58 protein-coding genes, 1 tRNA gene and 4 pseudogenes (2 of these 63 only partly in view) are annotated in these 57,059 nt (G+C 50.7%); 27 read left to right on the top strand and 36 right to left on the bottom strand.

Annotated features, from left to right (window positions below; genetic code table 11):
- Nucleotides 1-1,452, bottom strand: partial view of a multicopper oxidase CueO gene (gene cueO, locus ACX9GT_RS04860; RefSeq protein WP_473190074.1) — the 5' portion only. 186 nt of this gene lie to the left of the window's left edge; only the first 1,452 of its 1,638 coding nucleotides appear in the window; the start codon lies at nt 1,450-1,452; its stop codon lies beyond the left edge, outside the window.
- Between the two features lie 207 nt (nt 1,453-1,659).
- Between cueO and ACX9GT_RS04855 the strand changes: the two genes are divergently transcribed.
- The 5 genes from ACX9GT_RS04855 to ACX9GT_RS04835 all read left to right on the top strand — a co-directional run bounded on the left by ACX9GT_RS04855 (nt 1,660) and on the right by ACX9GT_RS04835 (nt 5,360).
- Complete coding sequence (locus tag ACX9GT_RS04855; RefSeq protein ID WP_473191508.1) at nt 1,660-2,007, top strand: YacC family pilotin-like protein; 348 nt, start codon at nt 1,660-1,662, stop codon at nt 2,005-2,007.
- A gap of 111 nt (nt 2,008-2,118) precedes the next feature.
- Nucleotides 2,119-2,982 carry a polyamine aminopropyltransferase gene (speE, locus tag ACX9GT_RS04850; protein ID WP_473190073.1) on the top strand — a complete coding sequence of 288 codons (864 nt, stop codon included), beginning with the start codon at nt 2,119-2,121 and terminating at the stop codon, nt 2,980-2,982.
- A gap of 27 nt (nt 2,983-3,009) precedes the next feature.
- Nucleotides 3,010-3,804: an adenosylmethionine decarboxylase gene (gene speD / locus ACX9GT_RS04845; RefSeq protein ID WP_473190072.1), complete on the top strand. Its 795-nt coding sequence runs from the start codon at nt 3,010-3,012 to the stop codon at nt 3,802-3,804.
- 399 nt (nt 3,805-4,203) lie between these two features.
- The gene (locus tag ACX9GT_RS04840) at nt 4,204-4,476 is read left to right on the top strand and encodes a CD3324 family protein (protein WP_473190071.1); all 273 of its coding nucleotides are present in this window, start codon (nt 4,204-4,206) and stop codon (nt 4,474-4,476) included.
- Between the two features lie 137 nt (nt 4,477-4,613).
- The gene (locus ACX9GT_RS04835; protein WP_473190070.1) at nt 4,614-5,360 is read left to right on the top strand and encodes an SAM-dependent methyltransferase; all 747 of its coding nucleotides are present in this window, start codon (nt 4,614-4,616) and stop codon (nt 5,358-5,360) included.
- Between the two features lie 28 nt (nt 5,361-5,388).
- On the opposite strand, the gene ACX9GT_RS04830 is transcribed toward ACX9GT_RS04835, so the two are convergent.
- The 6 genes from ACX9GT_RS04830 to acnB all read right to left on the bottom strand — a co-directional run bounded on the left by ACX9GT_RS04830 (nt 5,389) and on the right by acnB (nt 12,701).
- Nucleotides 5,389-6,147, bottom strand: a complete 759-nt coding sequence (locus ACX9GT_RS04830) for a DeoR/GlpR family DNA-binding transcription regulator (protein ID WP_473190069.1) — start codon at nt 6,145-6,147, stop codon at nt 5,389-5,391.
- A 13-nt stretch (nt 6,148-6,160) separates the two neighbouring features.
- Nucleotides 6,161-7,174 (bottom strand): D-threonate 4-phosphate dehydrogenase, encoded by a 1,014-nt coding sequence (locus ACX9GT_RS04825; RefSeq protein WP_473191507.1) that lies wholly within the window; start codon nt 7,172-7,174, stop codon nt 6,161-6,163.
- Nucleotides 7,134-8,405 carry a D-threonate kinase gene (gene dtnK / locus ACX9GT_RS04820; RefSeq protein ID WP_473190068.1) on the bottom strand — a complete coding sequence of 424 codons (1,272 nt, stop codon included), beginning with the start codon at nt 8,403-8,405 and terminating at the stop codon, nt 7,134-7,136. The genes ACX9GT_RS04825 and dtnK overlap by 41 nt, the downstream gene beginning before the upstream one ends.
- Entirely contained in the window at nt 8,402-9,358 is a 957-nt protein-coding gene (locus ACX9GT_RS04815; protein WP_473190067.1) for a 2-keto-3-deoxygluconate permease 1, read from the bottom strand. Before ACX9GT_RS04815 ends, dtnK begins: the two co-directional genes overlap by 4 nt.
- Nucleotides 9,359-9,535: 177 nt before the next feature.
- On the bottom strand, nt 9,536-9,898 hold the full coding sequence (yacL, locus tag ACX9GT_RS04810; RefSeq protein WP_473190066.1) for a protein YacL: 363 nt from the start codon (nt 9,896-9,898) through the stop codon (nt 9,536-9,538).
- Nucleotides 9,899-10,103: 205 nt separating this feature from the next.
- The gene (gene acnB, locus ACX9GT_RS04805; RefSeq protein WP_473190065.1) at nt 10,104-12,701 is read right to left on the bottom strand and encodes a bifunctional aconitate hydratase 2/2-methylisocitrate dehydratase; all 2,598 of its coding nucleotides are present in this window, start codon (nt 12,699-12,701) and stop codon (nt 10,104-10,106) included.
- 696 nt (nt 12,702-13,397) lie between these two features.
- Between acnB and ACX9GT_RS04800 the strand changes: the two genes are divergently transcribed.
- Nucleotides 13,398-13,520, top strand: coding sequence for a hypothetical protein (locus ACX9GT_RS04800; protein ID WP_459399892.1), 123 nt, complete (start codon nt 13,398-13,400; stop codon nt 13,518-13,520).
- 93 nt (nt 13,521-13,613) lie between these two features.
- On the opposite strand, the gene lpdA is transcribed toward ACX9GT_RS04800, so the two are convergent.
- The 4 genes from lpdA to pdhR all read right to left on the bottom strand — a co-directional run bounded on the left by lpdA (nt 13,614) and on the right by pdhR (nt 20,743).
- On the bottom strand, nt 13,614-15,038 hold the full coding sequence (lpdA, locus tag ACX9GT_RS04795; protein ID WP_473190064.1) for a dihydrolipoyl dehydrogenase: 1,425 nt from the start codon (nt 15,036-15,038) through the stop codon (nt 13,614-13,616).
- 233 nt (nt 15,039-15,271) lie between these two features.
- The gene (aceF, locus tag ACX9GT_RS04790; protein ID WP_473190063.1) at nt 15,272-17,137 is read right to left on the bottom strand and encodes a pyruvate dehydrogenase complex dihydrolipoyllysine-residue acetyltransferase; all 1,866 of its coding nucleotides are present in this window, start codon (nt 17,135-17,137) and stop codon (nt 15,272-15,274) included.
- A 12-nt stretch (nt 17,138-17,149) separates the two neighbouring features.
- Complete coding sequence (gene aceE, locus ACX9GT_RS04785) at nt 17,150-19,813, bottom strand: pyruvate dehydrogenase (acetyl-transferring), homodimeric type (RefSeq protein WP_473190062.1); 2,664 nt, start codon at nt 19,811-19,813, stop codon at nt 17,150-17,152.
- Between the two features lie 165 nt (nt 19,814-19,978).
- Nucleotides 19,979-20,743, bottom strand: a complete 765-nt coding sequence (gene pdhR, locus ACX9GT_RS04780; RefSeq protein ID WP_459399895.1) for a pyruvate dehydrogenase complex transcriptional repressor PdhR — start codon at nt 20,741-20,743, stop codon at nt 19,979-19,981.
- Nucleotides 20,744-21,361: 618 nt separating this feature from the next.
- On the opposite strand from pdhR, the gene ACX9GT_RS04775 reads away from it, so the two are divergent.
- Nucleotides 21,362-22,714: an amino acid permease gene (locus ACX9GT_RS04775; RefSeq protein ID WP_473190061.1), complete on the top strand. Its 1,353-nt coding sequence runs from the start codon at nt 21,362-21,364 to the stop codon at nt 22,712-22,714.
- 72 nt (nt 22,715-22,786) lie between these two features.
- Here the strand turns inward: ACX9GT_RS04775 and fumA are convergent, their stop codons facing one another.
- Complete coding sequence (fumA, locus tag ACX9GT_RS04770; protein WP_473190060.1) at nt 22,787-24,433, bottom strand: class I fumarate hydratase FumA; 1,647 nt, start codon at nt 24,431-24,433, stop codon at nt 22,787-22,789.
- 356 nt (nt 24,434-24,789) lie between these two features.
- Here fumA and ACX9GT_RS04765 point away from each other — a divergent pair, with 356 nt between their 5' ends.
- The 6 genes from ACX9GT_RS04765 to ruvX all read left to right on the top strand — a co-directional run bounded on the left by ACX9GT_RS04765 (nt 24,790) and on the right by ruvX (nt 29,024).
- Nucleotides 24,790-25,302 carry a SprT family zinc-dependent metalloprotease gene (locus tag ACX9GT_RS04765; RefSeq protein WP_473190059.1) on the top strand — a complete coding sequence of 171 codons (513 nt, stop codon included), beginning with the start codon at nt 24,790-24,792 and terminating at the stop codon, nt 25,300-25,302.
- Nucleotides 25,303-25,406: 104 nt separating this feature from the next.
- On the top strand, nt 25,407-26,102 hold the full coding sequence (gene endA / locus ACX9GT_RS04760; protein WP_473190058.1) for a deoxyribonuclease I: 696 nt from the start codon (nt 25,407-25,409) through the stop codon (nt 26,100-26,102).
- Nucleotides 26,103-26,170: 68 nt separating this feature from the next.
- Nucleotides 26,171-26,902 carry a 16S rRNA (uracil(1498)-N(3))-methyltransferase gene (gene rsmE / locus ACX9GT_RS04755; protein WP_473190057.1) on the top strand — a complete coding sequence of 244 codons (732 nt, stop codon included), beginning with the start codon at nt 26,171-26,173 and terminating at the stop codon, nt 26,900-26,902.
- A 33-nt stretch (nt 26,903-26,935) separates the two neighbouring features.
- Complete coding sequence (gene gshB, locus ACX9GT_RS04750) at nt 26,936-27,886, top strand: glutathione synthase (protein ID WP_473190056.1); 951 nt, start codon at nt 26,936-26,938, stop codon at nt 27,884-27,886.
- Nucleotides 27,887-28,038: 152 nt separating this feature from the next.
- Nucleotides 28,039-28,602: a YqgE/AlgH family protein gene (locus ACX9GT_RS04745; protein WP_473190055.1), complete on the top strand. Its 564-nt coding sequence runs from the start codon at nt 28,039-28,041 to the stop codon at nt 28,600-28,602.
- The gene (ruvX, locus tag ACX9GT_RS04740) at nt 28,602-29,024 is read left to right on the top strand and encodes a Holliday junction resolvase RuvX (protein WP_473190054.1); all 423 of its coding nucleotides are present in this window, start codon (nt 28,602-28,604) and stop codon (nt 29,022-29,024) included. Before ACX9GT_RS04745 ends, ruvX begins: the two co-directional genes overlap by 1 nt.
- Before the next feature lie 9 nt (nt 29,025-29,033).
- On the opposite strand, the gene ACX9GT_RS04735 is transcribed toward ruvX, so the two are convergent.
- Entirely contained in the window at nt 29,034-30,038 is a 1,005-nt protein-coding gene (locus tag ACX9GT_RS04735) for a type IV pilus twitching motility protein PilT (RefSeq protein WP_473190053.1), read from the bottom strand.
- A 20-nt stretch (nt 30,039-30,058) separates the two neighbouring features.
- Here ACX9GT_RS04735 and ACX9GT_RS04730 point away from each other — a divergent pair, with 20 nt between their 5' ends.
- The 6 genes from ACX9GT_RS04730 to hemW all read left to right on the top strand — a co-directional run bounded on the left by ACX9GT_RS04730 (nt 30,059) and on the right by hemW (nt 34,291).
- Complete coding sequence (locus ACX9GT_RS04730; RefSeq protein ID WP_473190052.1) at nt 30,059-30,766, top strand: YggS family pyridoxal phosphate-dependent enzyme; 708 nt, start codon at nt 30,059-30,061, stop codon at nt 30,764-30,766.
- A 27-nt stretch (nt 30,767-30,793) separates the two neighbouring features.
- Nucleotides 30,794-31,615: a pyrroline-5-carboxylate reductase gene (gene proC, locus ACX9GT_RS04725; protein WP_473190051.1), complete on the top strand. Its 822-nt coding sequence runs from the start codon at nt 30,794-30,796 to the stop codon at nt 31,613-31,615.
- A gap of 79 nt (nt 31,616-31,694) precedes the next feature.
- Nucleotides 31,695-32,249, top strand: a complete 555-nt coding sequence (locus ACX9GT_RS04720; protein ID WP_473190050.1) for a YggT family protein — start codon at nt 31,695-31,697, stop codon at nt 32,247-32,249.
- Nucleotides 32,246-32,536 carry a DUF167 family protein YggU gene (gene yggU, locus ACX9GT_RS04715; protein WP_459399913.1) on the top strand — a complete coding sequence of 97 codons (291 nt, stop codon included), beginning with the start codon at nt 32,246-32,248 and terminating at the stop codon, nt 32,534-32,536. The genes ACX9GT_RS04720 and yggU overlap by 4 nt, the downstream gene beginning before the upstream one ends.
- A gap of 17 nt (nt 32,537-32,553) precedes the next feature.
- A complete protein-coding gene (locus tag ACX9GT_RS04710; protein ID WP_473190049.1) occupies nt 32,554-33,150 on the top strand; it encodes an XTP/dITP diphosphatase in 597 nt (198 codons plus the stop codon).
- The gene (gene hemW / locus ACX9GT_RS04705) at nt 33,140-34,291 is read left to right on the top strand and encodes a radical SAM family heme chaperone HemW (protein WP_473190048.1); all 1,152 of its coding nucleotides are present in this window, start codon (nt 33,140-33,142) and stop codon (nt 34,289-34,291) included. The genes ACX9GT_RS04710 and hemW overlap by 11 nt, the downstream gene beginning before the upstream one ends.
- A gap of 44 nt (nt 34,292-34,335) precedes the next feature.
- Here the strand turns inward: hemW and ACX9GT_RS04700 are convergent, their stop codons facing one another.
- The 6 genes from ACX9GT_RS04700 to trmB all read right to left on the bottom strand — a co-directional run bounded on the left by ACX9GT_RS04700 (nt 34,336) and on the right by trmB (nt 37,697).
- Nucleotides 34,336-34,584, bottom strand: coding sequence for a DUF2442 domain-containing protein (locus tag ACX9GT_RS04700; RefSeq protein ID WP_473190047.1), 249 nt, complete (start codon nt 34,582-34,584; stop codon nt 34,336-34,338).
- Complete coding sequence (locus ACX9GT_RS04695) at nt 34,568-34,810, bottom strand: DUF4160 domain-containing protein (protein WP_473190046.1); 243 nt, start codon at nt 34,808-34,810, stop codon at nt 34,568-34,570. Before ACX9GT_RS04695 ends, ACX9GT_RS04700 begins: the two co-directional genes overlap by 17 nt.
- Nucleotides 34,811-34,901: 91 nt before the next feature.
- On the bottom strand, nt 34,902-35,618 hold the full coding sequence (locus tag ACX9GT_RS04690; RefSeq protein WP_473191506.1) for a YggN family protein: 717 nt from the start codon (nt 35,616-35,618) through the stop codon (nt 34,902-34,904).
- A 40-nt stretch (nt 35,619-35,658) separates the two neighbouring features.
- Nucleotides 35,659-36,582 (bottom strand): glutaminase B, encoded by a 924-nt coding sequence (gene glsB, locus ACX9GT_RS04685; RefSeq protein ID WP_473190045.1) that lies wholly within the window; start codon nt 36,580-36,582, stop codon nt 35,659-35,661.
- 69 nt (nt 36,583-36,651) lie between these two features.
- On the bottom strand, nt 36,652-36,978 hold the full coding sequence (locus tag ACX9GT_RS04680) for a YggL family protein (RefSeq protein WP_473190044.1): 327 nt from the start codon (nt 36,976-36,978) through the stop codon (nt 36,652-36,654).
- Nucleotides 36,978-37,697 carry a tRNA (guanosine(46)-N7)-methyltransferase TrmB gene (gene trmB / locus ACX9GT_RS04675; RefSeq protein WP_473190043.1) on the bottom strand — a complete coding sequence of 240 codons (720 nt, stop codon included), beginning with the start codon at nt 37,695-37,697 and terminating at the stop codon, nt 36,978-36,980. Before trmB ends, ACX9GT_RS04680 begins: the two co-directional genes overlap by 1 nt.
- Before the next feature lie 168 nt (nt 37,698-37,865).
- On the opposite strand from trmB, the gene mutY reads away from it, so the two are divergent.
- Genes mutY through mltC form a run of 3 tightly spaced genes read left to right on the top strand, consistent with a single transcriptional unit; the run spans nt 37,866 to nt 40,362 of the window.
- Nucleotides 37,866-38,966, top strand: coding sequence for an A/G-specific adenine glycosylase (mutY, locus tag ACX9GT_RS04670; RefSeq protein WP_473190042.1), 1,101 nt, complete (start codon nt 37,866-37,868; stop codon nt 38,964-38,966).
- Complete coding sequence (locus ACX9GT_RS04665) at nt 38,963-39,235, top strand: oxidative damage protection protein (protein WP_473190041.1); 273 nt, start codon at nt 38,963-38,965, stop codon at nt 39,233-39,235. Before mutY ends, ACX9GT_RS04665 begins: the two co-directional genes overlap by 4 nt.
- A 50-nt stretch (nt 39,236-39,285) precedes the next feature.
- A complete protein-coding gene (mltC, locus tag ACX9GT_RS04660; protein ID WP_473190040.1) occupies nt 39,286-40,362 on the top strand; it encodes a membrane-bound lytic murein transglycosylase MltC in 1,077 nt (358 codons plus the stop codon).
- Nucleotides 40,363-40,415: 53 nt separating this feature from the next.
- Here mltC and speF read toward each other — a convergent pair whose 3' ends face one another.
- A complete protein-coding gene (gene speF / locus ACX9GT_RS04655) occupies nt 40,416-42,578 on the bottom strand; it encodes an ornithine decarboxylase SpeF (protein WP_473190039.1) in 2,163 nt (720 codons plus the stop codon).
- 683 nt (nt 42,579-43,261) lie between these two features.
- Here speF and ACX9GT_RS04650 point away from each other — a divergent pair.
- The 4 genes and pseudogenes from ACX9GT_RS04650 to ACX9GT_RS04635 all read left to right on the top strand — a co-directional run.
- Nucleotides 43,262-43,337, top strand: a tRNA-Phe gene (locus ACX9GT_RS04650).
- A 176-nt stretch (nt 43,338-43,513) separates the two neighbouring features.
- Nucleotides 43,514-43,768: pseudogene (locus ACX9GT_RS04645) on the top strand (Arm DNA-binding domain-containing protein); the annotation flags it as partial.
- Between the two features lie 70 nt (nt 43,769-43,838).
- A protein-coding gene (locus tag ACX9GT_RS04640) for an IS3 family transposase (RefSeq protein WP_473189156.1) occupies nt 43,839-44,926 on the top strand; the annotation gives its coding sequence in 2 pieces (ribosomal slippage) (nt 43,839-44,091 and nt 44,091-44,926; 1,089 coding nt in all).
- Nucleotides 44,927-44,965: 39 nt separating this feature from the next.
- Nucleotides 44,966-45,664 (top strand): annotated as a pseudogene (locus ACX9GT_RS04635) (tyrosine-type recombinase/integrase); the annotation flags it as partial.
- A gap of 264 nt (nt 45,665-45,928) precedes the next feature.
- Here the strand turns inward: ACX9GT_RS04635 and ACX9GT_RS04630 are convergent.
- Nucleotides 45,929-46,084: a hypothetical protein gene (locus tag ACX9GT_RS04630; RefSeq protein ID WP_473190038.1), complete on the bottom strand. Its 156-nt coding sequence runs from the start codon at nt 46,082-46,084 to the stop codon at nt 45,929-45,931.
- Between the two features lie 278 nt (nt 46,085-46,362).
- Here ACX9GT_RS04630 and ACX9GT_RS04625 point away from each other — a divergent pair, with 278 nt between their 5' ends.
- Nucleotides 46,363-48,489: a S8 family peptidase gene (locus tag ACX9GT_RS04625; protein WP_473190037.1), complete on the top strand. Its 2,127-nt coding sequence runs from the start codon at nt 46,363-46,365 to the stop codon at nt 48,487-48,489.
- A 160-nt stretch (nt 48,490-48,649) separates the two neighbouring features.
- On the opposite strand, the gene ACX9GT_RS04620 is transcribed toward ACX9GT_RS04625, so the two are convergent.
- The 15 genes and pseudogenes from ACX9GT_RS04620 to ACX9GT_RS04550 form a co-directional block, all read right to left on the bottom strand.
- Nucleotides 48,650-49,318 carry an SANT/Myb-like DNA-binding domain-containing protein gene (locus ACX9GT_RS04620; protein ID WP_473190036.1) on the bottom strand — a complete coding sequence of 223 codons (669 nt, stop codon included), beginning with the start codon at nt 49,316-49,318 and terminating at the stop codon, nt 48,650-48,652.
- A gap of 203 nt (nt 49,319-49,521) precedes the next feature.
- Nucleotides 49,522-49,782 (bottom strand): hypothetical protein, encoded by a 261-nt coding sequence (locus ACX9GT_RS04615; RefSeq protein WP_473190035.1) that lies wholly within the window; start codon nt 49,780-49,782, stop codon nt 49,522-49,524.
- Nucleotides 49,782-50,435: a hypothetical protein gene (locus tag ACX9GT_RS04610; protein ID WP_473190034.1), complete on the bottom strand. Its 654-nt coding sequence runs from the start codon at nt 50,433-50,435 to the stop codon at nt 49,782-49,784. Before ACX9GT_RS04610 ends, ACX9GT_RS04615 begins: the two co-directional genes overlap by 1 nt.
- Complete coding sequence (locus ACX9GT_RS04605) at nt 50,435-50,914, bottom strand: Hcp family type VI secretion system effector (protein WP_473190033.1); 480 nt, start codon at nt 50,912-50,914, stop codon at nt 50,435-50,437. Before ACX9GT_RS04605 ends, ACX9GT_RS04610 begins: the two co-directional genes overlap by 1 nt.
- Nucleotides 50,915-51,286: 372 nt before the next feature.
- The gene (locus ACX9GT_RS04600; RefSeq protein ID WP_473190032.1) at nt 51,287-51,763 is read right to left on the bottom strand and encodes a hypothetical protein; all 477 of its coding nucleotides are present in this window, start codon (nt 51,761-51,763) and stop codon (nt 51,287-51,289) included.
- 392 nt (nt 51,764-52,155) lie between these two features.
- A pseudogene (locus ACX9GT_RS04595) lies at nt 52,156-52,374 on the bottom strand (RHS repeat-associated core domain-containing protein); the annotation flags it as partial.
- Nucleotides 52,375-52,432: 58 nt separating this feature from the next.
- Nucleotides 52,433-53,071 (bottom strand): Imm43 family immunity protein, encoded by a 639-nt coding sequence (locus tag ACX9GT_RS04590; protein WP_473190031.1) that lies wholly within the window; start codon nt 53,069-53,071, stop codon nt 52,433-52,435.
- Between the two features lie 28 nt (nt 53,072-53,099).
- Entirely contained in the window at nt 53,100-53,537 is a 438-nt protein-coding gene (locus ACX9GT_RS04585) for a hypothetical protein (RefSeq protein ID WP_473190030.1), read from the bottom strand.
- Nucleotide 53,538: 1 nt separating this feature from the next.
- Nucleotides 53,539-53,799 carry an HNH/ENDO VII family nuclease gene (locus ACX9GT_RS04580; protein WP_473190029.1) on the bottom strand — a complete coding sequence of 87 codons (261 nt, stop codon included), beginning with the start codon at nt 53,797-53,799 and terminating at the stop codon, nt 53,539-53,541.
- A gap of 267 nt (nt 53,800-54,066) precedes the next feature.
- Nucleotides 54,067-54,495, bottom strand: coding sequence for an SMI1/KNR4 family protein (locus tag ACX9GT_RS04575; RefSeq protein ID WP_473190028.1), 429 nt, complete (start codon nt 54,493-54,495; stop codon nt 54,067-54,069).
- 4 nt (nt 54,496-54,499) lie between these two features.
- Nucleotides 54,500-54,979 (bottom strand): annotated as a pseudogene (locus tag ACX9GT_RS04570) (HNH endonuclease); the annotation flags it as partial.
- A 364-nt stretch (nt 54,980-55,343) separates the two neighbouring features.
- Nucleotides 55,344-55,640 (bottom strand): hypothetical protein, encoded by a 297-nt coding sequence (locus tag ACX9GT_RS04565; RefSeq protein ID WP_473190027.1) that lies wholly within the window; start codon nt 55,638-55,640, stop codon nt 55,344-55,346.
- A 14-nt stretch (nt 55,641-55,654) separates the two neighbouring features.
- Entirely contained in the window at nt 55,655-56,140 is a 486-nt protein-coding gene (locus ACX9GT_RS04560; protein WP_473190026.1) for a DUF4329 domain-containing protein, read from the bottom strand.
- Nucleotides 56,141-56,398: 258 nt separating this feature from the next.
- Nucleotides 56,399-56,779: a hypothetical protein gene (locus ACX9GT_RS04555; RefSeq protein ID WP_473190025.1), complete on the bottom strand. Its 381-nt coding sequence runs from the start codon at nt 56,777-56,779 to the stop codon at nt 56,399-56,401.
- A gap of 16 nt (nt 56,780-56,795) precedes the next feature.
- On the bottom strand, nt 56,796-57,059 hold the 3' portion of the coding sequence (locus ACX9GT_RS04550) for an RHS repeat-associated core domain-containing protein (RefSeq protein ID WP_473190024.1). It continues 4,257 nt past the right edge of the window; 264 of the gene's 4,521 nt are visible here — the last part of the coding sequence; its start codon lies beyond the right edge, outside the window; it ends in the stop codon at nt 56,796-56,798.

Raw genomic sequence — 57,059 nt, 5'->3', positions numbered from 1 at the left:
TTCCGACAGAATGCGGAACTGGGTGCCATGAATATGGAACGGATGCAGCATCATGTCGCCCTCACCAGAAATGGTCCACTTCTCATACTGACCACGCTTGGTGGTAAACATCGGCTTGGTCATGTCAAAGGCTTTACCGTTGATCATATTGCCATTGCTGAAATCAAAGGGTTTCTCACCGTGGTTCTTCCCGGCCATGTTACCGTGATCCATTCCCGGCATGCTGCTGTGATCCATGCCTTTCATATCGCCATGATCCATCCCGGCCATACTGTCACTGCTCGCCTTACTGGCGTTGCCATGATCCATACTCATGCCCGCCATCGCCTGGTGACCATAGCGATCCATCAGAGCCTGCATTCCCAGGGTATCGAGTTTGGGATCCATCGACAGTTGCAGCAAACGATCCTGCAAGCCCGCTAACGGCGGCAGTGCGGGCAATTTTACCAGGCTATCCGGCATGGTTTTCACGCCCTGCGCCAACGAAGGCTGAATGCGCAGCACCGGCAACAGCTGATCGAACGGCGCTAGCGTCATCCCCATCTGCACCACCGGCAGGGTCACGATATCAAACGGCTTGCCATCAGAGGCATCCACCAGCACTTCAAAACGCTCGCCCATCAGGATTGGCAATTCGGTCAGTTTTACCGGCTCAGCGAGGAAACCGCCATCGCTGGCAATCACATATAAAGGCCGGTTATCGCTGGTAACCAGATTGAGTGAGCGCGCGTTACAGCCGTTGAGAAAGCGCAAACGCAGCCAGCCACGCGGGGCAGCGTGCTGCGGATAGGCCGCGCCGTTGGTAAACATGCGATCGCCAAACCAACCGATGGCCGCACTCATCACGTCCAACTGATATTCGAGCTGGCCATCTTTACCCAGGCGCTTGTCCTGCAAGATCACCGGAATATCGTCTTTACCCCAGGTTTTCGGCAGCGGCAATTGGCTGCTTTCATCATCTTCCAGCAGCACCAATCCGCCCAGCCCCATCATCACCTGCTGGCCGGTTTTGCCGTGGGTATGCGGGTGGAACCAACAGGTGGCGGCAGGTTGATCGACCGTAAAACTCACCGTGCGCGTGCTCCCTGGATGGATCAATGCATGCGGGCCACCGTCGACATCACCGGGGATCTCCAGCCCATGCCAGTGCACGGTGCTAGCTTCTGGCAATTTATTATTGATATCGACTGTAACCGGTTTACCACGCTGCAAACGCACCGCCGGGCCCAGCAACGCGCCGTTGATCCCCCAGGTGCGAGTTGCGGCGGCTGGCAGCCAGTTCATTTCACCGGTTTGCAACGTCAGTGCAATCTTGCCCTGCGCATCGGGCAGCAATAACGGTGGGATCGGCAAAGCGGGTTGTTCGGCTGCCCTGGCAGCACGGCTCCACAGAGGTAAGGCACTGGCTGCGCCCAACGCAGCGGTCAATTTAATAAAATCACGGCGTAACATCGCTGACTCCCTTTTTCAGTGATTGATAGCTCAACGCCAGTAGCCTAAACCCTCCCCTTGCTGGAAGGTCAAGCAATAGATTTAAAGATGTTGTCAATGCGACTACGGGACCAAGCACTTTGGTTATACTCTGAATAAGTAATAAATTTGCTGCCTTTGCAGGCAAGTGTGGTAACGTCAGTGAATAATGAACAGGTCTATTTTATGATGAAAAAAACAACGTTATTGATGCTCTTGCTGACCACGCTGGGCTTTTCCAATACCAGCCTGGCGCTGAATGAATCTGAGGCAGAAGATCTGGCCGATCTGACGGCAGTTTTTGTCTATCTTAAAAATGAGTGCGGATACAATGAATTGCCTAATGCGCAAATCAAACGCGCCATTGTCTATTTCGCTCAGCAGAACCGCTGGGATTTGAGCAATTACAATAGTTTCAATATGAAGATGCTGGGCGAAGAGAGTTATCGCGATCTCAGCGGGATTGCTATCCCAACCGCTAACAAATGCAAGTCTCTGGCCCGCGACTCACTAAGCCTGTTGGCTTACGCGAATTAAACATCCCCCTGTTTTCAACGCCCTCGATTCTGAATTCTGCCGTGCATCCTCCGGCAGAGTTAGCTATCATATTTCGCCCATTTTCATGGCTGTTTACGGAGTTTCCCGCACATGACCCAGAAAGATATTTGGTATGAAACATTACATGCCAACTTCGGCCAGTACTTCTCGGTTGAGAAAGTGTTGTTCCGTGAAAAAACCGGGCATCAGGACCTGGTGATCTTCGAAAACCCGGTGCTGGGCCGCGTGATGGCGCTCGACGGTGTGGTGCAAACCACCGAACGCGACGAGTTTATTTATCACGAAATGATGACCCACGTGCCGTTGCTGGCGCATGGCCAGGCGAAGAAAGTGCTGATCATCGGCGGTGGCGATGGCGGCATGCTGCGCGAAGTCAGCCGCCATGCCGGTGTTGAACAGATCACCATGGTCGAGATCGACGCTGGTGTCGTTGAGTTCTGCCGCCAGTACTTGCCTAATCACCATGCCGGTGCCTATGACGATCCGCGTTTCAAGCTGGTGATCGATGATGGCGTCAACTTTGTGACTCAAACCGCTGAAAAATTCGATGTGATTATCTCTGATTGCACCGATCCGATCGGCCCCGGTGAGAGCCTGTTTACCTCTGCGTTTTATGAAGGCTGCGCACGCTGCCTGAATGAAGAGGGTGTTTTTGTAGCCCAAAACGGCGTCTGCTTCTTACAGCAAGACGAAGCGGTCAACAGCCATACCAGACTGAGCCAATACTTCAACGATGTCAGCTTCTATCAGGCGGCGATCCCGACCTATTACGGCGGTATCATGACCTTTGCCTGGGCGAGCCAGAACCCAGCACTGCGCCAGCTTGATGCGGCCACGCTGCAACAGCGCGTGACTCAGAATGATTTACACTGCCGCTACTACAACCCGGCAATTCATGTGGGTAGTTTTGCTCTGCCACAGTATTTGCTCAACGCACTGAACGTGACACGTTAAGCGAGAAGATAAGGAAGGTGAACCCAATTGCATAAGCTAAAACTGCACGGCTTTAACAACCTGACCAAGAGCCTGAGTTTTTGTATTTACGATATTTGTTACGCCAAAACTGCGGACGACCGCGATGGCTATATCGCCTACATTGACGAGCAATACAACGCCAACCGCCTGACCGAGATCCTCAGCGAAACCTGCTCGATCATTGGCGCCAATATTCTGAATATCGCGCGTCAGGATTATGAACCGCAGGGCGCCAGCGTGACGATTCTGGTGAGCGAGGAACCGGTCGATCCTAAAGATGTCGATACCTCGGAGCACCCTGGCCCGCTGCCGAAAACGGTGGTCGCGCATCTGGATAAAAGCCATATCTGCGTTCATACCTACCCGGAAAGCCATCCCGAAGGCGGCCTGTGCACCTTCCGCGCCGATATTGAAGTCTCTACCTGTGGGGTAATTTCACCGCTCAAGGCGCTGAACTACCTGATCCACCAGTTGGAATCCGACATCGTCACCATGGATTACCGCGTACGCGGCTTTACCCGCGACGTGAACGGCATAAAACATTACATCGATCATGAGATCAATTCGATCCAGAACTTTATGTCGGAAGATATGAAGTCGCTGTACCACATGATGGATGTAAACGTGTATCAGGAAAACATTTTCCATACCAAGATGCTGCTGAAGGATTTCGATCTGAAGCACTACCTGTTCAACGCCAAGCCGGAAGAGCTAAGCACCACCGAACGTAACAGGATTACCGATCTGCTGTGGAAAGAGATGCAGGAAATTTACTACGGGCGGAATATTCCGCATCTGTAATTCGAGGGAACAGGGCAACGGGCGTTGCCCTGTACGAGTTGTTGTTATTTCTTAACAAACTAAAATTAATAGATAAGAAATGTTTTTACAAATATTTTACTCGCTATTAGACCAACAAAATCTGTGAATACTGATGGATATTAAACGGACGGTAAAAAATTTTGGGGGCCGGTAATAAAACTCTGCATGCCGTATATTGACCAGATCACTTGGCTGGCATATATTTACCAATAAGGCACAAGCCTTATTGGTAATAAAAAAGTATATTAAATTAAAGGTGACTGAATGTTTAATCAATTGGATTGGGTTCGTTATGCATAGCAAGAGCTATTGCATAGCAACATAACCTTTCAAGCAATAGCTCTTGCTCCATCCTGACACAACATTAGGAGAGGCATAATGAGCTATAAAAAAGCAAACAATATATTACCGTATAATTTATTACATGCGATTCAGCAGTATATAGACGGCGAATATATTTATATTCCACGTAAAGCAGACAACAAACTGCCGTGGGGTACAAATACCGAGACGAGGGAAAGTCTCCAGGCAAGGAACAAGGAAATTCTAGCCAGACGTCTGGCTGGTTGTTCTGTTAGTGACTTGGCGGAACAATATTTCTTGTCAGAAAAAACCATATACAAAATCATTAATGCCAGTAAAAACGGCTAAAAATAAAAGCGCCCTAACTTGGTTTAAGGCGCTTTTTCCTTTCTGAAACGATGAATAGGGTGCATTCCCCCTCCATACTTCATACGCTACTGGTATATCACCAGTATCAACCAATTGAGAAAAAAGGGGTTTTTACCTTGGATATCCCACGTATTTTTACTATTACCGAAAGCGCTCACCGCATCCATAACCCGTTCACGCAGGAAAAGTACGCCACGCTCGGAGCTGCCTTGCGCTTGAAGCCGGAGACTCGAGTACTTGACCTTGGCAGCGGCTCGGGCGAGATGCTATGCACCTGGGCGCGTGACCATAAAATCACCGGCCTCGGCGTCGATATGAGCCAACTGTTCTCCACTCAAGCGGAACGCCGAGCTGAAGAACTTGGCGTCGCCGACAGGGTCCAGTTCGTCCACGCAGATGCTGCCGGTTATGTTACCGACGAAAAAGTCGGAGTAGCTGCCTGTGTTGGTGCCACATGGATTGGTGGTGGCGTTGCCGGAACCATCGAACTTTTGGCAAAAAGCCTCTGTCCCGAAGGCATCATTCTCATCGGTGAACCTTATTGGCTGAAATTACCGCCAACGGAAGACATAGCCAAGGGATGCGGAGCCAATGCCATTTCCGACTTCCTCATGCTCCCAGAGCTTATTGGATCATTCGAAACCCTCGGTTATGACTTAGTAGAAATGGTTCTGGCTGATCAGGAAGGCTGGGATAGATACTCGGCAGCCATGTGGCTCACCATGCGTAAATGGCTCAAAGCTAACCCTGACGACGGTTTTGCGAAAGAGATTCGAGCGCATTTGACCTTAGAACCCAAACGCTATGTTACGTATACGCGTGAATATCTTGGATGGGGTGTGTTCGCTTTGATGGCGCGATAATGTGGGACAACCAAACCGGCCCTGTCTTTCACACCAGATGCAAGCCACAGGGTAAATCAGCCAGTTGTTGCTGCGCTGCTACGGGCAAAGATTTATCGGTCACAATATCCGTCAGGTTGCTGAGCGGTGCCACGCAGAATAACGAGTAGGCATCGTATTTGCTGCTGTCTGCCAGCAATACGCGCTGCCGCGCATTGGCCATCAGATCCTGCTTCAGGCCCGCCTTCTCTTCGGTGGGGGTGGTAATACCTTTCTCAATGCTCCACGAGTTGCAACTGACAAAAGCCATATCCGGGTAAATCCCCCGCAATAATCTGCGCCCATGATCGCCGATACAGGACTGGCTGCTATCGTCAATTCTGCCACCGATAATCGTCACTTCTATCTGCTTGAACCCTGAAAGAAACAGGGCGATATGCAGATCGGCAGTGATCACCCGCAACGGCAGATGGGTTAAATGCCGAGCCAGTTCCAACATGGTGGTTCCGGCATCCAGCACCAGCGAGTCGCCAGCCTTAACCATCGTCACGGCATGGCGGGCGATCGCGCGTTTTTCCTGCGGATAACGCAGTTGCTTCTCGTTGGTAGTCGGTTGTGCAGGGATAAACCGGTTGAGCGCCACACCGCCGTGGCTGCGGTTGATAATCCCTTGCTCATCCAGCTTGATCAAATCGCGCCGGATGGTGGCAGGAGAAGCATCAATAGCGCTGACCAATTGCTCAACGGTGACCAGATTATGGGCTTTCAGGAACTCCAGAATCTGGTTCTGACGACTTTGTGGCTTCATAACATCCGTCTGATCATGCCAACTGCGTGGCCAGTTTAATCGAGATCGCCATGCTCTCAGACTTGGCTTTACCTGTCCAGGCAATATCAAACGCAGTACCGTGATCAGCGGAAGTACGAATAAACGGCAAACCGGCGGTAATATTCACCCCATCATAAAACCCGAGCAGCTTAAGCGGGATATGGCCCTGATCGTGGTACATCGCTACCACCATGTCATATTGCCCCTCATACGCCTGCAAAAACACGGTATCCGGCGGGCATGGGCCATAAACATCGATCCCACGCTGTTTTACCGCCGCGATAGCCGGGCCGACAATCGTGATCTCTTCATCACCAAACAGGCCGTTCTCACCCGCATGGGGATTGACCCCGGCAACGGCAATGCGTGGCTGTTGATAACCAACACGCTTGAGGAAAGTGCTCGCCATCGCCACCACCGTCTCAATGCGTTCTGCATTCAAGGTATCCAAGAATTTACGCAGGGCAATGTGCGTGGAAACATGAATGACTTTCAGTTTGTCGGTATACAGCACCATGGCGTAATCCCGGCTATTGGTCAGGTGCGCCAACAGTTCGGTATGACCAGGATACAGATGCCCAGCCAGATGCAATGCTTCTTTGTTCAATGGCGCAGTGGCTATCGCCTTGACCTCGCCAGCCATCGCCAGCTCGGTGGCACGCTTTACACAGCGATAGGCCAGATCGCCCGCCTGCGATTGCACTTTCCCTGGTATCAGCGCAGCGGGATCCTCCAGCGGTTCATCAATAATGTTGAGCACTCCGGGTGCAAAGCGTGCCTCCGAAACGCGTTGGATCGGCTTTAATTCCACTGCTGGCACGATCCGCAAAGCCTGAATACGTTGCAACGTTTGCAGACAACCCACTACGACCACAGGCGCTCCCGCCAACTCTCCTTCAGACAGTGCCTTGATGATAATTTCTGGCCCAATGCCTGCCGGATCCCCCATAGTGACTGCAATCGTGTTATTTCCCACTGTACATCTCCTCAATAAAATAAAGAGCATCACGCAGCGTTGACGCGCCGCCAAACCCGCCAGCTTTAGTGATCACCGGCAAATCGTCTATTTCGCTATTAACGAAAGTACCGCACGGGACGCAAGGGGCCACCTCATGGGTGATGCGGTATCCTTCTGCACCTAGCGCTCTGGCAACCGCAATCGCGATATCTCCACCGGTAAGGAATAACCCACCAATTTGTGACTGATTGATAATCGCCAGCGTGATCGCACCCAATGCCTCGCTGATCCGGTCGCCTAACTGTTGGCGCGTAAGGTGGTGCCGTTCACACAGCAGTTCGATCATCTGGCGGGCATTGGCATCCCGACAGGTACGCAACACACAGTGTTGCCGGTCTCTTAGCACCGCTGCTGCCTGACGGGTGATCGCTGCAAGCGCATTCTGGTGGTCTGGTTGCAATAACGCTTCAACATCTACATCCACTACGCCCAGCAATTTTTCTTCTGCTGCAAAAACAATCTGTTGCTGGGTAGCCTCACTCATCGAACCGGCGACCACCAGCACCGGCAACTGCTGACGAGCGGCAAGATAGCAACTTGCAGGTAGCGCATTGGCTAACCCGGCAGCCCCTACCAGTAAATAGCGCGCGCTAAGTTGCAAGGTTGCCTGTGCCAACAGCGCCAGATCGCCATCAGTTTCCGCATCAACCACCACCATCGCTGGGCCTATCTGGCCGATCTTTTGTAATTCAGCACCTAACTTGCCAGCGCGTACCGTCAGCAGATCCAACTCATAAACAGGATAATCGCTCTGCAACGCAATCAAGGCCTTAATGTGTGAAGACACAATCGGCGTTTTCGGATCGCTGGCAAACTCGGTTTCAGCCAGCGGCACCCCATTAACCCAGCATTGGCCATTGCGGGTCACCCTACCAGCAGCAGGAATCGCGGCGGCAACGATCGCCAGTTGCGCACCGCTGGCAACCATGGCGGCTTCTACTTCGGCCCCCACGTTACCGCGAAAGGTAGAGTCGATCTTTTTATACACCAATGGCGGAACAGCGCTTTGGCCGTAGGGCCGCAAGGCTTCGGCAACCTTGGTTTTAGCCATTGAGGCTGTTAATGCCCGGCTTTCCGTGTTGATCACCAGCACATCCGTACGCTGTGTGGAACGAAGTAACCCATTGAGAACCACGTCGGTACGCGCGCCCTTTTTCGCCAATTGCACCCCGGTGTCATTGGCACCGGTAAAATCATCAGCGATCACAATCATCTTCATACCGTTTTCTCCACCGCAGTGCCCTTCGCAGCATTACGCTTCGCCACCCAGGAGGTGAGTATCGGGGTCAGTATGGCGGTGGTGATCACCGAAGCAGCGATCAGCGGTGCAGCAGCAGCGGCCACGCTGGCCAATGAAGGATCCGCCTGGGCAATTGCCAACGGCGTGGCCACCGCATTACCTGCGGTACTTGATGCCGCCGCACCGGCGATCCCCGAACCGCCCACCAGCCGATCTGCCTTGATGTTAAAGAAACCGCCGACAAACGTGGTCAATACGCCGAGCAGCACCCCGGCAACGCCGCCTTGCAACAACATTTCCAGATTGATCCCCGCACCCAGAGCAAATGCAAAGAAAGGGATCAGGATCGGGCCGCCTTTGGTCAGGAAATCGCGCATCTGATGATCCAGATTCCCCAGCAGCATGCCCACCAACAGCGGGACCAGTACCGCTACCAGTGCCATCATCGGGATGTTCGCCATGCCTGCGGCACCGAGAGCGATCATGGTGAAAAATGGCCCATCATTCAGCGAAAGAATCGAAATCGCCCCCACATCCCGTTCATTACCGAATTCCCCCACCAGTGCCGCATATAAGCCACCGTTGGAGTTACTCATAGCAGCAATGATCGCCAGGCCAGTAAGACCAAAAATCCCTTCTGTACCAAACAGATGTTCAACGCCTAATCCCAATGCCATGGCAACCAACAATTTGGTCAGCGTGATCGTACCGCCTTGCAGTAGCGCCTGTGGAGCCGCCTTGAAGCTGATACCTGCCCCCATGCACAGCAAGAAAGCACCAATCAACGGAGCTGCGCCGTTCTTGAACAGCGCCGTGGTAAAACCGCCGATTTGCAGCGCCTGCGGAGCAAAGGTGTTGATCATTGCGCCAAGCACCAGTGGGACAACCATCATCCCTCCAGGGATTCTCTCTATTGCCGCCTTAATTTTCATCCTTCCCTCTCATTTTTGATTACTTTCAATCAAATTGATTATATTGAATCAAAAAAGACAAAACGAGCGCTGAGTCTCAGATTGAAAAATCAGAATTATGATTTTTTGATTTAATTTAATCAGCATGAAGTGAAAGAGGCACTCTCCGGCAGGAGGCACCTCTTTAAATAGGGGGAATCAGTAATTCAACATAAAGGAACGATAAGCCTTCAGCACCGCCAATAAATCTTCTATACCGCAGAAAGAGAGGCTTTCTTCGTCATAGTAATTCATTCCCTCTTCCATTTCGTCGCCTTCGAACTCCAGTTGATTGGCACGAATCATCACTTCTTCACCATCCATCAGCAGGGTGTATTCATGGCCTTCCAACTGCCATTGACGCTCGCTGCCTTTGACTTCTGCCGCACCGGCTTCGATACGATCCAGCAGATTGAAATCGCCTTTAACCTCTTCGTTGATCCAGTGCCCGATGGCCTCATGCCCCATCGAAAATCTGACTATCACCTGACCGGTAACGTCACGCAGAAATTCGTAATCCATAGCATGCCCTCCTGAGCCGTTTTTATTAGTTTAAACGTTAATTCGCGACTGTCTCAGTGAAAGCTCGCAAAGTGAGTAACTGGGTGAAATAAAACAGCCGCGCAATATAGCGGTTTCATCGGGGCTTTAAAAGGAACCCTCTTCCCGAGCGGCAAAAAAAACGGGAACCAAAAGGCTCCCGCTAATATTGGAACAACTTACCGAATTACACTGCGGTCTGGAAAATCACACCATCAGCTTTTTCAGTGTACTGGCTCAACTGGTCGAAGTTCAGGTAGCGATAGGTATCCGCTGCCGTTTTGTCGACCTGCGCCATGTAAGTTTGGTACTCATCTGGCGTTGGCAAACGGCCCAGCAGCGATGCCACTGCCGCCAGCTCTGCGGATGCCAGATAAACGTTAGCACCATTCCCCAAACGGTTCGGGAAGTTACGTGTCGAAGTGGAAACCACGGTCGCACCATCGGCCACACGTGCCTGGTTACCCATACACAGTGAACAGCCTGGGATCTCGATCCGCGCCCCGCTCTTGCCAAAGACGCTGTAATAGCCCTCTTCGGTCAGTTGAGCCGCATCCATCTTGGTAGGTGGCGCAACCCACAGGCGGGTTGGCAGTTGGCCTTTGTGCTGATCCAACAGTTTACCCGCCGCGCGGAAGTGGCCGATGTTGGTCATGCAGGAACCGATAAACACTTCATCGATCTTGCTGTTGGCTACATCGGACAACAGGCGTGCGTCGTCTGGATCGTTAGGCGCACAGAGGATCGGTTGCTTGATATCGGCCAGATCGATTTCGATCACTGCCGCGTATTCTGCATCCGCGTCGCCTTGCAGCAGTTGCGGATCCGCCAGCCATTTTTCCATGCCCTGAATACGGCGCTCCAGAGTACGACGATCGCCATAGCCTTCGGCAATCATCCACTTCAGCATCACGACGTTGGAGCTCAGATACTCCTTGATCGGCGCTTTATCCAGTTTAATGGTACAACCGGCAGCAGAGCGCTCAGCAGAAGCATCCGCCAGTTCGAATGCCTGCTCGACTTTCAGCTCCGGCAGGCCTTCGATCTCCAGAATGCGGCCAGAGAAGATGTTTTTCTTACCTTTCTTCTCAACGGTCAGCAGGCCCTGTTGGATCGCATAGTAAGGGATGGCATGCACCAGATCGCGCAGGGTGATACCCGGCTGCATTTTACCCTTAAAGCGCACCAGCACCGATTCAGGCATATCCAGCGGCATCACGCCGGTCGCGGCAGCAAACGCCACCAGGCCGGAGCCCGCCGGGAAGGAAATCCCGATTGGGAAACGGGTATGAGAGTCACCACCGGTACCGACGGTATCCGGTAGCAACATGCGGTTCAGCCAGGAGTGGATAATACCGTCGCCAGGGCGCAGCGAAACACCGCCGCGGTTCATAATAAAGTCTGGCAGAGTGTGATGGGTAGTCACGTCAACCGGCTTAGGATAAGCAGCGGTATGGCAGAATGACTGCATCACCAGATCGGCAGAGAAGCCCAGGCAAGCCAGGTCTTTCAGCTCATCACGGGTCATCGGGCCAGTAGTATCCTGTGAACCTACGGAAGTCATCTTTGGTTCACAGTATTCGCCAGGGCGAACGCCCGCTACGCCACAGGCGCGGCCCACCATTTTCTGCGCCAGCGAGAAACCTTTGCTGCTGGCCGCAATCGGCTTGGCAATACGGAATACGTCACTGTGCGGCAGGCCCAGCGCTTCACGCGCTTTGGTGGTCAGGCCACGGCCGATAATCAGCGGAATACGGCCACCGGCGCGCACTTCATCCAGCAGCACGTCGGTTTTCAGCTCGAAGCTGGCCAGCAGTTTGCCGGTTTGGTGGTCACGCACTTCGCCTTTATACGGGAAGATGTCAATCACATCGCCCATATTCAGTTCAGATACATCCACCTCGATCGGCAATGCACCAGCATCTTCCATGGTGTTGAAGAAGATTGGCGCAATTTTGCCGCCCAGCACCACACCACCAGCGCGCTTGTTCGGCACGTGAGGAATATCGTCACCCATAAACCACAACACCGAGTTGGTAGCGGATTTACGGGAAGAGCCGGTACCCACTACGTCACCGACGTAAGCCAGCGGGAAACCTTTTTTGTTCAGTTGTTCGATCTGCTTGATCGGGCCAACGTTACCCGGCTGATCGGGGGTAATGCCGTCACGTTCGTTTTTCAGCATCGCCAGAGCGTGCAGCGGGATATCCGGGCGTGACCAAGCATCCTGCGCCGGAGACAGATCATCGGTGTTGGTTTCACCGGTAACTTTAAACACGGTAACGGTGATCTTTTCTGCCAGCGGTGAACGTGACAGATACCATTCGGCATCGGCCCAGGACTGCATGATCTGCTTGGCGTGCGGGTTGCCTGCTTTGGCTTTCTCTTCTACGTCGTAGAAGTTATCGAACATCAACAGCGTGTGGGATAACGCTTTGGCCGCAATCGGTGCCAGTTTGGCATTATCCAGCGCGTCGATCAGTGGATGAATGTTGTAGCCACCCTGCATGGTGCCTAACAGTTCAACGGCTTTTTCGGGGGTAACCAGGGGAGAAGTGGCTTCGCCTTTGGCGATAGCGGCCAGAAAACCTGCTTTGACATAGGCGGCTTCGTCGACGCCCGGTGGTACACGGTTAATCAGCAGGTCTAACAGAAATTCTTCTTCGCCTTTTGGCGGATTTTTTAATGATTCAACCAGCGCCGCCATTTGTGTCGCATCTAATGGCTTAGGGACGATGCCCTCTGCAGCACGCTCGGCCACGTGCTTACGGTATTCTTCTAGCACGACTTTCTCCTCGCTCTCATTGTCATTTATGGTGCCTGGCGTTTTATACCCTTCATCGTTCGAGTTGCGCTGTTTTGGCTGCAAATATGAAAGGCATAATCCTGACGGGGCACTGCTGTCGATATCCTGGCCTGTAAGGTACAGTGCCCGGTTCCGCTCGGCCAGCATATCAGGATCTGAAACGCTTGTTAATTCGTTCACATAAAAGCAACATTAAATCTTTGCTGAATCGTTGAGTGCAGCGTAATCGGCTGCAACGCAGGCGTGACGTTAGTTACGGTCCAAACGCTCAGCCAGATGAGAACAACACAACATCCATATTTTTACAATGGTTATTGATTGTGTCGAGGGGAGATTTGCAAGCAGCAGATACAAAAAAACCGCCAATTACGACGGTTCTTTTGTATCCATACGGTGTTAGCAGGCACCGAACGGATTTTTTACATCGTTAAAACGATACAAGCACTACCAAGCAGCAACATTGTGCGTAAAATTGGTTAAAAAATCAACCAACCGGATGTAAAGAATCTGTTTTTTATGTACCCTGATTTCGGGTCTGTTCTGTCGGTTTAGCAGCCGATCATCGGGCTTGAGAACAGTGCTGCAACTACTGCGATACTAGCACTACCAAGTGCTTGTTCCACCGGGGCTTTCCCGGTGAAGTCGCGGTGGTCGTGGTTCCACAAGGAACGCGCAATGAAAAGGAGTTCTTTCTTTATCCTGCTCATTGTACTGGGTTCGGCGTTTGGGGTCAGTAATGGCGGCTGGTCAGTTTCCGGCAACCATCTCAACTTCAACGTCATAATCCAGAACAAGTAAGCTACTGGCCGCTTTTCAAAGCGGCCTTTTACTGAGCCCAATAAAAACGGCCCCTTTTCAGGAGCCGCTTATCAACCCTTCAAGCCGGAAGAATTACTTCTTCTTGGCTTTCGGGTTTGGCAGATCGGTGATGCTGCCTTCGTAGATCTCGGCGGCTAAGCCGACGGATTCGTGCAGGGTTGGGTGAGCGTGGATAGTCAGAGCGATATCCTCTGCGTCACAACCCATCTCGATTGCCAAGCCGATCTCACCCAGCAGTTCGCCGCCGTTGGTGCCAACAATCGCACCACCGATGATACGGTGAGTTTCTTTGTCGAAGATCAGTTTGGTCATGCCGTCTGCACAATCAGAAGCGATAGCACGGCCGGAAGCTGCCCACGGGAAGGTGGAGGTTTCGTAGCTGATGCCTTTTTCTTTCGCTTCTTTCTCGGTCAGGCCAACCCATGCCACTTCTGGCTCAGTATAAGCAATGGATGGGATGACTTTTGGATCGAAGTAGTGCTTCATGCCAGCGATAACTTCAGCCGCAACGTGGCCTTCATGCACGCCTTTATGCGCCAACATTGGCTGACCGACGATGTCGCCGATAGCAAAGATGTGCGACATGTTGGTGCGCAGCTGCTTGTCGACATGGATAAAGCCACGCTCGTCAACTTCCACACCGGCTTTGCCAGCATCCAGCAGTTTACCGTTTGGCACACGGCCAATCGCCACCAGCACGGCGTCGTAACGCTGTGGCTCTGCCGGAGCTTTTTTGCCTTCCATCGTGACGTAGATGCCGTCTGCTTTGGCCTCTACCGCCGTCACTTTGGTTTCCAGCATCAGGTTGAACTGCTTGCTGATGCGCTTGGTGAAGACTTTCACCACGTCTTTATCAGCGGCTGGAATCACCTGATCGGCCATTTCAACCACGTCGATCTTGGAACCCAGCGCGTGGTATACGGTGCCCATTTCCAGGCCGATGATACCGCCGCCCATCACCAGCAAACGTTCTGGAACGGTTTTCAGCGCCAGTGCATCGGTGGAATCCCACACGCGCGGATCTTCATGAGGAATAAATGGCAGTTGGATCGGGCGAGAGCCCGCAGCAATGATGGCATTGTCGAAGTTGATGGTGGTCGCACCATTTTCACCTTCAACAACCAGGGTGTTAGCGCCGGTGAATTTACCTTGGCCGTTAACCACTTTCACTTTACGGCCTTTAGCCATCCCAGCCAGACCACCGGTCAGCTGATTGATGACTTTTTCTTTCCAGATACGCACTTTGTCGATGTCGGTTTTCGGCTCGCCGAAAACGATGCCGTGCTCAGCCAGCGCTTTGGCTTCTTCGATCACTTTAGCAACGTGCAGCAGTGCTTTGGAAGGGATACAACCCACGTTCAGGCAAACCCCCCCCAAAGTGGAATAACGCTCTACCAGAACGGTTTCAAGACCTAAGTCAGCGCAACGAAAGGCAGCAGAGTAACCTGCCGGGCCCGCCCCAAGTACCACGACCTGAGTTTTAATTTCAGTACTCATCATGACCTCTTAATTGTTTGTCCGGCGGGTCAGACGTCATTTTTATTACTAATCGATCTCATAACGCCCTTCATCCACCGGGACGCTTACACCGCGAGCAGTTTACAGAATTGTTAATAGTCTGCAAAGCGTGTTCGGGTGACCCGTGTCTCAACAATTCTGTCGAGTCATGCAATAACCCGACAAAACCGGTAGTAGGATTGACAGGGGCGCTACCAGAGCGCCCCTTACAGTTACATCACCAGACGGCGAATATCAGCCAGCATATTGTTGATAATGGTGATAAAGCGCGCACCATCGGCACCGTCAATCACACGGTGGTCGAAGGAGAGCGACATCGGCATCATCAGGCGCGGCGTGAACTCTTTACCGTTCCAGACCGGCTCGATAGCAGACTTGGAGACACCCAAGATAGCCACTTCCGGTGCGTTAACGATCGGTGCAAAATGGGTTGTCCCGATCCCACCCAGGCTGGAGATGGTGAAACAACCGCCCTGCATTTCGCCTGCGGTCAGCTTGCCATCACGCGCTTTTTTGGAGATCGTCATCAGTTCGCGGGACAGCTCTGTGATGCTCTTCTTGTTCACATCTTTGAACACCGGAACCACCAGGCCATTTGGCGTATCAACCGCCACACCGATGTTGATGTATTTTTTCAGCGTCAGCTTCTGGCCATCTTCGGACAGCGAGCTGTTGAAGCGCGGCAGTTGCTCCAAAGCAGCAGCAACGGCTTTCATGATGAACACCACCGGGGTGAACTTCACGTCCAGCTTACGCTTGGCGGCTTCTTCGTTCTGCTGCTTGCGGAATGCTTCCAGATCGGTGATATCCGTTTTGTCGAAGTGAGTCACGTGCGGGATCATCACCCAGTTACGGCTCAGGTTGGCACCAGAGATTTTCTGGATGCGGCCCAGTTCAACTTCTTCGATCTCACCAAACTTGCTGAAGTCCACCTTCGGCCATGGCAGCATGCCTGGCAGGCCACCACCGGTTGCCGCTGGAGCTGCTTCAGCGCGTTTCACCGCGTCTTTCACGTAAGCCTGAACGTCTTCGCGCAGGATGCGGCCTTTACGACCGGTGCCTTTCACTTTCGCCAGGTTTACGCCGAACTCACGCGCCAAACGGCGGATGACCGGTGTGGCGTGAACGTAAGCATCGTTCTCAGCGAATTCGCCCTTGCCTGCGGCGGCAGTCGGAGCGGCAGCTTGCGCTTCCTGCCTGGCCGGAGCCGGTGCAGCTTCTGCTTTTTGAGCTGGAGCAGCGGCAGGTGCAGCCCCTTCCACTTCGAACACCATAATCAGCGAGCCGGTTTTCACTTTAGCGCCGGTGCTGATTTTGATCTCTTTCACGGTGCCAGCGAACGGAGCTGGGACTTCCATCGAAGCCTTGTCGCCTTCAACGGTGATCAGTGACTGCTCAGCGGCAACTTTATCGCCCACTTTCACCATCACTTCGGTCACTTCGACTTCGTCACCACCGATATCGGGCACTTCAACGTTTTTCGCTGCGCTGGTGGCCGGAGCGGCAACAGGCGCTGCTGGTGCTGCCGCAGCCGCCGGGGCTGAGCCAGCCACTTCGAACACCATGATCAGCGAGCCGGTTTTCACCTTAGCGCCAGTGTTGATTTTGATCTCTTTCACAGTGCCTGCGAACGGAGCTGGCACTTCCATGGAAGCTTTATCGCCTTCCACGGTGATCAGCGACTGCTCAGCAGCAACGGTATCGCCTACTTTTACCAGGATTTCGGTAACTTCAACTTCGTCAGCGCCGATATCCGGTACTTCAACATTTTTAGCTGCGCTGGCGGCAGCGGCTACCGGAGCCGCCGCAGGTTTTTCTTCCGCCTTGGCCGCAGGTGCTGCTGCACCTTCTGCTTCAAAAATCATCAGCAGCTTGCCGGTTTCGGTTTTGTCACCCACGGCAACTTTGATCTCTTTCACCACGCCCGCCTGCGGGGATGGCACTTCCATGGAGGCTTTGTCGCCCTCCACGGTGATCAGCGATTGCTCAACGGCCACTTTATCGCCGACCTTCACCAGGATCTCGGTGATTTCAACTTCGTCTGCACCGATGTCCGGCACTTTGATTTCGATAGACATTCTATTTACCTCTTATGCCAGACGTGGGTTGACTTTTTCTACATCGATATTGAATTTGACGATCGCATCAGCGACCACTTTCTTATCGATTTCGCCACGTTTGGCCAGTTCACCCAGTGCAGCAACCACCACGTAAGAAGCATCAACTTCAAAGTGGTGACGCAGGTTTTCACGGCTGTCAGAACGACCAAAACCGTCGGTACCCAGTACGCGATAGTCGCTGGCAGGAACGTAAGTACGAACCTGTTCTGCGAACAGCTTCATGTAGTCGGTAGACGCCACCGCTGGCGCATCGTTCATCACCTGAGCGATATAAGGTACGCGTGGGGTTTCGGTTGGGTGCAGCATGTTCCAACGCTCACAGTCCTGGCCATCACGCGCCAGTTCGGTGAAGGAGGTTACGCTGTAGGTGTCAGAACCCACGCCGTAATCGTTCGCCAGGATCTGTGCCGCTTCACGCACATGACGCAGGATCGCACCGGAACCCAGCAACTGTACTTTGCCTTTCTTGCCTTCCAGGGTTTCCAGTTTGTAGATACCTTTACGGATACCTTCTTCTGCGCCCTGTGGCATGGCTGGCATGTGGTAGTTTTCGTTCAGCGTGGTCAGGTAGTAGTAGACGTTTTCCTGCGCGTCGCCGTACATACGTACCAGGCCGTCATGCATAATCACCGCCACTTCATACGCGTAAGCCGGATCGTAGGAGATACAGTTAGGGATAGTCAGCGACTGAATGTGGCTGTGGCCATCTTCGTGCTGCAAGCCTTCGCCGTTCAGGGTAGTACGGCCTGAAGTTCCGCCGATCAGGAAGCCACGCGCCTGTTGGTCACCGGCCAACCAGCACAGGTCACCGATACGCTGGAAACCGAACATCGAGTAGTAGATGTAGAACGGGATCATTGGCAGATCGTTGGTGCTGTAGGACGTTGCTGCCGCCAGCCATGAAGAGGCCGCGCCCAGCTCGTTGATCCCTTCCTGCAAGATCTGGCCTTTTTCGTCTTCTTTGTAGTACGCCACCTGCTCACGGTCCTGCGGGGTGTACTGCTGGCCGTTCGGGCTGTAGATACCGATCTGGCGGAACAGGCCTTCCATACCAAAGGTACGCGCTTCATCGGCGATGATTGGCACCAGGCGATCTTTGATCGACGGGTTCTTCAGCATCACGTTGAGGGCACGCACAAAGGCGATGGTGGTAGAAATTTCTTTATTCTGCTCTTCCAACAGGGAGTTGAAATCTGCCAGCGCGGGCATTTCCAGCTTCTGAGTGAACGCAGGCAAGCGGGTTGGCACGTAACCTTCCAGCGCCTGACGACGTTCGTGCAGATATTTGGACTCTTCAGAATCTTTATCGAAGGTAATGAACGGCAGTTTTTCGATATCAGCATCGGCAACCGGCACGTTGAAACGATCGCGGAAGTGGTGAACCCCTTCCATGTTCATTTTCTTCACCTGGTGAGCGATGTTTTTACCTTCCGCCGTTTCACCCATGCCGTAACCTTTGATGGTATGGGCCAGGATCACGGTCGCTTTACCTTTGGTTTCCTGTGCTTTTTTCAGTGCGGCATAGACTTTCTTCGGATCGTGACCACCACGGTTCAGTGCCCAGATCTCGTCGTCGGTCATGTCTTTCACCAACGCGGCGGTTTCTGGGTAACGGCCGAAGAAGTGCTCACGCACGTAAGCACCGTCTTTGGATTTGAAGGTCTGATAGTCGCCGTCCAGCGTTTCGCCCATCAACTGCATCAGCTTACCGCTGGTGTCTTTACGCAGCAGTTCATCCCAACGCCCGCCCCAGATCACTTTCAGCACTTGCCAGCCAGCACCGGCAAAGATGCCTTCCAGCTCGTTGATGATCTTGCCGTTACCGGTAACCGGGCCATCCAGGCGTTGCAGGTTACAGTTGATGACGAACACCAGGTTGTCCAGCTTCTCGCGGGTAGCGATGGTAATCGCCCCTTTGGATTCCGGTTCGTCCATCTCGCCGTCGCCCAGGAAGGCATAAACGGTCTGGCCAGAGGTGTCTTTCAGGCCGCGATGCTCCAGATATTTCAGGAACTTGGCCTGATAAATGGCGGTAATTGGGCCCAGGCCCATGGAAACGGTCGGGAACTGCCAGAATTCCGGCATCAGTTTTGGATGCGGGTAAGAAGACAGGCCTTTGCCGTGAACTTCCTGGCGGAAGTTGTTCATTTGGTCTTCGGTCAGGCGGCCTTCAAGGAAGGCACGTGCATAAACGCCCGGAGAGATGTGGCCCTGGAAATACACCAGATCGCCACCATCTTTCTCGTTGCGCGCACGGAAGAAATGGTTAAAGCAGACTTCATAGAAGGTCGCGGAAGACTGGAAGGAAGCCATGTGGCCACCCAGATCCAGATCTTTTTTGGACGCACGCAGCACGGTCATCACGGCGTTCCAGCGGATCGCTGAACGGATGCGGCGTTCCAGATCCAGATTACCTGGGTATTCAGGTTCGTCTTCTACCGCGATGGTGTTGACGTAGTTATTGGCTGCCGAGCCTGCCGCAACCTTAACACCGCCTTTGCGAGCTTCTCCCAGAACCTGATCAATCAGAAACTGAGCCCGCTCAACACCCTCTTCACGGATGACCGATTCGATCGCCTGCAGCCAGTCGCGGGTTTCGATCGGATCCACGTCATTGTTTAAACGTTCTGACATGGTGGTATTCCTTATCTGTCTAATGGTTTGTTTGGAGCCTGTCTTCCTGCGTTCTGAAGCAAAACACACGAAGACAGGCTCATCAGTTTAGTTGCCGCTTAAGTACTTAACTAAGCACTCCGAGCTTCATCTCACCAAGCTGGTGTGCCTTGAGGAGAACCACTCTTAATCCTTGCGTTGCTGGAGACGCCGAAGCGATCTGTCGCGCCGGGTATGTTCTCTGCTGAGGTCCAGCAAAATTTCCTCGATAAACGCCAAATGGCGATGCGAGGCTTCACGAGCCTTTTCCGGCTCGCGTGCCACAATCGCCTCAAAAATCCCGGCGCGATGGCTGCTCACCTTTGCCAACATCTCACGGCGCGAGTAGAGCAATTCAAAGTTCTGACGCACGTTCTGTTCCAGCATCGGCCCCATGCAGCGCAGCAGGTGCAGTAACACAACGTTATGGGCAGCTTCGGTGACGGCGATTTGATACTGCATGACCGCATCGGCTTCGGCGTCGAGATCGCCGCTGTCCTGAGCCTGCTGAATCACATGGTGGCAATCGCGGATGCGCGCCAGATCTTCGTCGGTGCCGCGCAGCGCTGCGTAATAGGCTGCGATACCTTCGAGGGCATGACGGGTTTCGAGCAGATCGAATTGTGATTCGGGATGGTTAGCCAACAGTTCAGCCAGCGGATCGCTGAAGCTCTGCCACAGATTAGTTTGTACAAAGGTGCCACCGCCCTGACGGCGCAGGAGCAGTCCTTTGGCTTCAAGGCGCTGGATTGCCTCTCTCAGAGAAGGGCGGGAAACATCAAATTGTTTCGCCAATTCGCGCTCTGGAGGCAATTTTTCGCCTGGGCGTAGCGTGCCCTCGAGGATCAGATATTCAAGCTGCTGCTCGATGACGTCTGACAACTTGGGTTGGCGGATTTTGCTGTAGGCCATGAGTGATTTCTTCTCTGCGAATGGCGCGTAGTCAATTGGTAATACCAATTTCAAAAACGTGACGGTAAAGTAACAAAGTATTCACCTGCTGTCCATATAGGCCTTGATTGAAATCATGGTTTCCCGCACATTTTAACAACTCAGCCTCTAGGCTGCTGCATGCTGATAACGCAATCTTGGTAATACCATTTACGAGGTAGATGGCGAATTTAACGTTTGCGAAACCTCTGGTTAGGTATATTTCGGACCATCATCGAGCTTTATTAGGTGATGATTAAATTGTGGGGCATGGCTGATTTCAGCTACAACAGAAGCAGTTGAGCGTCCATTATTTAGGCAAGCAAAATGATTATTTTTGCGCTTTATGTGATTTATTGCTTACTTCATGCACGAAACCCCTTCTCTCGTCACACAGCCCGCATTTTGTTGCCTAAACTGCTGCAATCTTAATCACTCACGCAACAAAGCAGGTGCAAACCTTGCCGCTTATCATTATTCTTTGCCAAACGGTAGCGGCTTCGTAGAATTAATCACGACAACGCCGTAAACAAAAAATAACACACTTCGTAATCATTGCTTTACAGCTGTGAGAGTTATGCAACAACAGAGGGTTTATTGATGGATGGTCAACAACATGGCGATCAGCTGAAACGCGGCTTGAAAAACCGCCATATTCAGCTTATTGCCTTAGGTGGCGCTATCGGTACCGGGTTATTCCTCGGTATCGCTCAAACAATAAAAATGGCCGGTCCATCGGTCATTCTTGGCTATGCGATTGGTGGTTTTATTGCCTTCCTGATCATGCGTCAGTTGGGTGAAATGGTTGTGGAAGAGCCGGTTGCCGGTTCCTTCAGCCATTTTGCCTATAAGTACTGGGGGAATTTTGCTGGCTTCGCGTCAGGTTGGAACTATTGGGTGCTGTATGTGCTGGTGGCGATGGCGGAACTGACCGCCGTCGGGATCTACGTGCAATACTGGTGGCCGGAAATCCCAACCTGGGTTTCTGCCGCAGTATTCTTCCTCGCCATCAATGCCATTAACCTGTCCAACGTGAAAGTATATGGCGAAATGGAGTTCTGGTTCGCCATTATCAAGGTGGTGGCGATTATCGGCATGATCGTGTTTGGTGCCTATCTGCTGTTCAGCGGCATGGGCGGCCCGGAAGCCACCATCACCAACCTGTGGGCGCAAGGCGGGTTCTTCCCGAACGGCACCATGGGGCTGCTGATGGCGATGGCGGTGATCATGTTCTCCTTCGGTGGTTTGGAACTGGTGGGGATCACCGCAGCCGAAGCCGATAGCCCAGAAACTAGCATCCCGAAAGCCACCAACCAGGTGATCTACCGTATCCTGCTGTTTTATATCGGTTCCCTGACCATTCTGCTGTCACTTTACCCCTGGGGCAAAGTGGTTGAAGGCGGTAGCCCGTTTGTGCTGATCTTCCATGCTCTGAACAGCAATCTGGTAGCCACCGTGCTGAACATCGTGGTGCTGACGGCGGCGCTGTCGGTGTATAACAGCTGCGTCTACTGCAACAGCCGCATGCTGTACGGCCTAGCAAAACAGGGCAATGGCCCGAAAGCCTTGCTGAAAGTAGATGGCCGTGGCGTGCCCGTGATTGCCATCGCTCTTTCTTCGCTGGCCACCGCGCTGTGCGTGCTGATTAACTACCTGATCCCTGGCCGTGCCTTCGAACTACTGATGGCGCTAGTGGTCTCTGCTCTGGTGATCAACTGGGCGATGATCAGCCTGGCGCACCTGAAATTCCGCGCGGCCAAAAATCGTGAAGGCGTACAACCGAAGTTCAAGGCCTTCTGGTATCCATTCAGCAACTATTTGTGTCTGGCATTTTTGGCTGGGATTCTGGTGATCATGTACTTCACGCCTGGCATCCAGATTTCCGTTTTGCTGATCCCAGCTTGGGTTGCCATTCTTGGTATCGGCTACTTTATCAAGCAGCGTAGTAGCTAGGCATATATAGATAAACAACAGGCCCGCATACGCGGGCCTGTGTGATCTTGCACGGCAACGATGATTATCGGGTTACTTCACGCAGCGCGTACACTGTGATTCCTGGATCTTCTGGAAGAAGTCATTACCCTTATCATCCACCAAGATGAATGCCGGGAAATCTTCCACTTCAATCTTCCAGATCGCTTCCATCCCCAGTTCAGGATATTCCACACACTCCAGGCTCTTGATGCTCTGCTGCGCCAATACTGCCGCCGGGCCGCCGATGCTGCCGAGGTAGAACCCACCGTGTTTATGGCAGGCATCAGTCACCTGCTGGCTGCGGTTGCCTTTGGCCAGCATGATCATGCTGCCACCGTGCGACTGCAACAGATCGACGTACGAATCCATACGGCCTGCCGTGGTTGGCCCCAACGAACCGGAAGCGTAGCCTTCTGGGGTTTTGGCCGGGCCCGCGTAGTAGATCGGGTGATCTTTCACGTATTGTGGCAAACCTTCCCCACGATCCAAGCGCTCCTTCAGTTTGGCGTGCGCAATATCGCGCCCAACAATGATGGTTCCGCTGAGAGAAAGACGGGTCGAGACCGGATACTGCGACAGTTGCTTAAGGATCTCGGCCATCGGGCGATTAAGATCGATCTTGACCGCTTCCCCTTCGCCAGCCTGACGCAGTTCCTGCGGAATAAATTTGCCTGGGTTGTGCTCCAGTTTCTCCAGCCAGATCCCTTCGCGGTTGATCTTGCCTTTGATATTGCGGTCGGCCGAGCAGGAAACCCCCATGCCGACCGGGCAGGAGGCTCCGTGGCGCGGCAGGCGCACCACACGCACGTCATGCGCGAAGTATTTACCGCCGAACTGAGCACCCAACCCCAGGTTTTGCGCCTCTTTCAGCAGTTCCTGTTCCAAGGCGACATCGCGGAACGCCTGACCGTGTTCGTTCCCTTCGGTTGGCAGGCCATCGTAGTATTTGGTCGAAGCCAGTTTCACGGTTTTCAGCGTCGCTTCAGCCGAAGTACCGCCGATCACAAAGGCGACATGGTACGGCGGGCAAGCGGCGGTGCCGAGCGTGCGCATTTTATCCACCAGATAATCTTTCAGTTTACCCGGCGACAGCAGTGCCTTGGTCTCCTGATACAGGTAGGTCTTGTTGGCCGAGCCACCGCCTTTGGCGATGCACAGGAATTTATACTCTTCGCCATCCACGCTATAGAGATCGATCTGCGCTGGCAAGTTGCTGCCGGTATTGACCTCTTTATACATATCCAGCGCGGCGTTTTGCGAATAACGCAGGTTGTCTTCGATAAAGGTGTTGTACACCCCGCGCGACAGAGCTTCTTCATCACTACCGCCGGTCCAGACGCGTTGGCCTTTTTTGCCGACGATAATCGCAGTGCCAGTATCCTGGCAGGTTGGCAAAATCCCCTTGGCGGCGATCTCTGAGTTACGTAAAAATTGCAGCGCAACGTACTTGTCGTTTTCACTGGCTTCAGGATCGTTGAGGATATCAGCCACCTGCTGCTGGTGCGCCGGGCGCAGCATAAATGAAGCGTCGTGGAAAGCGTGCTGAGCAAGGAGGGTCAGGGCTTGCGGGGCAACTTTGAGGATTTCCTGGCCTTCAAACTCGCCGACAGAAACGTGCTCACGGCTTAGCAGATAATATTCGGTATCGTCTTTTTTCAGCGGGAACGGATCTTGATAATGGAACGGTTTATTCGACATTAATCTCTCACTTGCAACATCAGCTGCGTTAAATTCACACTCACTCAGCGTACTCGGGGTGCGCTGCGTCAAAAAAACTTCCCACACCTTACGTATTTTTAGGTAGCCAGTTATTGCGCCAAATCGCAAAACAGCCGCTATACCCTTATTAACGTAGGGAATTAAAAGCTCAGGAGCTTTTCTGACCTCATCCGGTGAGCACTGCGGGTACAGACTCATCCTGCACGCTTTATTATCCCGCAGTTAACACATTGATTACAATCCACACGGGTCGATCGGGTTATCATTGTGGGGAAATAACGGCTTAACAGGTTCTACAGTTGCCAGCCGTTACGCCATTGCTTAAGCTAAGCACAATGAACAGAGTAAGAATCCCTATTGCGCTGCAACAAGCGGTGATGCGCTGCCTGCGGGCAAAAATGCAGTTGGCGTGCCAGCATTTTGCTATCGAATTCCCAGAGCCAAAGCTCGTCTACCAGCAACGCGGCACCAGCGCTGGGACTGCCTGGCTGCAAGCCTGGGAAATCCGCCTCAATCCGGTATTGCTGCTCGAAAACCAGCAGCCGTTTATCGACGAAGTTGTGCCCCATGAACTGGCCCATCTGCTGGTATTTCGCCAGTTTGGCCGCGTGCCGCCGCATGGCCGCGAATGGCGCTGGATGATGGAAAACGTGCTGCAAGTGCCCGCCAGCCGTACCCATCAGTTTGAAATCAGCTCGGTACAGAGCAAAACCTTCCCTTATCAGTGCGCCTGTCAGCAGCACCAGTTAACCGTGCGCCGCCATAATCGCGTGCTGCGCGGCGAGAGTGAGTATCGCTGTCGCCAGTGCGGCGAAAAACTGCGCTCTCTGCTTAACGAAAACCGTTAATAGACAATCTGATACGTTCCTAGAACCAACCGTTATCACCATTTGCGCCCACTGGTTACTTCCGTTACCCTGCCCGCTTTTCCGCTTTCAGGTGTTTTTGGAATATGCTTCGCAAAATTTTGTTTATGGTGGTCTTGATCTCCTCAGGCAGCGCGCTGGCGCAAATCAATAACTTCACCCAAGCCAAAGCCGCCGCGGTCAAGATCAATCAGGATGCCCCCGGCAGTTTCTATTGTGGCTGCAAGATCGACTGGCAGGGCAAAAAAGGTATTCCCGATCTCAACAGCTGTGGCTATCAGGTGCGTAAAAGCGCCCAGCGCGCCGAACGCATTGAATGGGAACACGTAGTCCCGGCCTGGCAGTTCGGCCACCAGTTGCAATGTTGGCAAGACGGCGGGCGTAAAAATTGCAACAAAGACCCGCTTTACCGCCAGATAGAAACTGACCTGCATAACCTGCAACCCGCTATTGGTGAAGTGAATGGCGATCGCAACAACTTCATGTACAGCCAATGGCGCGGCGGTGAAGGCCAGTATGGCCAGTGCCCCATGAAGGTTGATTTCAAAAACAAACAGGCCGAGCCACCGGCACGAGCGCGCGGTGCCATTGCCCGCACCTACTTTTATATGCGCGATCGCTATCAGTTGCAGCTCTCGCGTCAACAAACTCAACTGTTTGAAGCCTGGAATCGCCAATACCCGGCAACCACCTGGGAATGTACGCGAGAAGCACGCATCGCACAGATCCAGGGCAACCATAACCCTTATATTCAACAAGCTTGTCAGCAGCGAAAAGGCTGACCTACTATAGAGCTTTCGCGCTGCCCGCTGGCAGCGCCGTTTCATCGAGCCAGGATCTGATAATCACTATGCGTATACCCCGCATTTACCATCCAGACCTTTTAAGCGCCAATGCCGAAATCGCGTTGAGCGAGGATGCCGCCAACCACGTTGGCCGCGTGCTGCGTATGAGCGCCGGGCAGGCGTTGCAACTGTTCGATGGCAGCAATCAGGTGTTCGACGCCGAAATCACCCAGGTGAATAAAAAGAACCTCCTGGTTCGCGTCAGCGCCGGGCAGATTGAGGATCGCGAATCGCCACTCAATTTGCATCTTGGCCAAGTAATCTCGCGCGGCGAAAAGATGGAGTTCACCATTCAGAAATCCATTGAGCTGGGGGTGAACGTGATTACCCCGCTGTTTTCCGAACGCTGCGGCGTTAAGCTGGACGGCGAACGTTTGGCGAAAAAGCTGCAACAGTGGCAAAAAATGGCCATCGCCGCCTGTGAGCAATGCGGCCGCAACCGCATCCCGGAAATCCGTGAAGCGATGCAGCTAGAAGCCTGGTGCGCCGAGCAGGATGGCAGCCTGAAACTGAACCTGCACCCACGAGCCAGCCAGAGCATCAATACGCTGCCGCTGCCGGTGGACCACGTTCGTCTGTTGATTGGGCCGGAAGGCGGGCTATCCGCCGAAGAAATCGCTATGACTACAGGTTACGGATTTACTGATATTCTGCTGGGGCCACGCGTTTTGCGTACAGAAACCACAGCGCTTACCGCAATTACCGCTTTGCAGGTCCGTTTCGGCGACCTGGGCTAAGAGCCTGTTAATACCGGCTCGTAAGGAGAAAAGATGATTAAGCTCGGCATCGTGATGGACCCTATTACCTCCATCAATATCAAGAAAGACACCAGCTTCGCCATGCTGCTCGAAGCACAGCGCCGCGGTTGGGAACTGCATTACATGGAGATGAACGATCTCTACCTGCACGCTGGTGATGGCCGCGCCCGTACGCGCCTGTTGAGCGTAAAAGAAGATAAAGAGAGCTGGTTCAGCTTTGCAGCCGAACAGGATCTGGCGTTGCAGGATCTGGACGTGATCCTGATGCGTAAAGATCCGCCTTTCGATACCGAATACATCTACGCCACCTACATTCTGGAACGCGCCGAAGTGAAAGGCACGCTGGTGGTCAACAAACCGCAAAGCCTGCGCGACTGCAACGAAAAACTGTTCACCGCCTGGTTCCCGGAACTGACGCCGGACACGCTGGTCAGCCGCAGCGCAGCGCATATCCGTAAATTCCACCAGCAGCATGGCGACATTATCCTCAAGCCGTTAGACGGCATGGGTGGAGCTTCGATTTTCCGCGTGAAGCAGGACGATCCTAACCTGTCGGTGATTATCGAAACCCTGACCGAGCACGGCAGCCGCTTCTGCATGGCGCAAAACTTCCTGCCAGCCATCAAGGACGGGGATAAACGTATTCTGGTGGTGGATGGTGAACCGGTGCCATACTGCCTGGCACGTATTCCTGCCCAGGGAGAAACCCGAGGCAATCTGGCTGCCGGTGGCCGTGGTGAGCCTCGCCCGCTGAGCGAAAGCGACTGGAAGATCGCCCGTGCGGTTGCGCCAACGCTGAAAGAAAAGGGCCTGATTTTCGTTGGTTTGGATGTGATCGGCGATCGTCTCACCGAAATCAACGTCACCAGCCCAACCTGTGCCCGTGAAATTGAAGCCGCCTTCCCGGTTTCCGTCACCGGTATGCTGATGGACGCCATTGAAAAACGCCTTGCGGCGAAATAAGCCGACGCCTGTCTAGCCTAAGCTTCGTGAACCTCCAGGCTCTCCTGAGGTTCACGTGCATTCACCCCAAATAACGCAACTTGAAGTATGGCGGGTATAACCGCATACTGACGGCTGTTTATTCTCTAATCGATAACGCCTTGTATAACGACATGAATTTACAGCATCACTTCCTTATTGCCATGCCTGGGATGCAAGATCCGCGCTTCAAACGTTCGGTGATATACATTTGTGAGCATAATGAAAGCGGCGCCATGGGGTTAGTCATCAACAAAGCCGTGGAGCAGTTCACGGTGGAGTCGGTATTAAACAAACTCCAAATCGAACCTTCACCGCGCGATCCCGCCATTAGCTTGGATAAACCGGTGTTTGCCGGTGGACCATTGGCCGACGATCGTGGTTTTATTCTGCACTCGCCGCGTAAAGGATTCGCTTCAAGCATTCAGATCTCACCGCAAACCATGATCACCACCTCCAAAGACGTGCTGGAAACCCTCGGGACCCCGGATCAACCCAAAGACGTATTAGTGGCTCTCGGTTATGCTGGCTGGGAAGAGGGCCAACTGGAACAGGAAGTGTTAGAGAACGCCTGGCTGACCACCGAAGCCGACATCGATATTTTGTTCCATACGCCAATCGCCAGCCGCTGGCGCGAAGCGGCGAACCGCCTTGGCATCGATATTCGCAGCATTGCCAACCAAGCAGGACACGCCTGATGAGCAGCCGCACCATTATTGCCTTCGATTTCGGCACCAAAAGCATCGGTGCCGCCATCGGCCAAGAGATTACCGGCACGGCTCGGGCGTTAACCGCCTTTAAAGCACAGGACGGCACGCCGGATTGGCTGAAGATTGAGCGGTTGCTGAAAGAGTGGCAGCCGGATCTGGTGGTGGTCGGCCTGCCGCTCAACATGGATGGCACAGAACAACCGCTGACCGAACGCGCCCGTAAATTTGCCAACCGCCTGCACGGCCGCTTTGGTGTGCAAATCGCCCTGCACGATGAACGCCTGAGCACGGTTGAGGCTCGCGCCCATCTGTTCGATCGCGGTGGTTTCCGTGCGCTGGACAAAGGCAGCGTCGACTCTGCTTCCGCCGTGGTTATTCTGGAAAGCTGGTTTGAACAGCAACTGGGTTAACCACCTCACCTAAGCCGCTCCGCTGAGCAACCCGGCCTGAATACGCTGCTGCAACCCCTGCTCAAAGGTCTGCATGCCTGATTGCGCACCGGTTTGCAATACGCTGGCAAGCTGGTGCGTTTTACCTTCGCGGATCATGCTGCTCACCGCAGCCGTGGCCGTGAGGATCTCATAAATAGCAACTCGCCCACCGCCAGGCTTGCTCAACAGCTTTTGCGCAATCACCGCTTGCAGGCTGCTTGCCAGTTGCGCACGCACATAGGGCTTTTCTTCTGCCGGGAACACATCCACCAGCCGTTCTACCGCCTGCGGCGCACTGCGGGTATGCAGCGTTGCCAGCACCAGATGGCCGGTTTCCGCCGCAGTCAGCGCCAGCCGGATCGTGGTGGTATCACGCAGTTCCCCCAACAGGATCACATCAGGATCTTCACGCAGTGCCGCCCGCAGCGCCTCATCAAAACTATGGGTATCGCGCCCCAACTCGCGCTGCTGGATCAGCGAGCGCTGGCTGTGATGGATGAATTCGATCGGATCTTCCAGCGTCAGAATATGGCGGCGCTGACGCTGGTTGATAAAATCAATCATCGCCGCCAGCGTGGTGGACTTACCGCTGCCGGTGGCTCCGGTGACCAGGATCAGGCCATCTTCCCGCTGCACCAGCGCTGGCACGATCTCGGGAGTACCCAGTTCGGCCAAGGTCGGGCATTCGCTGGCAATCCGCCGTAACGCCACCGACAGCCCGCCGTTTTGCAAAAAGAAATTGGCGCGCAGGCGAATACCGCCAGCCAATGCCAGCGCCAGATCGAGCTGACCATTGTGCTGTAACTGCTGCCGCTGATCCTGAGTCAACAAGGCTTCGCACCAGTTTGCCATCTGCAATGACGAAACACTTTCTGCCTCTGCCACGGCCCTAAGTTCACCATCAATGCGTAACATGGGCCGATGACCGGTACAAAGGTGCAGATCGGAAGCATTATGCTTTACACTAAGAGCCACAAATTCATCGATATCCATATCAATCTCCTGGGTCAACAATGAGCACTATCCAACAGAACCTGCAAGATGTCAGGAGCCGTATTGCGGTGGCAGCTCAACGCTGCGCACGTGCTCCAGAAGAAGTGATATTGCTTGCAGTCAGTAAAACCAAGCCTGTGGCGGCGATCGCAGAAGCCATCGCCGCTGGCCAGCACGCCTTTGGCGAAAATTACGTGCAGGAAGGCGTGGATAAGATCCAGCATTTTTCCTCATTGCCGGAAGGAGCAGGTTTGGAATGGCACTTTATCGGCCCGTTGCAATCCAACAAAAGCAAACTGGTGGCAGAAAACTTTGCCTGGTGTCATACCCTTGATCGCCAGCGCATCGCTCAGCGCCTGAACGATCAGCGCCCGGCGGGGATGCCGCCGCTCAATGTGCTGATCCAAATAAATATCAGCGATGAGCAGAGCAAATCTGGCATTGTATTGGATGAACTGCCGGTATTAACTGAGGCCATCGCCGCATTGCCTAACCTGGCGTTGCGCGGCCTGATGGCGATCCCGGCACCGGAAGCTGATTATCAGCGCCAACTGGCGGTTTTTGGCCAGATGAATGAGGCTTTCCTGGCCCTTAAGCAACGCTATCCACAGGTGGATACGCTGTCGATGGGCATGACTGACGATATGGCCGCCGCAATTGCTGCTGGCAGCACCCTGGTGCGTATTGGCACCGCAATTTTTGGAGCCCGTGACTATTCGCGGGCTTGATGGCACAACCGAATAACGAGGAATTTGATGCAACATCGCAAGATTACCTTTATTGGTGCCGGTAATATGGCACGCGCTATCATTGCAGGCCTGGTTGCAGGGGGCTATCCGGCCAAATCCATCAGCGTTTGCGCGCCTTCACCCAAAAACCGCGACGCGCTGGCCGCCGATTATGGCGTTATCAGCAGCGCCGACAACATCAGTTGCGCACAGGCCGCCGATGTGGTGGTGCTGGCGGTAAAACCGCAGATGATGGCGGATGTGTGCAACCCGTTGCAGCAACAGGTTAATTTCTCCGGCAAGCTGGTGCTATCCATCGCCGCCGGGATTCTGGTCAGCCGTTTCTATCAGATGCTGGGGGAACCGCTGAATATCGTGCGTATTATGCCTAACACCCCTTCTTTGGTGGGAAAAGGCATGAGCGGGCTGTATGCCCCAGCGCAGGTCAGCCAGCAGGATCGCGATTACACCCGCGACTTGATGAGTTCGGTCGGCAAAGTGTGTTGGGTTGATGACGAAAACGGCATCAACGGGGTGATCGCCGCCGCAGGCAGCGCACCAGCCTATTTCTTCCTGTTTATGGATGCGATGCAGCAGGAAGCCGAGCGCATGGGCTTTAGCAGCACCGCAGCACGCGAACTGGTGCAGCAGGCCGCCATCGGTGCCGCCGCGCTGGCGGCTGCCAACCCGGCAATACCTTTGTCTACGCTGCGTGAGCAGGTGACATCCAAAGGGGGAACCACCGCTGAGGCACTGCGGGTGTTCAACGAACAACAACTGCCTGAAACCGTCGCCAAAGCGATGCAGGCGGCCGTTTCCCGCGCGCAGGAAATGGAAAAGCTATTTTAACGCTACCGACTGAATTTCAGGCAGTTACTGCCCGAAAGACACAAGGGATAACCAAGAGTTAAGGAGAAGGGTAACTCACATGCTAACGCTGACTTTCCTGGTCAAAACCGTTGTTGATATTTACGTGATGGTGCTGTTGCTGCGCATTTGGATGCAATTGACGCGCACTGACTTTTATAATCCGTTTTCGCAGTTTGTGGTGAAAATCACCCAGCCGCTTGTCGGCCCATTGCGCCGCATCATTCCTTCGCTGGGGCCGGTAGACAGTGCATCGCTGCTGCTGGCATTTTTGCTGATGACCATCAAGTATCCGCTCCTGTTGCTGATTCAGGGTGGAGCTATGTCGCTCAGCCCGTACAATCTGCTGTTTGGCCTGATCTCACTGATTAAATCCGCCGGTTACCTGATCTTCTGGGTGATGATTATCCGTGCGCTGATGAGCTGGATCAGCCAGGGCCGCAGCCCGATCGATTATGTGATGTATCAACTCACCGAGCCGCTGATGTCGCCAATCCGCCGCATCCTCCCAGCCATGGGCGGCATTGATTTTTCCGCGATGGTGGTGATTCTGATCCTGTATCTCATCAACTACTTGGGGATGGATCTGTTCGGCGAGCTCTGGTTCCTGCTGTGAGTGCAGTGACTCCCGTGCTGGACGGGCTGGCTATCAGGCTTTATATTCAGCCGAAAGCCAGCCGCGACCAGATTATCGGCCTGCATGGCGACGAGATAAAAGTCGCCATCACCGCCCCACCGGTTGATGGCCAGGCCAACGCCCACTTGATCAAGTTTATCGCCAAGCAGTTCAAGGTGGCGAAAAGCAACGTTATCATTGAGAAGGGCGAACTGGGGCGGCACAAGCAGTTACGCATCATCAATCCGCAACAGATCCCTGCCGCGATCGCAGCACTTATTGAATAATTTTCAAGGTAATCATCATGCAAAAAGTCGTTCTTGCCACCGGAAACCCCGGAAAAGTGCGTGAACTCGCCAGCCTGCTCGCCGATTTCGGCCTGGACGTGGTGGCACAAACCGAACTGGGCGTAGACTCTGCCGAAGAAACCGGCCTGACGTTTATTGAAAACGCCATCCTGAAAGCCCGCCATGCCGCGCAAATCACCGGCCTGCCCGCGATTGCCGACGACTCAGGCCTGGCAGTGGATGCGCTGGGTGGCGCCCCGGGGATTTATTCCGCTCGCTATGCCGGTGTCGATGCCAGCGATCAACAGAATCTGGATAAACTGCTGGTGGCGCTGAAAGACGTGCCAGCAGGCCAACGCGCGGCACAGTTCCACTGCGTACTGGTCTATATGCGCCATGCGGAAGATCCGACCCCGCTGGTGTTCCACGGTACCTGGGCGGGTGAAGTGACCTTTGAGTCTGCGGGTGAAGGCGGCTTTGGCTACGATCCTATTTTCTACGTGCCAGAACTGGGCTGCACGGCGGCTGAGCTATCACGCGAGAAGAAAAGTGCAATATCACACCGTGGTCAGGCATTGAAACTGATGTTGGAAGCCCTGCGTAATGCCCGTTAACCCCGTACAACTGCCGCCGCTCAGCCTGTATATCCATATTCCCTGGTGCGTGCAGAAATGCCCATACTGCGATTTCAACTCGCACGCCTTAAAAGGCGAAGTGCCGCATCAGGAATACGTCGATCATCTGCTGGCCGATCTGGATGCCGATCTGCCGCTCACCAGCGGCCGTGAAATCAGCACCATCTTCATTGGTGGTGGCACGCCAAGCCTGCTGAGTGCCGAAGCCATGCAGGCATTGCTGGACGGAGTACGTGCACGCATTCACGTGGCTGCCGATGCGGAGATCACTATGGAAGCCAACCCCGGCACCGTGGAAGCCGATCGCTTCAGCGGCTATCAGCGCGCCGGGGTGAACCGCATTTCGATTGGCGTGCAGAGTTTCAGCGCCGAGAAGTTAACCCGTCTGGGGCGGATCCACGGGCCGGATGAAGCCAAGCGCGCGGCGCATCTGGCCACCGGTTTGGGCCTGCGCAGTTTTAATCTCGATCTGATGCACGGCCTGCCGGATCAATCACTGGCAGAAGCCTTGGACGATCTGCGTCAGGCGATTGCCCTGAATCCGCCGCACCTGTCGTGGTATCAGCTCACCATTGAGCCGAATACCCTGTTCAGCTCACGCCCGCCGGTGCTGCCGGACGACGATGCACTGTGGGATATCTATCAGCAAGGGCACGAACTGCTGAGCGCCGCCGGTTATCAGCAATATGAAACCTCGGCCTACGCCAAACCGGGTTATCAGTGCCAACATAACCTCAACTACTGGCGCTTCGGCGACTATCTGGGGATTGGCTGCGGCGCGCACGGTAAACTCACCTTTGCCGATGGCCGCATTCTGCGTACCAGCAAAACCAAGCATCCACGCGGCTTTATGCGCGGAGAGTATCGCGACAAGCTGCATGAAGTGGCAGATCACGACCGGCCGTTCGAGTTCTTTATGAACCGTTTCCGTCTGCTGGAAGCGGCTCCGCGCGCTGAATTCGCCCGCTATACCGGGCTGGATGAAAGTGTGATCCGCACGCAGTTGGACGAGGCACTGGCACAAGGTTACCTGGCAGAGACGGCGGAACACTGGCAGATCACCGAGAGAGGCAAGCTGTTCCTCAATTCGCTGCTGGAGCTTTTTCTACCGGACGAGTAAAGAGAAAGCGCTGAGAGTTCAGCGCTTTTTATCTGTCAGTTCATTCAGGCAGCATGATGTGGACGACGAGTTATATCACCCCGCCCTTTGAGAAGCCCCTCGACAGAGATGTCCTCATCAAGCTCCTCCCAATGAATGCCCCGAGCACTGAGCTCATAATTGGCTCGTTGTTCAACACTCGCCTGTAAAAGACGCGGAAACCAAGCCAAAGGCACGCCAATAGTTCTGGCATCATTAAGCTCAACCCACATATTGAGCTCATCAAAACGAACACTCTTAGCTGAAATAGTCATTCCAAGCCTCCAGAAACTGAGCGCGATGCAGTTCCGCCACTTCGAGCAGCTCTTTCAACACCTTCGCATTAAAACCGTCATTACGGGCCAAATGAACTTCAGGCATTAACCAAAACTTCGCCTCAAATTGAACATCCCTGACATGAATATGGGCAGGTTCACGTGGAGTCCCTTCATTTGAATAGAAAAAAAATTTATAGCCTCTGAAACGCAATATCACTGGCATCAACGCAAATCCTTTCACTGGTTGATTATAGTTTAACCAGATTGCCAGTTCTCCGCTAAGGCGTCAAAAGTTGAGTTCTATCAAATACTTTTTACTTCAACGCGTTAATCAAACTCTTACGCTGAGTTTCCAGCGCTGTAACGCGGTTGCACACATCGTTACCGAAGTTCTGGAAGCTCTGTTCCTGCTTGCTCCATTCGCTCTGAATGGCCTGTTGCAAGCCACCCAGGTTGCCCATCAGCGCCTGTAGCGGATTACCGTTGGTGTTGGCCGCCTGTTTAATGCCCATTTCGTTCAGGCTATCTTGTAGCACGCCACCCATGCTTTGCTGCACCAGGTTGCGCCCGTCCTGCTCCACCTGCGCGATCGCCTTATGGTGGAACACCAAGCCATCGCTACGATGTTCGATAATACGGTTCATCTGCTGTTTGAGCTGCGTATTGAGCGTAGTCAGGCGGTTACGCACGTTGCTGCTGCTACCCAGTTGCTGGACGATGATGCTATCCAATGCGGCACGAGCCTTTTCTAAGTGCTGCTGTGCGCCCTGATCGATCCAGGGCAAATCTTTGCGTAACGCACTCTGGTAGCTGAAGGCTTTCTGGCGCTGGGTATCATTCAGGCTGAGCACCTGCCCGTTATGGGTGACGTCACCATCGGCGGAAATTTGCAGGTTACCGCTGGCGCCAGTCACCTGTACGTTCTGCGGGCTGATAATCACATCATCCTGGGGTCTGACGCTGCACTGATATTCGGCATGCGCCTGCGAGGCCACTAACAACAGCAAGGCTAACCCGGTTTTCTTTAACATCATTTCTCCTGACTCCCTTCCACCCACATCCGCGATGGAGTTAAAAAATCGAACGGCTAATGCGTTGAGACAACAGTTCCAGTGCCGCAGTTCCCGCCAGCGAATTGCCAGACGCATCCAGCTCCGGTGACCAGACGGCAATCGACAATTCGTCCGGCACAATCGCGATAATGCCGCCACCCACGCCAGACTTCCCCGGCATCCCCACCCGGTAGGCAAATTCACCGGCACCGTCATACATACCGCTGGTCATCATCAGGGCGTTAATCTGCCGTGCCTGCAATGGGCTGATGATCTCATCACCGTTAAGCGCACGCCCTTGATTGGCCAGATAGGCAAAGCTGCGTGCCAGCTCCACGCAGCTCATGCGCAGCGCACAATAGTGGAAATAGGTTTGCAGCACGGTCAGTACATCGTTTTCGAAGTTGCCAAACGATTTCATCAGATAGGCAATAGCGGCATTGCGATCGGAGTGTTCAAATTCAGAGCGCGCAACGCGAACGTCGTACGCCAGATCATTCTCCCCCGCAAGCTGGCGAACCACTTCCAGCATCCGCTGTTTGGGGGCGCTAAGCCGCGTTTGCAGCATATCGCACACCACCAGCGCGCCAGGGTTGATAAACGGATTACGCGGTTTGCCCTGTTCCATTTCCAGTTGCAGCAACGAATTGAACGGCAAGCCGGAAGGTTCTTTGCCTACCCGCTGCCAGATTTCGCTTTCCTGATAGCGCGTTAGCGCCAACGTCAGACTCAGCACTTTGGAGATTGACTGGATGGAAAAACGCTCTGTGGCATCCCCCGCCTGAAACATTTCGCCATCGACGGTGCAAACGGCGATTGCCAGACGATCGGCCGCCACTTCTGCCAAGGCAGGAATATAGTCCGCGACTTTACCTTGGCCAATCAGCGGGCGCACCTGTTGCAGGATCTCATCCAGCAACGCGTTATCCAATGTTGTTACCACCGAGGTTACACTCCAGATAAAACAAAGGTGCCATGAAGGCACCTTGAATCAACGCTTGTCGGGCAGAAATCAATCCCACCAGATATCAAACAGATCGCTGACCTTCACATCACTCAGCTTACGCGCTTCCAGCCAGTTTTTAACCAGTTCGCGCTGCGCGTCGGTGCAATTGCCGATTTTCTGTAGGCAGATCAAACCTTCCCACTGCAAGTAGCCGCTGCCGTCAAATGCCAGGCCGTTTGGCTCGATCACTTCGTCGATCAAAGCATCCACCGCGCTGTCGATGTCTTCAACATCGGTGCCTTCGGCAAAACGCCAGGCAATGGAGAAACCCAGTTCCTGAAACTCTTCAATGTGCATCTTTTTACGCAAACGACGACTGCGATTCTTAGCCATTATTCCACCCTCTCAAACATCAGATCCCAAACGCCATGTCCCAGACGCTGGCCACGTAATTCAAATTTCGTCACTGGGCGTGATTCTGGACGCGGCACGTAATCATTGCTCTCGGAAAGATTACGATATCCTGCGCTGCCGTTCATCACTTCCAGCATGTGTTCCGCATAGGGTTGCCAGTCAGTGGCCATATGGAACACGCCACCCACTCTTAATTTACTCAGCACCAGCTCAACAAACGGCGTCTGTACGATGCGGCGTTTGTTATGGCGCGCTTTGTGCCACGGATCCGGGAAGAACAGCTGCACCATATCCAGCGAGCCGTCTGGGATCATATTCTGTAGCACTTCTACCGCGTCGTGGCACATGATCCGCAGGTTGCTCAATTCGGCTTCATGGGCATCTGCCAGGCAGGCACCAACGCCCGGCGAATGCACTTCAATCCCTAAAAAGTTCTGCTGCGGGTTATGGCCCGCCATGGTGACCAGCGAAGCCCCCATGCCAAAACCGATCTCCAGCACGGTTGGCGCTTCGCGCCCGAACAAAGTGGAGATATCAACAGGTTCAGCCTGATATTCCACGCCCATCACCGGCCAATAGTGGTCCAGCGCATACTGCTGGCCTTTGGTCAACCGCCCCTGGCGGCGAACAAAACTGCGGATACGGCGCATCGCGCGGCCGTTCTCATCAAATTCCGGAGAGATGACGTCATTAATCATAGTGCTTTCTGTCTGTTTGGCTGCCAATTAGGGAAACGCGCATTATGCAAAGATACCTTGGTTTAGCAAGCGTTCATCGTGTGCTGCTAAGGAAAGTTACGGTTTACAGCACTCGCACACTATGCTGGAATCGCGCATCAAATATCAGCCGAATAGCGAAACCCGCTTATGATGCAAGCGCAACAGTTCTCGCACGTGGTGCTTGACTGGTACCAGCGCTATGGCCGCAAAACGCTGCCGTGGCAACTCGATAAAACGCCTTATCAAGTATGGCTCTCTGAGGTGATGTTGCAACAAACTCAGGTTGCCACCGTTATTCCTTATTTTCAGCGATTTATGGCGCGCTTTCCGAACGTGCGTGCCCTCGCTGAAGCGCCGCTGGATGAAGTGCTGCATCTGTGGACCGGGCTGGGTTACTACGCCCGCGCCAGAAATCTGCACAAAGCGGCTCAGACCATTGTCGCACAGCACGGCGGTGAGTTCCCGACAACCTTTGCAGAAATCGTCGATCTGCCCGGTGTAGGCCGCTCAACCGCCGGGGCGATTCTGTCTCTGGCGCTGGGGCAGCATTACCCGATCCTCGACGGCAACGTAAAACGCGTGCTGGCCCGCTGCTACGCCATTGAAGGCTGGCCGGGCAAAAAAGAGGTGGAAAACCGCCTGTGGCAGATCAGTGAAGAAGTGACTCCCGCGCAAGGCGTCGGCCACTTCAACCAGGCAATGATGGATCTGGGGGCAATGGTCTGCACCCGTTCCAAACCGAAATGCGACTTATGCCCGCTCAATACCGGCTGCCTCGCTAACGGCAACAGCAGTTGGGCCAAGTATCCGGGCAAAAAACCCAAGCAGACATTACCGGAAAAAACCGCCTACTTTTTATTGCTGCAACACGGCGACGGTGTCTGGCTAGAACAGCGCCCCGGCAGCGGGCTGTGGGGCGGCCTGTTCTGCTTTCCGCAGTTCAGTACCCGCATCGACCTGGAATTCTGGTTGCAGCAACGCGGCCTGAAGGGGAACCGCCTGGAACAACTGACCGCTTTCCGCCACACCTTCAGCCATTTCCATCTGGATATTGTGCCAATGTGGCTGAATATCGACAAAGCCGCCAGCGCCATGGATGAGGGTGCCGGTCTCTGGTATAACTTAGCGCAGCCGCCATCGGTCGGGTTGGCCGCACCGGTCGAACGCCTGTTGCAACAACTGGCGAAGCAGCCACCGATCCAACAAGGTTTATTTGGCAACAGCGCCATTGACGAGGAATTAGCATGAGCAGAACCATTTTTTGTACCTTCCTACAGCGCGATGCCGAAGGGCAGGACTTTCAGCTCTATCCAGGTGACGTCGGCAAGCGTATTTTCAACGAGATCTCCAAAGAAGCCTGGAGCGAATGGATGAAAAAGCAAACCATGCTGATCAACGAGAAGAAACTCAACATGATGAACCTTGATGATCGCAAACTGCTGGAGGCAGAGATGATCCGCTTTCTGTTCGAAGGGCATGAGGTTCATATCGAAGGTTACACACCGCCAAGCGAATAATATTTTCCGGGCCAGGCGCTGGCCCTTTTAATCTCGTAGACGGCTTTAAAATGAAGAAAATTTTAGCTCTGCTAGTAATAGCCCCTTTGCTGATCTCCTGTTCCGGCCAAAAAAGTGAAGAGGCCAGCGAGGCCATTGTCAAAGATACCAACGGCTTCGAGATTCTGATGGGCCAGTTTGCCCACAACATTGAGAATATCTGGGGCCTGAAAGAGGTCTTGATCGCTGGGCCAAAAGATTACGTTAAGTATACCGATCAATATCAGACCCGTAGCCACATCAACTTTGACTCGGGCACCATCACGGTCGAAACCATTGCCACAACCGATCCGGCCACCCGCCTGCGCCAGGCGATTATCAGCACCTTGCTGATGGGCGACGATCCGGGGTCTATCGACCTTTATTCCGACGTCAACGATATCCAGATCAGTAAAGAGCCGTTCCTGTATGGTCAGGTGCTGGATAACAACGGCCAACCAATCCGCTGGGAATGGCGTGCGGCGCATTTCGCCGACTACCTGCTGCAAACCCGTTTGCAAAAGCGCACCTCCGGCCTGCACGTAATCACCTCGGTCACCATCCAACTGGTGCCTAACCACCTGGACAAGCGTGCGCACAAATACCTGCCGATGGTACGTAAATCCTCCGCGAAATACGGTATTGAAGAATCGCTGATCCTGGCCATCATGCAGACCGAATCCAGCTTTAACCCGTATGCAGTAAGCGGTTCCGATGCGTTGGGCCTGATGCAGGTAGTGCAGCATACCGCCGGTAAAGACGTGTTCCAGATGCAAGGTAAATGGGGCACGCCAAGCCGCAGCTACCTGTTCGATCCGGAAAACAACATTGATGCCGGTACGGCGTATCTGGCCATTCTACAGAACAACTATCTGGGCGGGATTCAGAACCCGACCTCACGTCGCTATGCGGTTATTACCGCTTACAACGGCGGAGCGGGCAGCGTGTTGCGGGTGTTCAACAGCGACAAAGCCAAGGCGGTGACGATTATCAACGGCATGCAGCCCGGTGATATTTATCAGACGCTAACCACCAAGCACCCGGCGAGCGAATCACGCCGCTATCTGGTGAAGGTGAATAACGCGCAGAAGAGTTATCGCCGCAAGTAACCTAGCGCCATAAACCATCAGGGCCGATGCGTAATCTCATCGGCCCTGCTGTTTTACTGCTTGATCATATAGCCGAAAATGCGCTTCCAGCCGTGATCTTTCTTCTCGATGTAGACGCCCTGCAACTCAGGGGAAAAACCCGGTAAGCGGTTGATGCCCTCTTCCAGCGCCAGAAAATAACGCTGCACTGCCCCGCCCCACACTTCCCCCGGCACCACACACAGCACGCCGGGCGGGTACGGCAACGCACCTTCCGCCGCAATGCGCCCTTCCGCTTGACCGATGGGCACCAGTTCGACGTTGTCGCGGATAAACTCCACGTTGGCGTCCTGCGGGTTCATCACCACCGGCGGGAAATGATCCTGGCGGAACATCTCTTTCTGTAGTTGCTTCACGTCGAAGCTGACGTACAGATCGTGCATCTCCTGGCACAGTTGGCGGATGGTATAACCCCGGTAACGCTGCTCGTTTTTGCGATACACCGTCGGCAAAACTTCGCTCAACGGTGCATCCTGTTCAATATAACGCTCGAACTGCACCAGCATATCCACCAGATGGTCCATCTTCGCCGGGTTTTCCGCCGGGGTCAGCAGGAACAGGATCGAGTTAAGATCACACTTTTCCGGCACAATGCCGTTCTCACGCAGGAAGTTGGCCAGAATGGTGGCCGGTACGCCGAACTCGGTGTATTGCCCCGTTGTGGCATCAATGCCCGGCGTGGTCAGCAGCAGTTTGCAAGGATCCACCAGATACTGATCCTGCGCATAGCCCTCAAATCCGTGCCATTGCGCGCCCGGCACAAAGTTAAAGAAACGTGCATCGTTAGCGATAAGATCAGTATCGTAATCCTGCCAGTCTTTACCAGCCACCTGCTGCGGAATAAAGGGTTTCAGTTGCGTGCAGCGTGCCAGCAACTGTTTGCGTGTTTCAATCCCCAGCTTGACACACTCCATCCACATGCGGCGGCCAGCGGCCCCGGCGTGCATTTTGGCGTTGACGTCCAGCGCGGCAAACAGCGGATAGAACGGGCTGGTCGAAGCATGCAACATAAACGCATTGTTGAGATGTTTGTGATTACAGTGGCGCTTCTGGCCTTTGATATGATCGTCTTTCTTGTGGATCTGCGAAGTCTGCGAGAACCCGGCCTGCTGTTTATGCACCGACTGCGTAACGAAAATACCGGGATCGAGCTCATCCAATTCCAGCAACAGCGGCGAGCACTCTTTCAGCATCGGGATAAACCCTTCGTAACCCACCCAGGCGGAATCAAACAGGATGTAATCACACAGATGACCGATGGTGTCGATCACCTGACGTGCGTTATAGATCGTACCGTCATAGGTGCCAAGCTGGATGATCGCCAAGCGGAAAGGCCGTGCCGCATTGGCTTTCTCTGGCGCGACATCACGGATTTGCTCGCGCAGATAACGCTCATCAAAACAGCGGGAGTCGATCCCACCAATAAAGCCAAACGGGTTGCGCGCGGTTTCTAGATACACTGGCGTTGCACCGGCCTGGATCAACGCACCGTGATGGTTAGATTTATGGTTGTTGCGATCAAACAGCACCAGATCGCCGCGCGTCAGCAGCGCATTGGTCACCACTTTATTCGCCGCCGAGGTGCCGTTCAGTACAAAGTAGGTTTTATCGGCATTGAACACTTTGGCGGCATGCTTTTGCGCATCTTTCGCCGAGCCTTCGTGGATTAGCAGATCGCCAAGTTTCACATCGGCGTTGCACATATCAGAACGGAAAATCTTCTCACCGTAGAATTCAAAAAACTTACGCCCAGCCGGATGCTTACGGAAAAACTCACCGCCTTGGTGCCCTGGGCAAGCGAAGGTCGAATTTTCCATTTCCACATAGGTTTTCAGCGTTTTGAAAAACGGTGGCAACAATGCCTGCTCGTAAGCATCGGCGGCAGCCTCCAACTGTGCCATGTAAAACGCTTTGGTCGCCGCAGCAAGCGCAAACACCCCGCTGATCAACGGCAGGTAATCTGGAGAAAGATGCTCATCCCCTTCCACAGCAACAAACATCGGGATGCCAAAACCGGTCGCCTTGAGCGTTTCAAGAATACCAGCGTTCACGTCCTCAACGGACACCACCGCCGCTGCCACATCGGTATAGTCGGTCTGTTCCACGCGGACAATCTGGCGCAGGGTTTCGATACTGGCGACCAGGCTGGCGCTTGTTGCTATTTTCAATTCTTTCATAGTGCTGACTCTCAAACGGTTAAGGATGAGGGTGTGCCACAGGGCACATAATGAGATAACCAAGATTATCCCGGCAAAGTGATGCACGGTGTTGCAGCCTGAGGCGCAAACAGGGCCAACTGATGCGGGCAAGCATCAGGCAGCTATCGAGGGCTGGGATCGGCAGCGACCGATAGACATCAGTAAAATCAGAGCATTAGCTCTATTTTTAATAATGCCTAACAGCGAGCATAGGGTGGCCTTACCGCATAGTGTGCAGCGGCAATCGCGGGAATATTATTCGGGAATAACAGCGGCGGGATAACGGCATCATCAGATGTCTGGCACACAGCAATGCTTGAATAACGAAACCAGTCATGTCTGTAACCCCCTGATTTTGATGAGCCTGATCACCATAGCTTGATGGATGGATAACAAAATTCGCGCAATGATTGCACGTTTTTTTATGAGGTTCAAGTAACTATTACGAGGTTCACCTTAGGATGATAACTCTTTGTAATTTAACGCTATAAAAATATAACCTGGGAAATAGGATGATATAAATACACGATTTTATTGCATATCTATTTGTCTTATGCCGACAAAATGCGTCCACTGGCTGAATGAAAATAGAGCAACCGATCGTGTTTGTGACAGAAAGCGATTGACGAGATACGGCCAAATACGGTTTAATGCGCCCCGTTGCCCGGATAGCTCAGTCGGTAGAGCAGGGGATTGAAAATCCCCGTGTCCTTGGTTCGATTCCGAGTCCGGGCACCACTTTCACTTCTCCCCAAGTCTCCTGAATTCAAGTAAACTCCTTTAAAATCCTTGTTATACTCGATTTAATCACATCATGAACTCCACAGAAGTCAACCAGCATCCACCTCAATCAAGTGCTCGCTGGGGGCCCATCTGGGGGCTCATCTTGTTCAACGTTATTTTGGGGCCCCCAAATGCCACTCAATGCCAGACAAGTCGAGACTGCCAAGCCGAAAGACAAGGAGTATAAACTCACTGATGAACGTGGGCTTTATCTACTCGTAAAACCGAATGGTTCCAAGTATTGGCGTCTCAAATACCGTATCGCCGGTAAAGAAAAGAAACTCGCTATCGGTGTCTACCCCGACTTCTCACTGGCGGATGCTCGCCTTAAACGTGATGAAGCACGTAAAATGCTCACTGATGGCCTCGACCCCAGCGAACAGAAGGGTAATCCCCCCGAAAAAGCGGTGTGTTCATAAGTAGAATTTTCTCGTAATCTGAACGGAGGAGATTTCTATGAAAAAATCGCGTTTTACCGATAGCCAAATCATGGCCATCCTTAAGCAAGCCGAGGCTGGAACGCCAGTGGCTGAATTGTGTCGCGAACATGGCATGAGCAATGCCAGTTTCTACAAATGGCGTTCACGCTTTGGCGGCATGGATGTCTCCATGATGGCCCGTCTGAAAGAGCTGGAAGACGAAAACCGCCGCCTCAAAAAGATGTATGCCGAAGAGCGACTTAAAGCCGAAATTATTCAGGAAGCCATGGCAAAAAAGTGGTGAAGCCATCGTGTCGAAAGCAGATGGCTCAGAACGCTGTCAGGAGCCGAAACATCAGCATTCGCTTTGCTTGCCAGCTATTTGCTGTCAGCGAAAGTTGCTACCGCTATCAGGCTAAATTGAGTGAAGAAAATGACGCCATTGCCGACTGGCTGCTCCGTATTACGGATAGCCAACGTAACTGGGGGTTTGGCCTGTGTTTTTTATATCTGCGTAACGTAAAAGGCTTTCGTTTCAACCACAAACGGGTATATCGAATTTACTGCGAGCTGTCATTGAACATGCGGATCAAGCCCAAAAAACGCCTGAAACGGGATAAACCCGAACCACTGACCGTGCCTGCAAACAGCAATGAATGCTGGTCAATGGACTTTATGCACGATCAGTTATCAGATGGTCGTTCAGTGCGTTTACTGAATATAATTGACGATTTTAATCGTGAGGCACTGGCCATTGAGGTGGATTTTTCCCTGCCCGCAAATCGGGTCGTGAGAACGTTGGAACATCTCATTGAATGGAAAGGTAAGCCAGCAGCAATACGGTGTGATAATGGGCCGGAATATACCAGTAAGACATTACTATCATGGGCTTGTAAGCAAGGGATCCAGATTAACTTCATCCAGCCTGGTAATCCGCAGCAAAATGCCTATATCGAACGTTACAACCGAACGGTGCGCTATGATTGGTTGGGACAGCACCTGTTTTCATCGCTGGATGAATTGCAGAACTATGCCACGCAGTGGCAATGGTTTTATAATCACGAACGGCCCAATATGGCGTTGAATGGCTACACACCGATGCAGCATAGACAACGCATGGCCTGACTCTACTTATTACCTCCGTTAAATATGGGGGGATTACCTTGCAATCAGATATTCCGCTACTCTATTGCTACCGGACGCGCCGAGGTCAACCCTGCGGCAGAACTCACCAGTACACTGACCGCGCCCAAGTCTGCACACTTTCCCCATTTCACTGCGGGAGAACTGCCTGCGTTTTTAACCGCTTTGGAAGCTTATCATGGTAGCCCCCTCACCCGACTGGCGACTCGGCTACTTCTGTTGACCGGTGTTCGCACTATTGAACTCCGCGCTGCTGAGTGGAAAGAGTTTGATTTTGAACAGCGCCTCTGGGAGGTTCCCGCCCAACGCATGAAGATGCGGCGAATACACCTGGTTCCACTGTCAGAGCAAGTCATCACTATCCTGCAAGAACTGCAAGCGATCACTGGCAGCTACCGATTGGTTTTTCCTGGCCGTAATGACGTCAACAAGCCGATGAGTGAAGCCAGCGTCAACATGGTGCTAAAACGTATCGGTTATGATGGCAAGGCAACGGGGCATGGTTTCCGCCATACGCTGAGTACAATCCTGCATGAGAAAGGGTTTAACACGGCCTGGATTGAACTCCAGTTGGCGCATGTGGACAAGAACAGTATCCGGGGAACGTATAACCATGCGCAGTATCTGGACGACAGGCGGGAAATGATGCAGTGGTATGCTGATTACATTGACAGTCTGGAACACGAGGAAATCATTCCGAGCCTTCCAGTTGCTCAGTAATCCATTATAAAAAGCTAACAACGCCAGTATCCTTACTGACGTTGTTGGTTTCTCCAATTATTTATTTTTTGCCATAAATATCCCTCTAATGGGCTTCAGACACCTTATTATGGCAAGGGCTGGTTTGAGCAGTACGTTATAAGCTTAACTACAGAGTGATGCTGAGCTGATGAACCTCATAGTCCTATATCCATCTTTTTCCTCTAACCTAAGAGAAAAAAATGGATCCAACTTCCTCACCATGAACTATTATCGAATGACTGCTTAATAAGAGAACAAATAGCAGTATCCGTTATTGCTAGTACACATCAGTTCACGTTCGCCGGAATAAGCAAACCAGATACCGGCGAACACATTGCGCGATAACATCGACTGGATGGTGTAGACGTTTGAAGAGGCCACATCGTCAGGTAAAACCATAAAAAAAACAGCATGTTAACCGACATGCACTTAATGCAACAGAGCCGGAAAACTTCATACCAGTGTGTATGCTTACATCCGGTGGTGTAACGAACGAGGTATTAAACTGTCACTGGGCGCAGTCAGCCCGGAAATGCACGGCGACAGCTTGGGCTCACACGATAAATCAGTCCAGGAAATCGTCCATACCCACAACTACGGGGTGGGAAGATAACTAGTTTTCAATTTTCAACCATCAGGCTGCCCTGTTTATATGTATATTATTCAAGGAACGAGTTATGCATTTTAGCAAACTACTGTATTTACCTCTGGTACTTATGACGAGCCAATTATCGTTCGCCGCAACACAGACTGACCCTGTCAACAACGATCCACTGAAGTTCTTTCATTTATTGCGCTCAATCGCTTCTCCCCTTTCTCAATCCGCTAACATCATACCCTACGTTTATCGCACTCAAGGTAATTCAGCAATTATTTCCTGGGCACCTAATGATCGTTACTTCACAGAATGGGGTTCTGTTGGACCAGCAGATGATGCAAGTCCATATTATCAATGGGGGCTAAAAGCCATGAATTTTGAGCAAGCCTGGGATAGGGTTCGCGGACATGCGCAAATCGGTTTATTAGAACTGGGGTATCCAGGCTCTATTAACAGCCAATTGGTGATTTCAGTCCATCCTGAATTACGCTCCAATTACCGTGAACAATTTCTCACAGGTAAACCGATGAACAGTACAAATACAGAGATTACTAGCGACCATGCTATGCATGTTGCTGGCATCATTGTTGCTGAAGCGAATAATGGCGGTTCGTATGATAGTTTCGGCATGACGGGAGGGGTGGCCGGAGGCTGTGTCCATTGCAGCCTTACTGCGTTTTCTTATGACAACAATACCGTCTTGAGTCCTCTAAGTCCCGATAAAACCAGAAGCGATGAGCTCAAAAGAGATTCTATCGCGGCTGCTATTAAACTGGCTGTAGACACAGGTATGCAGGTACTCAATTGGAGTGGCGATCCAGGAACACTATTCACAACCTCTACTCAATGTGATGTTGGTAGTGTTGATTATAAGTGGGTTAGTGGAAAAGTTTGTGATGCTTTATCCTATGCACAACATAGCGGAATGTTGATTGTTGAGGCAACGGGTAATTTTAATAAGAAAGAAAATGAACTTCCTTTTCCGATGAGTGTGGCTGAAAAATTTGCTATTTTGCCTGTTGCTGGCTCTCAGGTTATTAGCCCTTCGACGGATCAGTATTTCAGGTCAAGATGGACATATGACGATCCACATTTAAATTCTGCAACTGCCTCTGGTTCTAATTATGCGACACTCAATGGAGTGGTGGCTCCAGCCAAGCATATCTTGTCGACTATCCGAGTGGGGAGTCAATATTATAACGGTGATAAAGAGTGGGTAAAATGTGGGGATGCGGCAGTTATCACAGGCGGGGGGGGTACCCCAAGCTGGCTATATCCACCCATTAAAAGTGTTATTTATGACGCTTCAGGTGTTTACGGTGATGGTTTTGGCACCTGTACCGGAACCTCAATGGCGGCGCCGCATGTCACAGCATTGGCTGGCTTAATTCTGTCGGTGAATCCGCGTTTAAGCCCTGCACAAGTCATGAATATCATCCGACAAAGTGGCAATCTTGCTAATGATCGAACGGATGAATTAGGCTATGGCATGCCTAATGCTGTATTGGCAGTCGATGCTGCGCTAGCTACTAATCCCCGTCGATTGACCCCTTTATTTTCTTTTTATAGTCAGATGAGAGAAGATTCATTTTATACCACCGTACCACAAATGGGTCGTGCCGCTATCGGAGGCACCTTGATGCCACGTAATTTTGTGAGCGGTAGCAGTACAGAGTATTATAAAGATGGCTATGAATCGGCTTATGGTACGCCGATTAATGGATACCCAAGCTTTCCTGGGCTCAACTCGGGTGGTGCTTCGATAGGGCCTGCGCCGATGAGTACTCCATTGGCACAAGTTTGGCTATTTACCACCCATGAAAATCCTCTTGATAACTATACGCCTCTGGAACCTATCTATCGTCTTAGTTGGAAATGTGGTGATAAAGCGCCTAACGGTGTCTCTTATCCATGTAAAAACAATCGACATATGGATACCTTGTTGGCAACGGAGTCGGAGATACAATCTTTCAAAAATGTGGGATATAAGATTGATGGCTTGGAAGGGTATCTCTACTCAAAAGATCACTATCCGCCAGCAGGGACCGTACAACTGATACGAGCGTATCATTCCAGTCGTGATGACTATGCGATATTCCCTGAGTCTCAATTAACCGCGATGAGTAACCAAGGCTACTCTCAGGACATCCAGCAATTAGGTTACGTTTATCCTAATGTAGCAGGTGACATCCCCGTAATAGAATGACTATGATACATTTTTATAAGAGTATTTTAATCACGAAACGGAAAGTCACATGTTAATATTCTCCTCGGTTCACACTTGAGCCGAGGAGAATATATGTATTTGGACTATTTTCTTTCATTTCACCGTGCAGTCCCACTGGATACTTTCCAAACTCAATTATCTACTCTTTATCCAAGCCAGCCAAACGCTGCCCATCCCTCCGCCTCTTTAGCTTCCTTAATCGATCTTTGGCTTTTTCTAATGCTGATTTTGTACGACCTGGAAACAATGGCATCAGGTCGTCATACGGCAAGGCAAGGCTATTTTCCAGCAAGCGCCATTCCTCGTCGGTCCAGGGTTTAAAGGGGTCCTGACGAGGCTTCAGCTTATGATATCTCAGCCCTAGTTGACTTGCCTTGATTTTGACTGCTTCGCGACTTCTGCGTGGCAGTTTGTGGGCTACCTGAGTACCTATCTTCTGGTAAAACTCCCGAAGTATCCGAACCTCATCAGGATGCCAGTTGCGGGCACTGGTTATACCCAACTCGTTAGCCTTTACTGTGATAGCCGATTTTCCGCGACTAGGTAGCAGCGTTTGCACATAAGTAATCCCTGCACCCTCTGCATAATGGGTATGCAGAATGTCTATTTCCTGCTCAGTCCAGCAAGGAGTCTGTGCCTTGCACAATCCTAGCCCCTGAGCCATCAATCTTACTGCGGCCAAGGTGCGGCCAAGATGTCGAGCGATATCAGCCGTCGGCATCGTACCATAGTGAGTTTCTACAAACGTCAATTCGGTAGTTGTCCACGCAGTGCGGTGGTTCCTAGATTTTTTTAGTTTTTCAAACATAATAGAAGTCCGTCCATTAAGAATCTTCTATATCCGTGGATAACTGAACATATCCGTATTATCAGTTTTTATAAATAAACGACAATGAATCGATTATGTCTCTACTATCTGATATTTTAACTACCTAATCATACTAAATGATGGGGTTATATATAACATCTAGATATTAAAAACACTAGATTGAACAGTATAAATACAGATTATCACTTATTGGCTTGCTTTTTATTTGACTCTAGCAACTTGTCTTTTTTATGCCAAAACAATCTATCACTAATTTTTTCACCAAAATAATAAACACCTAGTGAAACAGCAATACAAACGACAGAAATGGCAGCATAAATATATTTACCATCTGAATTTGAAAAAAATACAAAATAGACAAACATGATAATGCCACCACCAAACAATGCTTGCCCCACACCATGGAAAACCATAGAAAAAAACTTAAGCAGTATGTTCATCATTATTTCTCCAATGCCATGATAAACTCATCAAAAACAGTATCAAAAAATTCCTTGTCAGAATCATAAGTAGCCAAAGCTCTCATAAATGGTTCCGCTGTATTTTCAACTAAAAAATATAGAAGATCAAGGTTACCTTCACCTCTTAATTTCCAATATACGCTAGGTGACTTCTCCATTAATGCCCTTGAGGTATAAACAGCTCTAGATACCATAGCTCCTAGCCCCAAGATAGAGGTAAAAACAAAGCCGCTTGCCATTTTAAATGCTAGCCGAGAGGCAAAGATCGCACCAATATCTCCTAGTAATATACTCTTGGTTATCATTCCACCAACAAACCTGGCAACTTTAGCTTCGAGAAGTTTTTTCCTTTGATTTCCATCTAGCTTATCAAAATACTCATTCAAAACCACTCTAAGTATTTTCTCAATGGATTCTCTATTAACTAACCCTGATTTGACTAACTCAGCAAATCTATACTTATCATTATTATTTTCATAACGATGCTCAGTATCTATAAAGTCATATCCTAAATAGTAAAAATCCACTGGGAGATCTATTAAACCTTGAGTTAACTCAACTAGCCATCCACCTTCAGCACTTTCCTCGCTGATAGCAGAAACCATATTCTTAGCTATGTCCTTTGAACTTTCCACTAGTAGACCCTTTCATCCCAGATACTGTATGATTCTGTTGAACAGGCGACATTTATCCATGTTATATCTTTATATTTAATGGATAGAATCTCCTGGGGGGTCAAATTGTTGTTATTCAATGAGTGAGGGAAGTCTGTTTTTAAACTTGCCAGTGTCGCACGCCCAAGTTTTATTTTGTAATAAAGCTCAACCCCACCATTTTCATTTGTTCGATAAAAGCTAAACAAGCAATCGAACTCTTCATTATTAGTGATACATTTAGCAAGTAATGGTGATGACTTATCAATAGGTTTTACAACGATAACTGGTTGATGATTAGTGTTATCTTGTCGTGTTATCATATGCTGGAAATTGTATACAAGTATTTCATCTTTATGCGCATTTTGAAATTTATTCCCTATTGACTCCTTGGTATTACAACCAGCAGAGATAAGCCCCTGAACTTTGCCTTTTAGAGAGAGGTAAATCAAGCTTGACATTTAATTTCCTTATTGAATTTTATTTCTATAAAATGAAAAAATGAATGATATTAATATAAAAAAACGGGTTTCTCATAACACTAAACACACCAATATAACCATGATAACTTCCACTAAATATTATTTCAACTTCATTGAAATCAAACAAGTAAGCTCAGCCACCTGGACAGCCTTAAACTGGATGAGTGATAACAACGAGCTCTATTTGGCAGGGGGAGTAGTTGATGCAAAGCGGCCCAACCCGGGAACCACTGACAATAGGAGTGATTCACAGTCAGGTGGCAATTCTCGTTCATCAAGAGAAAACTCTGTCGTCGTGAAAAATAAAAACTGAGAATATCCAAGTAGAATATTCTCGGCCAATAGATAACATTAATATACAACCAACTTCCCATTAGGCCAATCACCTACCCAACCACAAGGCATATGACCAGACTCATAAATAGATATAAGTTTATTAAAGAATAATTCTCTCTTTAATTTTTTACTATAAAAACCCTCAATTAAATAATGGACAACATCCCACTCCAAACATTGGTGCAATAGTATATTATCAAAATCATTCAGATGAGGAAGTTTAGGCTTTATGTTTTTTTCAAAAAATAGCTTTGCCTCTTTAGCCACATCATTCCACTCTTGAAATATAACAGTATGCTTAGCCGCTATATATCCTGATATTTCATTCGACTCCTCCAGAGTGACATTTTCCCACTCTGGTTCAGCTAAATAATAACCTGCCTCACTTGCAGATATTGCCAATACAACATCAGGCATGACAAATTTTTTACCGATTTCTAAAAACCAATTAATTTTTAAGAGCCTATCAACTGCTAACTGAGATATTTTCATGGTTTCACCTGATTTATTCTTCCTGGTATCCTAGGTACGTTTTGCACTCCTAGTAAACCATCTTGAAGTCTATTCTAGATACTACTTCTGACAGCTTGGTTACTTGATGATCTGGCAGACCAGCAGCCTCTAGTGAGTGTTTTAGAGCTTGTGTGTACTGAAGATTATTCGGGAGTTGCCCATGTAATTCTCCGCCACGTCTATATTGATTCCAGAACTGTTCAAGAGATCTATGTGCCTCATAGTGTGGCGTACCTGGCTGAGTAAAGGCATTACCTTCTAATTTAATAGCAGCACCACTACCCCTTGGAATCACATCACGGAATGCAGCATCTAGGTTCAAATGGTGAGATTGTCCCGGACGCGTGTCATTTTTCAGTGTTCCATGCGGCCCCAAAAATAGCATTATCTGTATTTCCTACAGGAGGGCACGTCACCAACCCCAGCGGATCTATCCAGCTATTCGGATTCGGAACGTAAGCATAAGGATTATCGCCCCCCGCCAGACCTATCGGGTCCGAGCATAAGTACTGCCCGGTATCCACATCATAATAGCGAAAGCAGTTATTATACAACCCAGATTCAGCATACTGACCAGTAACCCATAGATTACCAAGTCAGCATACTGCAATCCTCCAGAAAGGTTTTCTTATTTAAGGTAATTTCTTTTTAATTTCTATCATTGATATCATACCTATTGTCAATGCAATACTGGTCGAATGCCTTATCTGCATCAACTAATTTTATACCTTTTATTTTTTCCTTTTCTATCTCTATAGCGAAATTTTCAGAAACAAAGATATACCCCCCTAATAGGGTTTTGCGTATGGAGAAAAAATCATAGTCACTTGCTTGGTGATTAAAAACCAGCTTATAAGGAACGATGTCACCAAAACGGTCCTCTTCCAACTCTGAAAGCCCGAAATTCACTAAATCATCACCCCCAATAAAATACATATAGTTCAAATCATCTCTCAATATATCACCATTTTTTATAGATGTGGCAGATAGCTTCTTTGATATATACTGACTTGAAGATTTGCTATTAAATACTCTCAATAAAGAATTAGATAGGATATGGGATTTGTTATGATTATAATATTCAAACCTTAATGCACCAATATCCTTATTACAAAGAAGAAATAACTCACTAGGACAATTTTCATCTGCTAGGCAATGAGGAAATGAGTATTGTGAGCCTTCATACTCCCAATGTTCACTCACTTGTTTTTTTACATCAACAATCGCATGAAGATATTTTGGTACGACTGAAGATGAGTAATCGTTCATAAGTACATAATACTTCATTTCCCCCTCCATACAAATTCTACTTGAATCAGTTTTCTAACTCAAAAAACCACTCAATAAAAGTATTAAAATCCTTCCATTGCGGGGTGATACGTCCTTCGTAAAACTCAGTAATACTTTTACCTAACTCAACATTTAACACCTCATGTGTATTCCTATTATAATAAAAACCATACCCACCCTCAAAACTGTCTAATGGAATATACTCTTTTGGCAAATGTAATGCCTCATGTGTTCTTTTAATATCCAACATGTAATTAGAGTTAATAATAAACCAACAAATTTGATAAATCTCACGCTTTCCACTATAAAACGTAGGGCCATCTTCTACGTGTAAATAGAATTTTGCAAAATCAGTATCTAAGTCAATATTTAGCCCCAATAAAGCATTTTCATAGTCTTTAGTTGTATCATCAAACCACCACCCACGACTTTTACAATATTCTTTAATTCTTTCGGAACCCATATCATCCCCCACATGTACTATTAGCACGCCTGCTATTTACTTCAGCCTCTGCACGTTGTTTCCAGTAGGCTTCTCGATCAATATCAAACAAAGAGCGATCAACAGGATTCTCAGGATGAGCATTCGGTAAATGCGGATGAAGAGCATTGCTACCGTAGTATCGCTGATGTGTATCTGCTGATAGTTCAAATAATGAACCTTTTCCGTCTTGCTTAGAATGGTGAAGATTCACTATTGAGTATTCGCCATTCTTGACAACCATTGGGCTTCTACCTTCCTCCAAAACTAGCTGAAGGTTTGTTTTTACACCATTTCTGGTATTTATAGGTAAATCCCAATCAATGTTTTGCTGATAAACAGTATGTGTATTACCTGATGGTGCATTGAAAACTGACGGTGTAAAGAAACCAGATAAACCAAGTGGATCTATCCATCCCAGCGGATTATGTACATATCCGTATGGATTTACTCCCCCGGGAATAGCCTGTAAAATCCAAAGAGGATCTTACAGGCTTTTATTAATTATGCATCAGGATGCATCAACTATTGATTCAACAAATGACTTAAATGAATCCCACACACCAAAAACTTCAGCCTCTTCATGTAAGACATAAAAATACACCTTACCAAAATCAACTTTCCTCAAAGAGATAGAATAGATACCAGAACCAGGATCATAGGCAAAAGGTAACATTTCATGCTTACTGAAACCATCGGGCAATGACTCATCTTCAAAATCATTAAACGACTCAATAATTTCAGGTATGGAATAAAATGAATTGATTGGGTAAAGGTTTTTATCGTCATGTACAAATGATGGTTGAGGCTGACCACCATTATATTTTTTATAAACATGCTTCATTTCACTTGGCAAGTTAGAACCGATAATTCTTTCCAGGTTGATAATTTCATCATCGGTCGCCGGTGGTAAGAAATCAATAAAGTTAAGTTCACTCATAATATCACCATGTTTTAAAAATATAACTTATGCCAGTATGCGCCTTGTATTGACTAACCCCACCAACATGTGGAATTCCGCTGTGAGCCTTCTGTTGAACCAATTGCATAGTACCCGTATTTGTTGCCGGATTATAATCATCCAAGTGATGCCACACATAACCTTTAGGTGTAGATTTTTGCCCTAACGCCGCCATACTAGCTTGTTCGAAATCTTTATGATAATTACCTGTATATTCGATTGTTTGGATTGGATTTACTCCGTCCTTGGAATACAAGGCATTACTTGCAGAGTAATCTAAACCGCCATTTTTTGTGGGCTCTACTCCAGTGAATCCTCTTTCTTTCAGTTTTGCAATTGGGCATGTAGCTAGCCCCAGCGGATCTATCCAGCTATTCGGATTATGCACATAACTGTACGGATTCGTCCCCCCCGCCAGCCCTATCGGGTCTGGAGCTAGATAACATCCCTCTCGCGAATCATACTACCAGCTCAGGTAATACAACACCGCCAGAAATACATCATACTCAAGGCTCTTAATCACGCTACCGCCTTACCTTGATAATTTTTATCTGTATAAAATCATTTTAAATCAAATGGTAACGTAAATACAAACTGATTGAAGTATACCCCCCAATGAAAGCGTAGACTGGATATGGGATGACATAGCTATATCTGACCGGACAACCGCTGATAATCAACGTGATGCCCGGCAGAGTGGTGATTCTCAATCAGCGTAATGCCCGGCAAGGTGGTGATTAAATCCGTAACCATATAAAAATATAACTATAGTAGATAAAAGTCGGAGGGTTGAAAGCAACAACACTCCGACTCTAATACATCTAATATCATCGATCACTATAGACACTGATGACTTCTTTAGTCCTTAAATCTATATCTACGTTTATTCCACCAACCTCATATGAAGATACATTCATCCAGTTTTCCTCTGTTACTTCTTTAGCATAAAAACTTATAGTATAAAATTTCACATTATCCCTTTCATGCACTAAGTCATCAAAGGATATATGAAAATTCTCCACATCATACTTTCCTGAAGTAACAAATTCGCTATTTTTAGCCGCGCTAATAGCCTTAAATAAGAACGGAGTAAATTTACCATCAAGTCTAATTAAGGTTGTCATCCCCCCCCCCCTGATTATAAAGGTGTAGCATCGCCAGCACCACCAACACTACCGAAAATCTTCCAAAACACACCACTAGGAGTACCAAGATAGTCTGTGTAACCTGGGAATGTAGTATTGGCACCATTATGTATTCTTATATCAGCAGGTGAGAAGATATCACTATTGTGAACATCTCCAGCTTTATTGGTCCGATTAAAACCAGCATCAGAGTAATCACCATGCGTATGATATTGACCAACAGGTGTAGAACCTTTAGGCAACCCTCCCATAGAGTCTTTAAATGTTGGAGCTGTTCTACCTGTACCTATTCGACCTCGTGTATAACCATAAGTACCATCTTTTGCTCTAAATATAATCCCACCATATTCTCTGTTTTTGAAAATAGACATTGGATTATATTTATTAAGCGCGGCCTTCCCGGCATCATCTGCACTTGAAAAACCAGTCCCACACTTTCTTAACCCAAGCGGATCTATCCAACTATTAGGGTTATGCACATAACTATACGGATTCCCCCCCCCCCCCCCCGCCAGCCCTATCGGGTCAGGAGATAGATGGCATCCCTCAAGCGCATCATACTATCAGTTCAGATAGTACACTTCCGCTAGGGGCGCATCATACTCAAGAGTCTTAATCACGCTACCGCCCTACATTGATAGTTTTATCTGAATAAAATCATTGTAAATCAAATGGTAATGTAAAAACAGCCAGGGGATTTTAGAGCCCCCCGGCAGGGTTAAATCATAAATAAAAAATCATCCTATCTGATCCTTTATCTTTCTTACCTCAGGAGTTAATGCGAAACAATCTTCTAGCAATTCTCCATCTAATGACCAATAGTCAATAAGTTGAAAGTGTAATTGATAATTCTTTAGAAGTAGTCCTAATACATCAGTAACCAGCTCATCATTACTACTCACCCCCTGAGTTAGCAGGTCATTAACAACATCAAGCATTAATGTCATTAATATGTCCCCACCAGACTCAGAGTAACAACCTTTTGAATATGCAATGATATACTTATTCAGCCATTCTTTTGTCCGATATTTTTCTGGTAATTCGTACGCCCAATCCTGAGTAAAACCATCTCCTTGCGGTAGATTAAGGTCTCTACATATATGCTCTATATCACTCACTTTTCGTCCTTTTAATTTAATTAGGATGCGAAGAACTATATGGAAATGATGTTCTGACAGAACCATTCGGCTTAACAACCACTCTCGCCATATCAGGAACAACTTCTGTTCCATCGGGGAGATAACCCCTGCCTTGCACAGTCGCTGGTAATGGAACATCGTGAACACCTGGCCCCATTTTAGCTGTATCGGCTATAAAGCTAGCAGCAGCATTATCGTCAAGATATTGACCTACTTGATGACCTTTATTCCTTGCACGATCAGTCAATTGATTTGGTTT

Source organism: Serratia sp. YWN4 (assembly GCF_055790845.1).
The sequence above is the reverse complement of the archived record's forward strand: the minus strand, read 5'-3'. Positions and strand labels throughout refer to the sequence as shown.

Coding starts and splice junctions, on each gene's coding strand:
- ACX9GT_RS04855 (WP_473191508.1), top strand. CDS start 1,660: ATGAAAAAAACAACGTTATTGATGCTCTTGCTGACCACGCTGGGCTTT.
- speE (WP_473190073.1), top strand. CDS start 2,119: ATGACCCAGAAAGATATTTGGTATGAAACATTACATGCCAACTTCGGC.
- ACX9GT_RS04840 (WP_473190071.1), top strand. CDS start 4,204: ATGAGCTATAAAAAAGCAAACAATATATTACCGTATAATTTATTACAT.
- ACX9GT_RS04830 (WP_473190069.1), bottom strand. CDS start 6,147: ATGAAGCCACAAAGTCGTCAGAACCAGATTCTGGAGTTCCTGAAAGCC.
- ACX9GT_RS04825 (WP_473191507.1), bottom strand. CDS start 7,174: ATGCTCTTTATTTTATTGAGGAGATGTACAGTGGGAAATAACACGATT.
- dtnK (WP_473190068.1), bottom strand. CDS start 8,405: ATGAAGATGATTGTGATCGCTGATGATTTTACCGGTGCCAATGACACC.
- ACX9GT_RS04815 (WP_473190067.1), bottom strand. CDS start 9,358: ATGAAAATTAAGGCGGCAATAGAGAGAATCCCTGGAGGGATGATGGTT.
- yacL (WP_473190066.1), bottom strand. CDS start 9,898: ATGGATTACGAATTTCTGCGTGACGTTACCGGTCAGGTGATAGTCAGA.
- ACX9GT_RS04800 (WP_459399892.1), top strand. CDS start 13,398: ATGAAAAGGAGTTCTTTCTTTATCCTGCTCATTGTACTGGGTTCGGCG.
- lpdA (WP_473190064.1), bottom strand. CDS start 15,038: ATGAGTACTGAAATTAAAACTCAGGTCGTGGTACTTGGGGCGGGCCCG.
- aceF (WP_473190063.1), bottom strand. CDS start 17,137: ATGTCTATCGAAATCAAAGTGCCGGACATCGGTGCAGACGAAGTTGAA.
- aceE (WP_473190062.1), bottom strand. CDS start 19,813: ATGTCAGAACGTTTAAACAATGACGTGGATCCGATCGAAACCCGCGAC.
- pdhR (WP_459399895.1), bottom strand. CDS start 20,743: ATGGCCTACAGCAAAATCCGCCAACCCAAGTTGTCAGACGTCATCGAG.
- ACX9GT_RS04775 (WP_473190061.1), top strand. CDS start 21,362: ATGGATGGTCAACAACATGGCGATCAGCTGAAACGCGGCTTGAAAAAC.
- fumA (WP_473190060.1), bottom strand. CDS start 24,433: ATGTCGAATAAACCGTTCCATTATCAAGATCCGTTCCCGCTGAAAAAA.
- ACX9GT_RS04765 (WP_473190059.1), top strand. CDS start 24,790: ATGAACAGAGTAAGAATCCCTATTGCGCTGCAACAAGCGGTGATGCGC.
- endA (WP_473190058.1), top strand. CDS start 25,407: ATGCTTCGCAAAATTTTGTTTATGGTGGTCTTGATCTCCTCAGGCAGC.
- rsmE (WP_473190057.1), top strand. CDS start 26,171: ATGCGTATACCCCGCATTTACCATCCAGACCTTTTAAGCGCCAATGCC.
- gshB (WP_473190056.1), top strand. CDS start 26,936: ATGATTAAGCTCGGCATCGTGATGGACCCTATTACCTCCATCAATATC.
- ACX9GT_RS04745 (WP_473190055.1), top strand. CDS start 28,039: ATGAATTTACAGCATCACTTCCTTATTGCCATGCCTGGGATGCAAGAT.
- ruvX (WP_473190054.1), top strand. CDS start 28,602: ATGAGCAGCCGCACCATTATTGCCTTCGATTTCGGCACCAAAAGCATC.
- ACX9GT_RS04735 (WP_473190053.1), bottom strand. CDS start 30,038: ATGGATATCGATGAATTTGTGGCTCTTAGTGTAAAGCATAATGCTTCC.
- ACX9GT_RS04730 (WP_473190052.1), top strand. CDS start 30,059: ATGAGCACTATCCAACAGAACCTGCAAGATGTCAGGAGCCGTATTGCG.
- proC (WP_473190051.1), top strand. CDS start 30,794: ATGCAACATCGCAAGATTACCTTTATTGGTGCCGGTAATATGGCACGC.
- ACX9GT_RS04720 (WP_473190050.1), top strand. CDS start 31,695: ATGCTAACGCTGACTTTCCTGGTCAAAACCGTTGTTGATATTTACGTG.
- ACX9GT_RS04710 (WP_473190049.1), top strand. CDS start 32,554: ATGCAAAAAGTCGTTCTTGCCACCGGAAACCCCGGAAAAGTGCGTGAA.
- hemW (WP_473190048.1), top strand. CDS start 33,140: ATGCCCGTTAACCCCGTACAACTGCCGCCGCTCAGCCTGTATATCCAT.
- ACX9GT_RS04700 (WP_473190047.1), bottom strand. CDS start 34,584: ATGACTATTTCAGCTAAGAGTGTTCGTTTTGATGAGCTCAATATGTGG.
- ACX9GT_RS04695 (WP_473190046.1), bottom strand. CDS start 34,810: ATGCCAGTGATATTGCGTTTCAGAGGCTATAAATTTTTTTTCTATTCA.
- ACX9GT_RS04690 (WP_473191506.1), bottom strand. CDS start 35,618: ATGTTAAAGAAAACCGGGTTAGCCTTGCTGTTGTTAGTGGCCTCGCAG.
- ACX9GT_RS04680 (WP_473190044.1), bottom strand. CDS start 36,978: ATGGCTAAGAATCGCAGTCGTCGTTTGCGTAAAAAGATGCACATTGAA.
- trmB (WP_473190043.1), bottom strand. CDS start 37,697: ATGATTAATGACGTCATCTCTCCGGAATTTGATGAGAACGGCCGCGCG.
- mutY (WP_473190042.1), top strand. CDS start 37,866: ATGATGCAAGCGCAACAGTTCTCGCACGTGGTGCTTGACTGGTACCAG.
- ACX9GT_RS04665 (WP_473190041.1), top strand. CDS start 38,963: ATGAGCAGAACCATTTTTTGTACCTTCCTACAGCGCGATGCCGAAGGG.
- mltC (WP_473190040.1), top strand. CDS start 39,286: ATGAAGAAAATTTTAGCTCTGCTAGTAATAGCCCCTTTGCTGATCTCC.
- speF (WP_473190039.1), bottom strand. CDS start 42,578: ATGAAAGAATTGAAAATAGCAACAAGCGCCAGCCTGGTCGCCAGTATC.
- ACX9GT_RS04630 (WP_473190038.1), bottom strand. CDS start 46,084: ATGGTTTTACCTGACGATGTGGCCTCTTCAAACGTCTACACCATCCAG.
- ACX9GT_RS04625 (WP_473190037.1), top strand. CDS start 46,363: ATGCATTTTAGCAAACTACTGTATTTACCTCTGGTACTTATGACGAGC.
- ACX9GT_RS04620 (WP_473190036.1), bottom strand. CDS start 49,318: ATGTTTGAAAAACTAAAAAAATCTAGGAACCACCGCACTGCGTGGACA.
- ACX9GT_RS04615 (WP_473190035.1), bottom strand. CDS start 49,782: ATGATGAACATACTGCTTAAGTTTTTTTCTATGGTTTTCCATGGTGTG.
- ACX9GT_RS04605 (WP_473190033.1), bottom strand. CDS start 50,914: ATGTCAAGCTTGATTTACCTCTCTCTAAAAGGCAAAGTTCAGGGGCTT.
- ACX9GT_RS04600 (WP_473190032.1), bottom strand. CDS start 51,763: ATGAAAATATCTCAGTTAGCAGTTGATAGGCTCTTAAAAATTAATTGG.
- ACX9GT_RS04590 (WP_473190031.1), bottom strand. CDS start 53,071: ATGAAGTATTATGTACTTATGAACGATTACTCATCTTCAGTCGTACCA.
- ACX9GT_RS04585 (WP_473190030.1), bottom strand. CDS start 53,537: ATGGGTTCCGAAAGAATTAAAGAATATTGTAAAAGTCGTGGGTGGTGG.
- ACX9GT_RS04580 (WP_473190029.1), bottom strand. CDS start 53,799: ATGGTTGTCAAGAATGGCGAATACTCAATAGTGAATCTTCACCATTCT.
- ACX9GT_RS04575 (WP_473190028.1), bottom strand. CDS start 54,495: ATGAGTGAACTTAACTTTATTGATTTCTTACCACCGGCGACCGATGAT.
- ACX9GT_RS04565 (WP_473190027.1), bottom strand. CDS start 55,640: ATGACAACCTTAATTAGACTTGATGGTAAATTTACTCCGTTCTTATTT.